We start from the raw sequence: 54,436 nt of genomic DNA, 5'->3' as shown, positions 1-54,436 counted from the left end.
TTCGTTTCCTGGCGCAGCGTGCTGACCTGCTGGATCTGGCTCTGATAGGTCTGGCCGATCTGCTGGTAGGCGGCCTGCCGGGCCTGGCTCTGGAGGATCACGACCTCGGGATTGCTGAGCGCGATCCCGTTGACCTGTGCTGCGGCGGGTGCCGCGGTGAGCGTCGCGCCCAGAGCGGTCGCGAGAGCGAGCGTTGCTTTGGCAAGTTTCATCAGAATTGCGTCCCTACGTTGAATGAGAGTGTCTTGGTGTCGTCGCCCGGTTCCTTGCGGATCACATGCGCCAGATCGATCCGGAACGGCCCGAAGGGGGAATTCCAGTTCACCCCGATGCCCACGGAAATGCGCGGCGCGGCACTGTTGCCGAGGAAGATTTCCTGGAACGGCTGGATTGTCCGTTCCAGAGGCGACAGCGGATTGCCGTCATCATCGGTCGTGTCCGTCGTGGCCAGACCGCTACCATCGATGAAGAGCGGATTTCCGTTCGCATCGCGCAGCTGGAAGCTGATCCCGTCCGGGAAGGGGCTGTTCTGCAGCTGCGGCGTCTCGACATTGAACAGCGCGCCCACGTCGAGGAAGATCGACGGACGCAGACCCAGCTCGCGCGCGCCCGTGCCCAGCGGAATTTCCAGCTCGGCACGGCCGAGATAATAGGCGTTGCCGCCGATCGCGTCGTCGGAGTTGCGATCGCGATCCGTGACAACCAGCGGGTTGCCGTCGCCATCGTCGATGATCGGCTGGCGCAGGACGCGCGGGCCGACACCGCGGATATCGAACCCGCGGAACTGCGGTTCGCCAAGGAAGAAGCGGTCGGTCAAAAGCACGTCGTCACGGCCAGGCCCACGATCCTTCAGACCCTTGATGTAACCACCCTCTGCCTGCAGCGAGAAGATGAAATCGCCGAAGATCGGCCAGTACTTGGCACCCTGCCCGCGTACGCGAACGTAGTTCACGTCACCGCCAAGACCTGCATAATCCAGGCCGAGCGTAAGGCGTTCGCCGCGGGTCGGGCGATAGAAGCTGTTGAGGGAGTTATAGGTGAAATTGAGGCCGAGGATCGAGCTCGTGCGATTGCCCAGCGTATCGCAGATGAAGCGCGATGCCAGCAGCGGCTCGCATTCGCGGATGCCGTCGCCATCGAAGTCGTTGAAGAACTCGTTCTCGTCGACCGTGACCTGATCGTAGTTGAGCGTGTAGCTCCCCACCAGCGAGGCGTATTCGGTCAGCGGCACGCCCAAGCGCACCGATCCGCCGGTCGTGACCTGCTGATAACGGGTCTGGTCGCGGTTCTGGAGGTTGAAGCTGTTCACGTCGCGGCGGTAGATATCAGCGCCAAGCGAGATGTTGCGATCGAACACGTAGGGCTCGGTAAAGCTCAGGTTGACCGAATTCGAGAAGCGCGAAATCTGGGCCGATGCGCCGATGGTCTGCCCGCGGCCGCGGAAATTGCGCTGACGGATCGAGCCGGAGAACAGGAAGCTCTCGATCGAGGAGAAGCCCGCCGAAAGCTGCAGTTCGCCGGTCGGCTGTTCTTCCACATTGGCTTCCAGGATGATCCGGTCGGGCGATGCGGTTTCCCGCTGCTCGACCTCGAAGCCTTCCTGGAAATAGCCGAGCGAATTGATGCGAGCGGTGGTGCGGTTGACCGCCAGGGAGTTGAACGCATCCCCTTCCGCAGAGCGGAATTCGCGGCGAATAACCTTGTCCTGCGTCAGCGTGTTTCCATTGACGTCGACCCGTTCGATATAAACGCGCGGCGCCTCGTTGATGACCATGGTCACATCCATGGTCAGATCGTCCGCGTTGCGGCGGAACTGCGGGCGTACGTCGGCAAAGGCGTAGCCGAAGCGGCCGGCCAGTTCGCTGAGCTGTTCGACCGTATCCTCGATCCGCTTGGCGTCGTACCAGTCGCCTTCCTGGATGGTGAGGTTATTGGTCAGCGCGTCTCCGTCGAAATCGCGGATTTCGCTGGTCACCTCGACATCGCCGAACTTGTAGCGTTCGCCTTCCTCGACCACGTAAGTGATGATGAAGTCGCGCCGGTCGGGCGTCAGTTCGGCCACGGCGGATACGACCCGGAAGTCCACATAGCCTTGCGTCAGGTAGAATTCGCGCAGCTTCTGCTGGTCGAAGGCGAGCTTGTCGGGATCGTAGCTGGTATTGCCGCTGAGGAAGCTGAACAGGCCGGTCTCCTTGGTGACCATCTCGCCTTTCAGCTTGCCATCGGAAAACGCATCGTTCCCGATGATGTTGATCTGCTGCACCCGCGACTTGGGCCCTTCGCTGATCTCGAAAACGAGATCGACGCGGTTCTGGCTCAGTTCGACGGTCTTGGGCTCGACCGTGGCGGCAAACCGTCCCTGGCGCTTGTACAGCTCGATAATGCGGGCGACGTCTGCACGGACCTTGGACCGGGTGAAGATCTGGCGCGGCGACAGCTTGATCTCGGGCAGGATCTTGTCGCTGTCGAGCCGATCGTTGCCTTCAAGGATGATCCGGTTGATGACCGGGTTTTCCACCACGTCGATCAGCACGGCGCCGTTGTCGTTGCGAATCGTGAAGCTTTCGAAAAGCTCCGTCGCGGCAAGGTCCTTCAGCGCCTGGTCGGCGGCGGCGGTGGTGTATTCGTCACCTGGGCGCAGCCGCACGTAGCTGAGGATGGTCTGCGGTTCGAGCCGCTGCACGCCGCGAACGGAAATCGTGCGGATCGTGTCGCCCTGCCGTGCACTTGTCGCCTGCGGCTCGGCGGCCGGATCGCTCTCCGTTGCAGTGGTCTGCGCAGCGTCCTCGCCCGTCTCCTGCGCAAAGGCGGCCTGCGGCAGCCCGGCCAGCGTCGTGCCGACCAACAGTGCGAGCGCATAATTGCGGATATTGGGCGAGCGGCGCGTCGCGCCCGTTTCGATGGCCATCATTGGCGAAAATGTCCCGTCAAATTGTTTCGACCCCGGATCGCACCTGGCTTATCCGTATCGAACCTCCGGATCGTCTGATCCGGCGCCCTCTGCCCGATACGCGCGCCCCTTTCAAGCTGGTGCCATTCGCTGGTGGGTCGGCCTCCCGTGTCCCGTGTCGACTTCGCGGTCAGCCGAACAGCGTCAGCGAAGCCAGATCGTTGATAGTCACGAATAGCATCAACGCGAGCACGAGAGCCACGCCGGTGCGATACGCCATTTCCATCGCACGGGGGCCAACCGGTTTCCGGCGGATCGCCTCCGCCGCGTAGAAAGCCAGGTGGCCACCGTCGAGCGCCGGGATTGGCAGCAGGTTAATGAATGCCAAATTAAGTGAGATCAGCGCAGCGAAATTGATGAACGCAATCCAGCCCAGGCTCAGCTGTTCGCCGGAAAACTTTGCGATCTTTACCGGGCCGCCCAACTCGCGCACCGAGCGCTGCCCGGTCACGATCTGCTTGATGCCGGTGATCATCATCGAAAACGTATCGACCGATTGCTCCACCCCGCTGCCGATTGCCGCGAGGGGCCCTTCGGGAACGAAGTCGTATTCGACACCTGCCGACTCGACACCGAGAAGACCGATTTTCGAAACATTCCCGAAACGGTCCTCCACCTCGTGGCTCATGGTCGTGATCGGAAAATCGAGGGTGCGCCCTGCCCGCTCGACGCCCAGCGTCATCGGTGTCTCAGGGTGAAGCATCACTTCCTGCTGAAGATCGCGGAAACTTTCGATCGCTTCCCCGTCGAGCGTCACGATCCGGTCGCCGACCTCGATCCCCGCTGCCTGGGCGGGCGATTCCTCGCTGAAACCGGCCACGGTCAACTGCTGCGCGGCATCCACGGGCACCGGACGACCGATCAACATGAAGAAGGCGGCGAAGATGCCGACCGCGATCAGGATATTGGTCGCTGGCCCTGCGAAGACAATCAGCGCGCGGCGCCACAGCGATGCATTCTGGAATGCGCCCGGCTCTGCGGGCGCATTGGGGTCGGGAATGCTCGCCGGGTTCATATCGCCCTTGAACTGCACGTAACCGCCCAGCGGCAGTGCGGAAATCCGCCAGCGCGTGCCGCGACTGTCGTTGAAACCAACCAGCTCCTTGCCGAAGCCGACAGAGAAGGCCTGCGCCTCCACCCCCAGCAGGCGTCCGACCAGGAGGTGGCCAAGCTCATGCAAGGTCACAAGCGGCCCCAGCACAAGCAGGAAGCCTAGAATCCACATCCAGAAGGGGGGCTGTTCGATCATGCGTTCTCCAGAATGTCCTGCGCCTGCCTGCGGGCAGATTCATCGACCGCCAGTACATCTTCCAGCGTGGCCGGTCGCGACGGTCTGTCCGCGCGAGTCAGGACGTCCTCCACCAGTGACGCGATACGGGTGAACGGAATGTGACCGGCCAGAAAGGCCGCAACGGCTATCTCGTTGGCGGCATTGAGGATTGCCGGGGCCGCCCCACCCTCCTCGCAAGCTTCTCGCGCAAGCCGGGTGGCGGGAAAACGAACCTCGTCGGGTGCGAAGAAGGTCAGCTGTCCAATGGCGGCGAGGTCCAGCGGATCGCACGGCGTTTCCATGCGGCGGGGCCAGGCGAGACAGGATGCGATGGGCACCATCATGTCCGACGGGCCGAGCTGCGCCAGCGTGGAATGATCGCGGTACTCGACCATCGAGTGGATGACACTTTGCGGGTGAACGAGAATACGGATCTTGTCGAGGCCGACGGGGAACAGGTGGTGTGCCTCGATCAGCTCGAGCCCCTTGTTCATCATGGTTGCGGAATCGACGCTGATCTTTGCCCCCATGTCCCAATTGGGGTGAGCAACAGCTTCATCCGGCGTCACCCGTTCGAGTTCCTGCGCCGAATGCAGCCGCAGGGGCCCGCCGCTGGCGGTAAGCGTGATCATTCGAACTTCGGACAGGCGATTGCCGGCAAGGCACTGGAAGATCGCGTTGTGCTCGGAATCGACGGGGAGGAGCGTGGCGCCGTGCTTCGCCACCGCGTCGGTCATCACCTCACCGGCGGAAACCAGCGCTTCCTTGTTGGCAAGAGCGATGGTCCCGCCCTGCTCTATCGCGGCCATGACGGGGGCCAGCCCGGCACAGCCCACGATAGCGGCCATCGAGATATCGACCGGGCGGCTCGCCGCCTCGATCAGCGCAGCCCGGCCACCCGCCGCCTCGATCCCGCTGCCGCTCAGCGCATCGCGCAGTTCGGGCAGGCATGCTTCGTCGCTCACCACTGCGATTTTCGCGTCGAACTCGCGCGCCAGATCGGCGAGCTTGGCAGCGCTGCAATGCGCAGTGAGCGCCTCGACCCGCCAGCTATCCCGATCCTCACGCAGAAGCTTGAGCGTGGAATCACCGACAGACCCGGTGCTGCCCAGAATGGATATGGAACGCATCGGACCTACAGGCTCAACGATACGACGATGCCGACGAGGATGGACACCGGGATCACGCCGTCGAAGCGATCGAAGAAACCGCCGTGGCCAGGGATCAGTCGGCTCGAATCCTTGACCCCCGCCTTGCGCTTCAGCCAGCTTTCGAACAGGTCGCCACTCTGCGCGACCACAGCCAGAACGGGCCCGGCGATGGCAAAGACGGTCAGCGACTGCGAATCCAGCGTGCCCTGCCGCCAGGTCAGGAAGATCAGCGGGCTCATGGCCAGCAACCCGCCGAACATGCCGCCCAGCAGGCCCGCCCATGTCTTGTTGGGGCTGACTTTGGGCAGGATGCGCGGGCCGCCGATCAGCGTGCCGAAAAGGTAGGCGAAGGTATCGGCGAGGATCACCACGCCGAGGACGATGTAGAAGGCCTGCATGTCCGCATCGATCAGGATGACGGCAGAAAGCCCGATATAGGCGGCGCCGGCAAGGATGCCTGCCAACCGGTAGGGAATGTTGCCAGTCGCCTTGATGACGAGAAAGATGAATTCCAGGAAGCACAGAGCGGCAACCGCGCCCACGATCAGGTCCAGGCCCCGCTCGCCCAGCGCCCAGTAGACGCCCGCGACAATCGCGATCATCACCAGGGCGGATGCGGCCCTGATGCCGAATGTCTTGCGGCGCGAGTGCTCGCGCACCTCGGCCAGCGTCGGATTCTCCGGCTCGCCGCCAATCAGCGGCTGCGCCTCGGGCTCGTGCGCGTCGTCCGCGCGGGTCTCGTCATCGTCCGCCATAGCGCCTCTCCCTCTTCGCGAAGTCGCTCAACGCGGCCTTGAGATGCTCCGGGGTGAAGTCCGGCCACAGCGTCTCGACGAAGATCATCTCTGCATAGGCCATCTGCCATAACAAAAAGTTGGACAGGCGCACCTCGCCACTGGTCCGTATCAGCAGGTCGACCGGTGGCAGGTCGGCGGTGAACAGATGGCGTTCAATCGCTTCGGGCGTGATCTCGCCTTCCCGGCCAGCCGCCCGGGCGGCCTGCGCGATCTCCTGCTGCGATCCGTAATTGAGCGCGACCGCGACCGTATGCGTCCCCTGTGCGGTACGCTCCAGCGCATCTTCCAGCATGGCGACGATATCGGCATCCAGCGCCCGCCAGTCGCCGACGATCTTCAGCCGAACGCCGTTCTTCACGAACTCTTCCAGATCGGTCCGGATGAAGTTGCGCATCAGGTTCATGAGGTCGGAAACCTCTTCCTCCGGGCGCTTCCAGTTCTCCGCCGAGAAGGCATAGAGCGTCAGGCACTCGATGCCCGTGCCTTCGAGGCTGCGCACGAGCGTGCGGACCGCCTCCACGCCGCGCTTGTGGCCGATCGCACGCGGCAGCCCGCGGCGTTTCGCCCAGCGCCCGTTGCCATCCATGATGATGGCAACATGGCGCGCGCCGCCAACAGGTTCGTCAGACATCGACCAACCCCGTTCGGACATGCGGATAAGGGACGGCAGCCCGCATCCTCACTGCGTCATGATTTCCTTTTCCTTGGCTTCCGCAGCGGTATCCGCCTCGCTCGTATACTTGTCGGTCAGCTTCTGGACATCGTCCTCGGCACGCTTGCGCTCGTCTTCGGAGATTTCCTTCTTCTTCTCGTCTTCCTTGAGCGCTTCCATACCGTCGCGGCGCACGTTGCGGATCGCGATCTTGGCGTTCTCGGCATACTTGCCGGCAAGCTTGGCGAGTTCGCGGCGCCGTTCCTCGGTCAGATCGGGCATGGGAATGCGCAGCGTCTGGCCGTCCTGCATCGGGTTGAGGCCCAGGTTCGCGTGGGCAATGCCCTTTTCCACCGCGCTGACATTGCCCTTGTCCCACACCTGCACGCTCAGCATGCGCGGTTCGGGCGCGGAGACGGTGGCCACCTGATTGAGCGGCATCATCGAGCCGTAGACTTCCACCTGCACCGGATCGAGCAGGCTGGTGTTTGCGCGCCCCGTGCGCAGCCCCGCCAGATCGCCCTTCAGGCTTTCCACCGCGCCCTGCATGCGGCGCTCGATATCGCTCTTGTCGTATTTCGCCATGGTTGGCCTTCCTACATCCTCTTGAACTTAATCGTTTCGTACGATGGTCTGTGCGCCTTGCCCAGCGAGTACGCGGGCGAGATTGCCCTTCTCGCGGATCGAGAACACAACGATGGGGATGTTGTTGTCCCGACACAGCGCCACTGCGCTGGCGTCCATAACCTTCAGGTTGTCCGCCAGCACCTTGTCGTACGTGACTGAATCATATCGCTTTGCATCGGCATTCTTCTTGGGGTCGGAATCGTACACTCCGTCCACGCTCGTGCCTTTGAACAGCGCGTCGCAGCGCATTTCGGCCGCGCGCAGCGCCGCCCCGCTGTCGGTGGTGAAGTACGGCGCGCCGACGCCGGCGGCGAAGATCACGATCCGGCCCTTTTCCAGGTGCCGCTCCGCCCGGCGGCGGATCACCGGCTCGCACACCTGGTCCATCTGCACCGCGCTCTGCACACGGGTCGGCACGCCAAGCTGTTCGAGCGCGCTCTGCATAGCCAGCGCGTTCATGACTGTGGCGAGCATGCCCATGTAATCGGCCTGCGCGCGGTCCATGCCCTGCGCCGCGCCCGCCATGCCGCGAAAGATGTTGCCGCCACCAATTACGAGGCAGATTTCCCAACCTGCGTCCCTGGCCTGCTTCACCTCCCCGGCGAGTTCGCTGACGAATGCGGGATCGATGCCGAACTCCTGCTCGCCCATCAACACTTCGCCGGAGAGTTTCAGAAGGATACGCTTGGCGTTGCTGATCGGCATGGGGGTCGGGTCTCGAATTGCGAAAGTCGCAAGGCCCTACCGCGAGCGGGTGCGGGTGGCAACGGCATGGCGCGCTGTTTTGATCGCGCTTGCCTGTGTGGCCCGCTTGGATCATCCCGGTGCGATGCTTGGACGTCTCCTCCCTTCCGGCCGCGCACGGATCGTACTGCTCGCCCTTCTGATCGCATTGCTGGCGGCGTTGGTGTTCGTCGCGGCGAAAGCATGGCGCGATACGCTGGCGGACCCGGTGGTGCGCCGCACGAGCGTGATGTTGCCCGACATGGCACCGGGGGCAGATCCCGTCACGCTCGCGCTGATCTCGGACATCCACGTCGCCGGCCCCGACATGCCGCCCGAGCGGCTCGAGCGGATCGTCACACAGATCAACGCGCTGGAGCCCGATGCCGTGCTGATCGCCGGAGACCTGATCAGTGAAAAGAAGCTGGGCACGAAGATTTACAGCGCGGAGGCGGCGGTCGCTCCGCTGGCCGCGCTGTATGCGCGGCTCGGCACCTTCCTCGTGCCGGGCAATCACGATCACTGGTTCGGCTGGCCGGACCTGAGGCGCGCATTGGCGAAAACACCCGTCACCATACTGGAGAACGACGCCGCGCAGGTCGGCCCGCTGGTCATCGGCGGACTCGACGACGAATATACCGGGCACGACGACATCGCGAAAACGCGCGCGGCGATGGCAAAGCTGGAGGGCGCGCAAGTGTTCCTCGGCCACAGCCCGGATTCGCTGCCCGACCTTCCCGAAGGCTCGGTCGTACTTGCCGGCCACACGCACTGCGGGCAGATCAAGCTGCCGCTGGTCGGCGCGATTGCGACCCAGTCGCGCTATGGCAAGCGGTTCGCGTGCGGGCGGACCGACGATCCGCACGGCACGGCGATCGTGGGCGCGGGGCTCGGCACGAGCGTCCTGCCGATCCGCTTCGGCACCCGGCCCGAAATCTGGCTGATCGAACTGCGTGGCGGCGGCTCTCGACGCTGACAGCACAGCCCGCAAAGACGAAGACGCTCAGTCTTCGGTGCGAAAAGGGATTTCTCGCGACGTCGCCAATACGGAGACGACCGGCCCCGCCCTTGAGCAAATCGGCTTGAGATTCACCGACCAGCGACGCGGATTGCCCTTTGCGGTCGGGCAGGTGGCTTCGAACGTACTGGTTTTGCCGCCGATCGCCTCGTCGAAGACACCGCGCACCATGTCCTGCGCGCTTAGCGGCCAGAGCGTCCACCAGAACTTGCCATAGACTGCCGATGGATCGTCGATTTCCATCGCCTTCATCCCACCGCAGTTCATGAACTCCAGTTTTCCATCGATGCTGAGAAGTTTGACGCAATCCTCGCTCTGTTCGAGCAGGCACAATGCAAGGTCGCTTCCATCCAGCCCGACCGAATGCACGACGGAGATCGCCTTCGCATCCGGCGAGCGGTCGACCACGGCTACCTTCGGCATTTCAGACATCGGCCAGCGCTTTCGCTTCATACGTTTCAGAGGTGCAACGAAGGATGCTTTTCAGCCAGCAGACCTTAACAGCGCTTTGAAGTGCGGTTCCGGAACTTCCACAATGCGCTCTAAAGAGGGCGCACAGTGCGGATACGGAAACGGCCGCCGAACCCGGGGGTCCGACGGCCGCGAAAGTCGCAAGTTGTGCGGAAGCGTCAGCCCTTCACGGCCGCCGCGACTTCGGCCGCGAAGTCCGCTTCTTCTTTCTCGATGCCTTCCCCGAGCTGGAAGCGGACGTAATCCTTGAGGACGATGGGCTTGCCCGCGTCCTTGCCGGCCTGCGCCACGACCTGCTCGATCGGGGTCTTGTTGTCGTGGACCAGGATCTGGCTCATCAGCGCGTTTTCCTTGGCGAACTTCGCCACGGCGCCATCGACCATCTTTTCCTGCACGTTTTCCGGCTTGCCGCTTTCGGCAGCCTTCTCGGCAGCGATCTTGCGCTCACGCTCGATCAGCTCGGCATCCAGATCGTCGGCGGTCAGCGCCTGCGGGAATGCCGCGGCGATGTGCTGGGCCAGCTTGGTGCCCAGCTCTTCCAGCTTGGCGGTATCCGCTTCGCTTTCGAGCGCGACGAGCACGCCGATCTTGCCCAGGTTCGGGGCGACCGCGTTGTGCATGTAAGGCACGACCAAGCCGTTATCGACCGTCACGGTCTTCATCCGACGGACCTGCTGGTTCTCGCCAATGGTGGCAACATTGTCGGTCAGCTTGTCGCCGATCGTGCCGCCATCGGGGTAATCCATGCCCTTCAGCGTTTCGACGTCGTCCGTGTTGGCGCCCAGCGCGACCTGCGTGGTCTTGCGGACGAAATCCTGGAACTTGTCGTTCTTGGCGACGAAGTCGGTTTCCGAGTTGACCTCCACGGCCACACCCTTCGTGCCTTCGATGGCAACGCCGACCAGACCTTCCGCCGCGGTACGGCTGGACTTCTTCTGCGCGGTGGCGAGGCCCTTGGCGCGCAGCGCGTCGACTGCGGCTTCGATATCGCCATTCGCGCCTTCGAGCGCCTTCTTGGCGTCCATCATGCCCGCGCCGGTTTTCTCGCGGAGTTTCTTCACGTCAGCGGCGGTAAAAGCGCCCATGATCTATTCCTTGATTTTCATATGGTGAGCGGCCCCGGGGCCTGCAGCAAAGACAGGCTAGGCCCCGGGTCGCTAGTCAGCGAATGTGAAGCCGCGGTTACGCGCTGGCTTCGGCAGTCTCGGCAGCGGCTTCGGCGGGCGGATTTTCCATCTCGCCAATGCCCGGATCGTTCGAACCATCCTTGCGCGCAGCTTCGCCGAAGGCATCGCAATAGAGGCGTACGGCGCGGCTGGCATCGTCGTTACCGGGAACCGGGAAGGCAATGCCGGTCGGGTCGGTGTTCGAATCGAGCACCGCAACCACGGGAATGCCAAGCACGTTGGCTTCCTTGATGGCGAGGTCTTCCTTGTTGGCGTCGATCACGATCATCACGTCGGGAATGCCGCCCATGTCGCGGATGCCGCCGAGCGAAAGCTCCAGCTTGTCACGCTCGCGCGTGAGGTTGAGAACTTCCTTCTTGGTCAGGCCGCCAGTGTCGCCCGACAGCTGTTCCTCGAGCGTCTTGAGACGCTTGATCGAACCGCTGATGGTCTTCCAGTTGGTGAGCATGCCGCCCAGCCAGCGGTGGTTGACGAAGTGCTGGCCCGCCATGCGGGCTGCCTCGGCCACCGGCTCCTGCGCCTGCCGCTTGGTGCCGACGAACAGGACCTTGCCGCCGCCCTGCGCGGTGGAGGCGACGAAATCGAGCGCACGCGCCATCAGCGGCACGGTCTGCGACAGGTCGATGATGTGGACACCGTTGCGCGCGCCGAAGATGTACGGCTTCATGCGCGGGTTCCAGCGGTGGGTCTGGTGGCCGAAGTGTGCGCCGGCCTCGATCAATTGCTGCATCGTGACGGTAGGAGCCGCCATAAGTCATTTCCTTTCCGGTTATACCTCTGGAAAGCGGGAGAACCCGAGGCGGTTGGCCCGCCATAGGCACCGGTATGATGCGCTTTCCATGTGGATTTTCCGCAGGTCATCCCGCGGAAGCGCGCCACTTAGCGACTTCGGGGCGCAAAATCCAGTACCAATTCGACGGGAAATCGCGATCGCACGTGCCCTTTCGGCTTGACAGCCGAGAACAAAAAGAGAACAAAGGCTCCAGTCAGCGCAACTCAGTGAGTCGCCGACATCTTATGAGCATGTTTTCCACAGCCGGTCCACGTTTTTGCACCGGACCTGCGGAGGACCCGAGGCCGGAGAAACACCATGATCGCATTCGCCATCACATGCCTGCTTGTCATCGCCGCGCTGGCCGCGCTGCTTACGATGACCGATAGTGCCATGCGCGGCTGGCATGCCTACCGCGCGCTCGGCTCGGAATTGCGTGTGCTGCGCAAGCGGATGGATAATGCAGGACCGGCACCGGCGTTGCGGGAAGCGCGCCTGTCTGGCGTTCGTTCGCCCCGGCGCCCTGCTCTTCAGCAGAACATGCGCGCTGCAACGTTGCGCGCTGCCGCCTGAACGGCCCTGTCGCAAGCTTACTGCTGCAGGCCTTCCAGCTCGACCGTTTCGCCCAACCGCCCGAGAACGGTCTCGCCCGCGATAACCCGCTGGCCCATCAGCACCTGGGGCGAGGTGCCCTGCGGCAGATACAGATCGACGCGGCTGCCGAAGCGGATCAGCCCCACCCGCTGCCCCGCCGCGACAATATCGCCCGGTTTCACGAAAGGCACGATCCGCCGCGCGACCAACCCGGCGATCTGCGTCATCCCCACCGCCACGCCATCGCTGCGCATGATGATGATGTGCTGCCGCTCGTTCTCCTCGCTCGACTTGTCGAGTTCGGCATTGACGAACTTGCCGGGCACGTAGCTCATCGTGCCGACCGTGCCCGCGCATGGCGAGCGGTTGATGTGCACGTCGAATATGCTGAGATAGATCGAAATCCGGGTGACGGGCTCGTGCCCCAACCCTCCTTCTTCGCCGCGGAGCTCCAGTGGAGGCTCCACTTCCGAAATCTGCGTCACCGTGCCGTCGGCAGGCGAGAGGATCAGAGCGTCGCCTCGCGGCACCACGCGTTCGGGATCGCGGAAGAAGGCGAGGATGCACAGCGAGAGGAACGCGAGCGGCCAGGCGAGCGTCTCCCACGCAAGCAGCGCGGCGATCAGCGACAGGCCGAGACAGATCAGCGCGTATTTGCGACCTTCGGGATGGACCGAGGGTAGCGAGGAGCGCGCTTCCCCTCGCCCGCGATTATCCATGACCTCACCAGCCATGGCGCACCGCCTCACGCTTGGCCATTCGGATGCGAACGGCGCCCATCATGCCGACCTCCGGACGAACACGGCGCCCGCCGAATATCCCGCGCCGAAGCTGCAGATCAGCCCGGTATCCCCTGCCTCCAGGTCCTCGTGATTGAGGTGAAAGGCGATGATCGAACCCGCGCTGGAGGTATTGCCATAGGTGTCGAGCACGGTCGGGCTTTCGTCGTCGCTCGCCTCATGCCCCAGCACCCGCTGCGCAATAAGGCGGTTCATGCCCGCATTCGCCTGGTGCAGCCACAAGCGCCGCAGTCGTGCGGGATCGATCGACAGGCGCTGTGCCTCGGTCACGATCATTTCCGCGACCATGGGCACCACTTCCTTGAAAACCTTGCGGCCCTCCTGGACGAACAGCTTGTCGTCGCTGCCGATCGTTTCCGGCTCCGCACGATTGAGGAAGCCGAAATTGTTGCGGATATTGTTCGAAAAAACGGTCTTCAGTCGCGTGCCCAGAATCTCCCAGTGGCCGGGCGGCGCGATGCTAGCATCCTCCACCAGCACCGCCGTCGCCACATCGCCGAAGATGAAGTGGCTGTCGCGGTCGCGCCAGTTGAGATGCCCGCTGGTGATCTCCGGGCTTACCACCAGCACGCTCTTCGCATGGCCCGCGCGAACATAATCGGCGGCGGTCTGGATGCCGAAGGTGGCGGAAGAGCATGCGACATTCATGTCGAAGGCGAACCCGTCGATCCCCAGTGCCTGCTGGATCTCGATCGCCATGGCGGGATAGGGCCGCTGCATGTTGGAAGCAGCGCACAGGACCGCGTCGACATCCGCCGGATCGCGACCGGCCTTTTCCAGCGCCTCGCGCGCGGCGGCCACGCCGATCTCTGCCATCAGAGACAATTCGTCGTTGCCGCGCGGTTCGTGGCGCGGCTCCATGATCTCGGGATCGATCAGCGGCGCCTTGTTCATCACATGGCGCGACTTGATCCCGCTCGCCTTCTCGATGAACTCGACCGAGCTGGGCGTCAGCGCTTCCATCTCGCCCGCAGCAATCGCGTCGGCGTGTGCGACGTTGTGACGTTCGACGAAGGCGTTGAAACTGTCGACCAGTTCGCGGTTGCTGATGCTGTCTTCGGGTGTGAACAGACCGGTCGCCGATATGACCGGCTTAGGGGCGGTGGAATTTTCGTGCGCGCTCATGGAAGGCCGAGGATTAGCCGCGCCAGGGATGCGCGGCAAGTGCGGCGAATCGCGAAGGCGGAAAGGCAGCATGCGATGGCGAAGCACGCATCTGCCATCGCTGAGGGGCACCGGCACCGCGGTCAGAAGATTTCAGCGATGAAAGCAGCATGGCAAGGCCGGCCAAGCCGACCCTGAGGGATGGTGGTGGACAGGGCTGGATTCGAACCAGCGTACGCTTGCGCGGGCAGATTTACAGTCTGCTGCCTTTAACCACTCGGCCACCTGTCCACAGGGTCTGATCTGCAAGAGGCAGTGCAAGAAACAGCGCGCCTTGCCGGGCGCCGCATGCCGAGGTGCGCCCCTTTGAAGAAGCCGCGCTTGCCTGTCAATGGCCGGGGTGGCAGGGCGAGCAACTATGGCAAAACCGGAACGCAAAAGGGCGCTGCGCGGACGCGCAGGCAGGATGAAGAATGGTCGCGGGAGCGGGCGTGCGAGCACGGGGCAGGTGCGGCTCTGGGGCCGCCACGCGGTCGAGGCGGCGCTGCTCAATCCCGAACGCAAGCACCGCAAGCTATGGGCGACGCGCGATGGCATCGAGTCGCTCGACGGGGAGCTGCCCGCCGATTTCCCCGTGGAATATGCCGACACGCCCGATCTCGACCGGCTGGTGGCGCGCGACGCGCCGCATCAGGGGCTGGTCCTCGAATGCGCCCCGCTGGAAGAGCAGGATCTGCTCGACGTGATCGCCGCGGACGATGCGGCGCGGCCGATCGTGGTGCTGGACCAGGTGACGGACCCGCACAATGTCGGCGCAATCATGCGCTCGGCCGCCGCCTTCGGTGCCGCAGCCATCGTGACGCAGGATCGCCATGCCCCGCCCGAAAGCGGCGTGGTGGCAAAATCCGCGTCGGGTGCGCTGGAGACCGTGCCCTGGGTGCGCGTGGTCAACCTTGCGCGCGCGCTGGACGATCTCACCGCGCACGGCTTCTGGCGCATCGGTCTGGCAGGCGAAGCGGAGATGACCCTGGCGCAGGCCATGCCAACCGGGCCCGTCGCGATCGTGCTGGGGGCAGAGGGCGCCGGGCTTCGGCAAAATATCGCCGGACATTGCGACGCGCTCGCCAGACTGCCGATTTCCGCTGCGATCGAGAGCCTCAACGTCTCGAACGCGGCGGCGATTGCGCTCTACGCGCTGGCGACCCGCGAAAACCAGGCATAGCCTCCGGCACGCCGCTTGCGGTGTACGTCGCGCAAAGAAAAACCCCGCCGATCCACCACTCGACGGGGTCTTCTGTTTTAGCAGGCCCACGTAGGACCCCCGTGAAATCTCTTAGTTCACGGCGTCCTTGAGGCCCTTGCCAGCCTTGAACTTGGGCTGGTTGGAAGCCTTGATTTCCATCGGTTCGCCGGTGCGCGGGTTACGGCCGGTCGAGGCCTTGCGCTTCGCGACCGAAAACGTACCGAACCCGACGAGCCGAACCTCATCGCCATCGGCGAGGGCCTTCTGGATCGCGTCGAATACACCTTCCACGGCGTTCGAAGCGTCGCTCTTGGAAAGGCCACAGGATTCGGCAACCGTGCCGATCAGCTCATTCTTGTTCATACGGAAAACCCCTCGGTCCCAGACTTTCTACGGTGATAATTCGCTACGAGCGAATTCGTCGATTTGAGACCTTCGGCACGCATCTGTCAAAGTCATTCTGACAAAAAAGCGCGGAAATGTGCGATTTCTGGTTTACAAACATCAACTCTGTTGAAAAGTTTCGAACGAATGGCGAACAAACCCCGCATCAATGCGTGGTTTGCCCGCTTTCCGTAAAGGGAACTCCGTTCACCGGCTGACTCGCCAGGTCATCTGCTTCGGTCCATTCGATCGCATCGGGCTCTCTGACCAGAGCGCGCGACAGGACCTCGTCGACGTGGGATACGGGCACGATCTCCAATCCTTCGGTCACGCGCTCGGCGATATCGGCCAGGTCCTTCACGTTCTCTTCCGGGATCAGCACGGTGGGGATGCCACCACGCCGCGCCGCAAGCAGCTTTTCCTTCAGCCCGCCAATGGCCAGCACGCGTCCGCGCAACGTCACCTCGCCGGTCATGGCGACATCCGGGCGAACCGGAATACCGGCCAATGTCGAGACGATCGAGGTGACCATTCCCACGCCCGCGCTCGGCCCATCCTTGGGCACCGCCCCTTCGGGCAAGTGGATATGGATATTCTTGCGCCGGAAGATCGAGGGCTTGATGCCGTAGGCAGGCGCCCTCGCCTTCACGAAGCTGAAGGCCGCGGCGACGCTTTCGTTCATCACCTCGCCCAGCTTGCCCGTGGTCTTGATTTCGCCCTTGCCCGGCGTGGTGACGCTTTCGATGGTCAGCAGCTCGCCGCCCACCTGCGTCCATGCCAGCCCGGTGACGGCACCGATCTGCGCTTCCTTTTCCGCCAGGCCATGCTTGTGTTTGCGCACACCAGCGAACTCGCCGAGGTTTTCCGGCGTTATCTCGACCGTTTCAGCCTTCTTCTCGAGGATCTTGCGCAGGCTCTTGCGGGCCAGCTTTGCGATCTCCCGCTCCAGCGTGCGCACTCCGGCCTCACGCGTATAGTAGCGGATCAGGTCGCGCAGCGCCTCGTCGGTCAGCGTGAATTCGCCTTCCTCCAGCCCATGGTCGGCGACCTGCTTGGGCAGCAGGTGCGACTTGGCGATCTCCACCTTCTCGTCCTCGGTGTAGCCTTCCAGCCGGATGATCTCCATCCGGTCGAGCAGCGGCTGCGGCAGGTCGAGAGTGTTCGCGGTGCACACGAACATGATGTCCGACAGATCGAAATCGACCTCCAGATAATGGTCCTGGAAGCGCGCGTTCTGTTCCGGATCGAGCACTTCGAGCAGCGCCGAGGCGGGATCGCCGCGGAAATCCTGGCCCAGCTTGTCGATTTCGTCGAGCAGGAACAGCGGATTGGTGGTGCCCGCCTTGGTCAGGTTCTTGACGATCTTGCCCGGCATGGAGCCGATATAGGTCCGCCGGTGGCCGCGAATTTCGGATTCGTCGCGCACGCCGCCAAGCGACTGGCGCACGAACTCGCGGCCCGTGGCGCGCGCGATCGACTTGCCCAGGCTTGTCTTGCCGACACCCGGAGGGCCGACGAGGCACAGGATCGGACCTTTCAGCTTGTTCGTCCGCGCCTGCACGGCGAGATATTCGACGATCCGCTCCTTCACCTTTTCCAGTGCGTAGTGATCGTCATCGAGGATGGTCTGCGCCTCCTCGATATCGCGGTTGAGTTCGCTCTTCTGGCCCCATGGCAGGTCGAGCAGCACGTCGAGATAGTTGCGGATGACGGTCGCCTCGGCGCTCATCGGCTGCATCGCCTTGAGCTTCTTGAGCTCGCTTTCCGCCTTGGTGCGCGCCTCTTCGGAAAGCTCCAGCTTCTCGATCTTTTCCTGCAGCTCGGCAAGCTCGTCGCCGTCGCCGCCCTCGCCCGAGCCACCAAGCTCGTTCTGGATCGCCTTCAACTGTTCGTTGAGATAATACTCGCGCTGCGTCTTCTCCATCTGCCGCTTCACGCGGCCCCGGATGCGCCGCTCCACCTGCAGCACGGAAAGCTCGCCCTCCATGAAGTTGAGGAGCATTTCCAGCCGCTTGCGCGGATCGGGCTCGGTCAGCAGGCCCTGCTTGTCAGAAACCTTGATCGCCAGGGCAGCGGCCACCGCATCGGCGAGCGCGGCCGCATCGTCGATCTCGCCCAGTTCCTCGGCCGCTCCTTCGTTTTTCTTCGAAAGCTTGGCGTAATCGGCAAACTGCTCGATCACGGTGCGCATCAGCGCAGTGACTTCGCTGCCGGAAACCGTGGCCTGCTCCATCGGGCGAACCTGGGCGAAGGTAACTGCGCCCTCGTCCTGCAAGTCGCTCAACTGCGCACGGCTCGTGCCTTCGACCAGCACACGCACGGTGCCATCCGGCATTTTGAGCATCTGCAGGATCTGGGCGATCACGCCGACATCGTAGAGATCGGAGCCGCCCGGTTCTTCGCACGAAGGATCAAGCTGGGCGAGCAGGAAGATGTCCTTGTCGCCTTCCATCGCCGCTTCGAGCGCGGCGACCGAGCGCTCGCGCCCGACGAAGATCGGCACGACCATGCCGGGGAACACGACGATGTCGCGCAGGGGGAGAAGCGGAAAACGCTGAGTCATAAGTATCTTTTAGCGCGCGGATTGGCCGCGCACCCGTCCTTGCCCAAGAATATGGGTCGATCGACCGGACCCTGCAATGGGTTGCGCCGACGGCTGTGGATGGACCGCTGGGAAGACCACCCTTGCGACAGCCGTGGGCCTCCATTGCCGCAGGCGGTCGGAGCCTTGCAGGCGAAGCGCCCTGCCCGGCCCGGCCCCTAGCCCATGCCGGGCAGGTTGAAGCCCGGGGGAAGCCCCATGCCGGACTGGATCTTCTCCATCTCTTCGGACGAAACACGATCCGCCTTGCCGCGCGCATCGTTGAACGCGGCGGCGACCAGATCTTCCACCATCTGCTTTTCTTCGGGCTTCATCAGGCTGTCGTCGATGCTCACGCCCATGATCCGGCCGCGCGCGGTGCATTTCACCTTTACCAGACCGCCGCCGGCGGTGCCTTCGACCTCGATCGAATCGAGCTTGGCCTGTGCTTCGCCCATCTGGTTCTGAATGGTCTGCGCCGCTTCCTGCGCGGCTTTCATCATCTCTTCCATCGATTTCATGCGTGCTTGCTCCATCGGCGTGGGGTTGCGGCGGCAGCCTGCTCCTTCTCGTCGAGCAGTTCCGCCTGGGGGAAGGCCGCACGGGCGGCCTGCATTAGCGGGTGGTTCTCCATCGCGTCGCGCAGCGCAGCGGCTTCGGCCTGCGCGGCCTCCGCAAGGCTGGGCGGCGCGGCGGGGTCAGTAATTTCCGCGAGCTTCCAGCTACGGCCCGTCGCCCTTTGCAGCGCAGTGCGCAATTCGGCCTCGATCTTGTCCTTGTATTCGGGCGCACGGGCAAAGGTGATCACGCCATCTTCAAGGCTTACGACCCGCAGTTGCAGACGCATGATGCTGGCCGCGATGTACTCGCCCGCCTCCTCGACCCGGTTCACCAGCGATGCAAAATCGGCTGGCGGCAAGGGAGTGGCGGACTGGGGCGGCGCTGCAGCACTCGGCGCAGGCGACGCAGGCGATGATGCGCTTTCTGCGGGCGTGGCCGGGAGGCCTTTCGCCAGTTCCTCCATCTTGCGCACGAGCGAGCCGGGATCGGGCGCATCCGCCGCGTGGATCAGCCGCAACAAGGCCATCTGCGCGCTCACCAGCGGATCTGGCGCGGTCTTTACCTCGTCATATCCCTTCAGGAGCAACTGCCACAGACGGTGCAACTGACCGGGCGTCAGCCTGCCGGCCCAGTCGGAAAGCTGGCCGCGCTCTTCCTCGCCATGGAGATCGGGCATCGCGCCGCCGATCTGCATCACCGTGATCCGGTGGACGACGTCCATCAGCGCGCGCATCAGCGCCAGCGGCTCGACCCCCAGCGCATACTGGTCCGCAACCGCGTCCAGCATCTGCTTGGGTTGACCTTCCAGGATAGCGCCCAGCAGGCGCCGCTGCGCGCCCGCATCGGCCAGGCCCAGCATGTCGCGCACGCGCGCCGCAGTGACCAGCCCGCCCGATCCGTCATCCTCCAGATCGGCATGCGCAATCGCCTGGTCGAGGATCGAAAGCCCGTCACGCACAGACCCTTCCGCTGCGGCTGCGACCAGCGCCAGTGCCTCGGGCTCGGCCGCGACCTGCTCCTGCTCGCAAACCCATGCGAAATGTTCGGCCAGCCGCTCGGTCGGGATACGGCGCAGGTCGAAACGCTGCGTGCGGCTGAGCACCGTGACCGGCAGCTTGTCGACCTCGGTGGTCGCGAAGAGAAACTTCACATGGCTCGGCGGCTCCTCAAGTGTCTTGAGCAACGCATTGAAAGCATTGCGAGACAGCATGTGGACTTCGTCGATGATGTAGATCTTGTAGCGCGCGCTGACAGCGGCATAGCGGACCGCCTCGATGATTTCGCGCACGTCGTCGACACCGGTATGCGAGGCCGCGTCCATCTCGATCACGTCGATATGGCGGCCTTCCGCAATCGCGCGACACGGCTCGCACACGCCGCAGGGATCGATGGTCGGCCCACCCTCCCCGTCCGGCCCGATGCAGTTGAGCGACTTGGCGATCAGGCGCGCGGTGGAGGTCTTCCCCACCCCGCGCACGCCGGTCATCAAAAAGGCATGCGCCAGCCGGTCACGCCGGATGGCGTTGGCCAGCGTCTGGACCATCGGCTCCTGCCCGATCAGCTGGCTGAAGGTCTGCGGACGATATTTGCGCGCGAGCACGCGATAGGGCTGCGCGGGATCGGCCGTCGGCTCTGCTGATTTGGGCTCGGCAGGCGCCTCCGGTTCCGGTTCGGCGTCGACGAACATCGCGTTCTGGCCCGCCGCCTCCAGTTCGGCGGCGGAAGGCTGAGCCTCTTCGGTCTCGTTCAGATCTTTATCGGGAAGCTCGGAATCGCCCATCGGGCAAAGCTAGGCGCTGCCCAGGCGCTTGTCATCCGGCGATGTGGGAAAAGAAACCCGGAGAGGCGCCCCCCGGGAGACAAGCACGCTCTTGGCAATCAATTGTCGCGTGCTGTTTCCGTTGTCGGCATACCGACTGCTAGCTAGGATCGCGCGATGCTCCTGCCCCTCGCTGCTCTGCACGCCCCGCCCCTGTCCGTCCCGGTCGAGCCAGCGAGACCGCCGGTGGAAATCTCCGCCGGAACCCTGCAATCGCTCAATCCAGCGTTGCTCGATCGATTGTGCAACGCGAATGGCGGTATCGGCGGCCGATTCGGGCAGGTGCCCGATACACAGGGGGCTGACCTTATCGGGATCGACGGAGCTCCGCGCCGGACCTTTGATCCCCATGTCGGTCCGTTCGAGGAATACGAAACCTGGCAAACCCCGCGTTCGCAGCGCACGCACACAATACGCTATATCGCGCCAACCACAGACAGTCTGACCCGCGAGACCCTTGCGCGGCATCTCGCCTCTATCGCCTCGGAAGGCGGCTGGAAGCGCATCGAGGCGCCCGAGGACGCAAGCGTCTTTGTACGCTACTCGATGCAAGTCTCGTGGCACAAAGAGATCGAACGCGACGGCGAGCCCACACTGATCACGCTCATGCCCGATGGCGGTCTCTCGAGCGTGTCGCTTTACTGCATCGCTCAGGACCTCAGGGCGGACGCCGAAGCCGAGCGGCAGGAGAATGTCGGCGACACACCGTTTGCGCGCTGATTACAGGGCAAAGGCAGGTTCGCTAATATACTGAAAAGGAGCCGAGCGACCCGTCGCAATTCACCTGGGCTGCTTCCTTCCGGACCTGACCCGGTGAGCGAACGCAAACGTCCACCCGACTCCCGCCGCGCGATATGGCGAACGCAGATCAAAAGCGCAAGATCAGGATGCGCTACGAACCAGGTCTGCCGCGATTGCGCCCACCTCAGCACCCAGGGCATCTGCGAATGCGCCCGCTTCGCGCGGTCGGTCGAGGAAGAATACAAGCGTGTACCAGCCGCCGCCAGCGGGATCGAAAATGGCAACGTCGTTGATCTCGACCGCACCGGGCGCCGCGCAATAACCGGTCTTGTCGCCCACACTCCAATCGCCCGGGATCCCCGCCCTCAGCCGGTTGAGCCCGGTTTCGCTCGCTACCAGCCACCGCGCCAATTGGTCGCGGTCCGCAGCATCCAGGACCGTGTCGTCGGAAAGGACGCGGCGGTACGTCTCGCCGAAAGCCAGCGGGCTGGTCGTGTCGCGCGGGTCCCCGGCGGCGTTCTCGTTCAGCGCCAGCTCCCGCCGGTCGAGCCGGGTCACATCGTCGCCAAGCGCGCGAATCCATTCGGTCAGCCCGCGCGGCCCGCCCACTTCGTCGAGCAGCAGGTTGGCCGCACCATTATCGCTCACGGTTACGATGTTTTTCGCCGCATCGCCTACCGTCATCCAGCCTTCCTCGAAGCGGGAACGGGTAAAGGGCGCGTGCCCTTCCACCGCTGCCGGATCGATGATGAGCCGATCCTCTGGCTCCAGCCCGTTCACGCCCGACAGGACCATGCCCGCCAGCAACGTCTTGAAGGTGGAGCACATGGCGAAACGTTCTTCGCCGCGATGCGAGAGCAGGACCGCGCCGGCAGGATCGATCAGCGCAACGCCCAGCCGGCCCCCGCTACGCTTCTCGATATCGACCAGTTGCGCACGCGCCCGTTCGATCGAACCAACGGAGAGGCCATCGCGCTCGATCGGCTGGGGCGAAGGATCGCTCGGTTGCGCAACGCATCCGCCCGCGCACATCAGCGCGGCAAGAAACGCGGCGCGCACGACGCTCACCGGAAATTGTCGGCGTAGGCCTGCAGCTTCAGCTTCTTGGGCGGAGTCGCATGAACGCGCGCGGGGATGCCGTATTTCTCGGCATAGGCCTTCGCCTCGTCCTTGCTCGGGAAGGTCAGCTGCACCTGAACCTGCGTATCGCCCGACCCGGTCCAGCCCATCAAGGGGTCCGCCCGCCGTGCTTCGGATTGCTCGAACTCGAGCACCCACTCGTCGATTCGTGCCTTGCCGGATTGCATCGCGCTCTTCGGGCGCTGATAGATACGTGCTGCCATGGGGTTCTCCCTAATTCAGCCTTTGCCCCGTGAAAAGGCATTCTTGGTCTTGAGGCTCGGCGCTTCGGTCCACGGCTCTTCCGGCCAGCGATGCTTGGGATAGCGGCCCTTCATGTCCTTGCGCACATCCGCCCAGCTTCCGCGCCAGAAAGCGGGCAGATCGCGCGTAGCCTGCACCGGGCGACCGGCGGGGCTGGTCAGCTTGAGCAACAGGGGCGTGCTCCCGATCATGGGATGGCGATCCAGGCCGAACAGGGCCTGCACGCGGACTTCTACAGCGGGCGCATCCTGCCCAGTATAGTCGATCGCATGCTGAGTTCCCGCCGGACTGGTAAACGCGCGCGGCGCGCACTCGTCCAGGCGCTGCCGCTCGTTCCAGTCGAGCATGCCCAGCAGCGCGTCGATCAGCTTGCCCCTGCCGATGCCCAGATCGCGGCGTCCGGCCAGCAGCGGCGCGAGCCACATGTCCGCTGTCTCGCGCAGCATATCGGGCGAAAGCCCCTCGATCCCGGCGAAGCGCGCGCGGGCGAGCAGATCTGCCGGAAGCAGTTCTCCCTGCTCGCTCCCCAGCTTGTCCAGAGCCTTGTCCACAAGCAGGGCCTGCACCGCATCAATATCCGGATCTGCGTCTGACCCTTTGGAGAGCACGAGCGCGCCCAGCCGCTCCTCGCGCCGCGCCTCGACCCTCTCGCCCACCCAGCGCAAGGTACGATGGAGTTCGATCCGCTCACCGAACCATTGGCGCAGATCCGCTTCGTCGAGCGAAGCGGCAGCGGTAATCCGCGCGCCCTGCGCGCTGCCCTGCGCATCGCCGATCACGCAGTATTCCGCCCGGGCTACCGGCGACGCAGGATCGAGCCGATAGCCACGCCCGTTGGCGGCCAGCCAGTCTTCGCCCGACGCATCGCGCCGCTTCGCCACGAAGCCGGGGCGGCCTGCGGCGAGGATCACGGCGAGCGGCAAATCCGACTGTCCGGCGTCGCACTCGACCAGCTTCTCGGCTGCCTTTGCCCATCGCGCGGCCAGTTTCCGGCTCGCCTCCGCGCGCGGGCCCCGATCGCCCCTCCAGCGAGACAGCCGCGCTTCCAGGTCTTCGCCGCGTCCGCTGAGCCCGCGCTCCTGCAGCAGCAGAACCGCCTGTGCCGCACGCCCCGCACAGCCGTGCCGCGCGCCGAACAGCACCATCGCCGCGCCCGAAGGGTCGAGCGGCAACTGCGCCATCGCCTCGCCATCGGCCGTGATGCGCCCGTCCGCATCGAGCGCGCCGAGCGAGCGCAGCTCCTCGCGCGCCGTGGCCAGCGAAGCGGCGGGCGGCGGATCGAGCCAGCGCAGGTTGGCAGGCTCGCTCTCGCCCCACCTGGCCAGCGTCAGCACCAGCGGCGCAAGGTCGCTGGTCGCGATCTCCGGCGGCTCGAACGCGGGGCGCCCCGCATGCGCCGCTTCCGTCCACAGGCGATAGGCGACACCGGGGGCCTGCCGCGCCGCGCGCCCTGCCCGCTGCGTTGCCGAGGCCTGCGATGCCTGCACCGTCACCAGCCGGTTGCCGCCCGCCGCGCGGTCGTATTCCGCCCGGCGGGAGAGGCCGCCATCGACCACCACGGTAACGCCGTCCAATGTCAGCGAGGTTTCGGCGATTGCGGTCGCGAGCACGATGCGGCGGCGCCCCTGCGGATCGCGGCGGATCGCAGCGCGTTGCGCTCCCGGATCGACCTGTCCGTGCAGCGGCAGGATCACCGCTTCACCCAGCCGCGGCTCCAGCCGTTCGCGCACCCGCTCTATCTCGCGCACGCCGGGCAGGAAGGCGAGGATATCGCCCTCCTCGTCCCGCCATGCCCGCGCCACCGCATCGGCCATGGAATCCTCGAAACGGTCCACCCCGCTCGATCCAAGCCACGCGATGCGAAGCGGATGGCTTCGGCCCTCGCTTTCGATCACGGCACACCGATCCATCAGCGATGCGAACCGCTCTCCATCCAGAGTGGCGGACATGACCAGCAGGCGCAGGTCCTCGCGCAGCACGGCCAGCGTTTCCAGCGCCAGCGCAAGGCCGAAATCGCTGTCCAGATGCCGTTCGTGCGCCTCGTCGAACAAAACGGCGGAGACGCCGGAGAGCTCGGGATCGGCCACGATCCGGTTCACGAAGATCGCCTCCGTCAGCACGGTGATGCGCGTTTTCGCGGATCGTCTGGAATCGAGCCGCGTCAGGTAGCCGACCGTCTCCCCCGGTTTTTCGCCCAGCATCGCGGCCATCCGCTCCGCCGCGGCGCGCGCGGCGACCCGGCGGGGCGAGAGCAGCAGGATTTCGCCTTCGCACCATTCCTCACCCAGCAGCGCAGGCGCGACCGCCGTGGTCTTGCCCGCACCCGGCGGTGCGACCAGCACCGCGTTGGAGCCGGTGCGCAGCGCGGCCTTCAGGTCCGGCAAGACCGCGTGGATGGGGAGACGTGAATCCTCGGGCATTCCCTCGCCCCTAACCCAGTCCGTCACCCCTGCGAAGGCAGGCTTCCGGATAGTCTGTCGGCAGGCGTTGTGCCGCCGGCTCGCAAGCGCACCCCTGCGCGATCACTCCCCCTCCCAGCCGAACACATCCTCCACCCCCACGCCGAACCGGCGCGCGATGCGGAAGGCGGTTTCGAGGCTGGGGGAATAGCGCCCCTGCTCGATCGCAATGATCGTGTGGCGCGTCACCCCCACGGCCTCGCCCAGCGCGGCCTGGCTTATCCTGTCATGTTCCTCGCGCAATTCGCGCACGCGGTTGGTGATCGGTGGGCGCTTGCTCATCGGGTAGCGCGGCGGAAGTAGAATATCTGGAGCGCATATTCCGCGATGGTCGAGACAATCAGCGCGCCGACGATCGCATGGACCAGCAGCGTGGCGCTCCACCCGCCGATATGCATGACGATCGCGGTGATGACCCCGAAGCCGAGCACCGCGCCCGAGAAGTGGCCCGCCCGGTCGATCGCGGCGCGCTCCCGCTCGTCGGCGGGCGCATCGGCTTCTTTGGGCGAGGCAACCGCGAGGATCACCTGCGCAACGATGGAGAGCACGATCACCGCGAGCACATAGGGGATCAGCGGACCGATCACCGGAGCCTGCGGCGCCGCCGCGACCAACTGGGCGTACCAGAGCCCCGTGGCGAGCATGATCGCCCCCATGACCCAAGCGGATTTTTCCCTGAACGACATGACCGCGAATCTCCTTCGTTGTGTAGAACATTTTCTACATAGGAGGATTGCTAGAGAATGTCGAACATTTTTTACAAGGCGAGTTTTCGACAGATTTTGATCGCCTTTTGTTCCCGAGCGGTAAGACTGATGCTAAAGAGACGCGATGCGAGCGTACGCTTTTAGAATTGTTGATGCTTTACCGTCGAAAATTGCGGGAGGGCTCGCTTTCTTCGCACCAATCTATGCGAGCGCGAAGCCCGATGAGGCTTCATCGCTGCTCGATTATGCAATGAGCGCAGAGACGATTGCGCGCTATTCACCCTTCGCGGTCCTTATAGCCGCCCTCTACTGGCTGCTTTGGCTGGCCCTCAAACGGTACACTTCAGTGGCTAGCAACCGTGGCAAGGACGTGCGGCTAGGAAAAGGGTCTGTCGCTTCCGGCGAGCTCCCTGATCAATTGAAGATGGGCGACGGCTCGGTCGTAGTTCTTCCCGACAGCAAAGGCAGTATGAAGTACCTTCAAGGTGCGGCGTTCGGATGGAATGCTTCAGCTAGTGGCAAGGCGACTGCGGTCGGCAGGGGCGCTCGATCTAACGCGAACAAAAAGGAGTGAGCGTCGTGAAGGTTGGGAAAGATTCCGTAGTTATGGGTCACGTTTCCGAGAACTTGGAAGTTGGAGAAGGCTGCGTCATAATTGGGCCGACTGACTCCGGCGGTAACACGATTCTTGATCAGAACATGGCTATCGGTCGTGGTGCGCAAGCAGGTCTAAACTCAATTGCGATTGGAACGCACGCCCAAGCCGGACTGCGTCGTCGGGATTAAAACGACAGGAACGGTTACTCCACAAGCCGAAGAAATTGTTCTTTAGAAGGGCGTACGGCACGCGTGCACTGCGCTTGTGTCAAAAAAGCTAAAACCCCCGCGCCACCGCGAAGTGCGCGGCGGCGACCATTGCCTCGCGGGCCTTGCCGTCGGGGAAGATCGACAGCGCATCCGCCGCCCGCTGCGCGAAGTGTCGGGCGCGCTCGCGGGTTGCCTCGACGCAGTCGTGGCGTTCCACCAGCGCAACCGCATGGGCCAGGTCTTCGTCGGACGTCTTGAAGCCCGCGATGGCGCTTTCCCAGAACTTGCGCTCTTCCGCGTCGCCGCGCGCATAGGCGAGGATGACCGGCAGGGTCATCTTGCCCTCGCGGAAATCGTCGCCCCGGTCCTTGCCCATCGCTGCCGCGTCGGACGAGTAGTCCAGCGCGTCGTCGACCAGCTGGAACGCTATCCCCAAGTTGCGGCCATAATCGTCCAGCGCCTGTTCCTCCGCGTCGCTGCACTCCGCAACCACGGCGGAGATGCGGCTGGCGGCGGCGAACAGCGCCGCCGTCTTTGAGCCGATAATATCCAAATACCGCTCTTCGCTGGTGGCGATCTTGCGCTGCGCGGTCAGCTGCGCAACCTCGCCCTCGGCGATGATCGCGCTGGCGGAGGAGAGGATCTTCAGCACGCGCAGGCTGCCATCCTCGGTCATCAGTTCGAATGCGCGGCTGAACAGGAAATCGCCCACCAGCACGGTGGCAGGATTGCCGAAAATGATGTTCGCGGCGGCCTTGCCCCGGCGCATCTCGCTGCCGTCCACCACATCGTCGTGCAGCAGCGTGGCGGTGTGGATGAACTCGACCGCGGCGGCCAGCTTGTGATGGCGCGTGCCCTGGTACCCGACCAGCTCCGCCCCGGCGAGCGTCAGCATCGGGCGCAGGCGCTTGCCCCCGCCCGATATCAGGTGCCCGGCCAGGCTCGGGATGAGCGGAATTTCGCTCTGCATCCGGTCCAGAATCACGGAATTGACGGCATTCATGCCCGGTGCCGTCAACGCGAGCATCGCGTCGATGGAGGCATTGGGCGCGCCGGAGGCTCGGCTGATTGGGACGATCTCGGCGGTCATTGCGCCATCCAATGGCCAAGCGACGCGATCATTTCAAGCGCATAAGGGACATCGCGCGTTGCAAGCTGCGGCACAGACAAGGCGGACACCGTGGCGATCAGGCCCGGGGCAGCGAGAGCCGGACCAGAAGACCGCCCAGATCCTCGCTCTCGGCAAGATCGACCGACCCGTTGTAGATTTCCGCGACGTCGCGCACGATGGCCAGCCCCAGCCCCGTGCCCGGCTTGCCCGTATCCAGCCGCGCGCCGCGATCGAAAATCTCGACCCGCTTTTCCTCGGGGATGCCCATGCCGTCGTCTTCCACCCAGATCACGCAGCGCTGATTGTCCGGCTCTGCATCGATGGTCACGAAGACACTGCCACCGCCGTATTTGGCCGCGTTCTCGATCAGGTTGCCGACGATCTCGTCGAGGTCCTGCCGCTCGATGGCGACCTTGGCATCGCTCGATCCGTCGATATCGAAGCGCACGTCGGGATAGAGCCGCTCCACCGCACGCCGCACGGCTTCCGCGCTTTCGCGCACCGGCGTCTGCGCATGGCCGACCGCGCGGCGGCCCACGGCACGCGCGCGGGCAAGATGATGGTCCACATGGCGGCGCATCGTGCGCGCCTCGCGGATCACGGTATCGGCCAGATCGGGCGCGTGCGCGGTGGCGGCGTTGTTGACCACCGTAAGCGGCGTCTTGAGCGCGTGCGCGAGGTTGCCCGCATGGGTGCGCGCCTCCTCCGCCTGCCGCTCCGAATGCTCAAGCAGCATGTTCAGCTCCTGCACCAGCGGCTGCACTTCCAGCGGCAGCGGATCGGTCACGCGGTTGGAGCCGGAAGTGCGAATATGCTGGATCGCGCCCTGAATGCGCCGCAGCGGGCGCAGGCCGACATAGCTTTGCAACAGCACCAGCACCATGAGGCCCAGCCCCAGGATCACGAAGCTGATGACGAGGATGCGCTGGATACGGTCGATCTGTTCGTCGATCTCGTCCCGCGACTGCGCGACCGCGAAGGTCCACAAGGTATCGCTGCCCGGCAAGGTGGCGTCGCGCTGCGCAATGCGCAGCGAGCTGCCGTCGAACTGCGCGCTGTCGTAATTGAGCACATCGACCCGGTCGGACCGGCGCAGCTGCAGCGTCTGGTCCCACAGCGAGCGCGAGGGAAGAACCGTCTCGTTCTCCAGGCTGACCGTCTCGCCCGCAGGGCTGATCTGGTAATAGAGGCCGGAATTGGGCTCCAGGAAGCGCTGGTCGCCCATCGGGCGGATCAGCCAGACCTGATTGCCCTCCTGAATCTCGGCAGAGGCGATCAGTGCGGTGAGGTTGTTGTTGAGCTGCGTGTCGAAATTCTGCTCGACCAGATTGGTCAGCGTGCGGTCCAGCGTCAGCCCGCCGCCCAGCAGCAACACCATGATCCACACGGCAGAGATGGCGATCATCCGCCATGTCAGGCTGCCGGTATGCGGGGCGACGAAATCGCGCGGGCGCTCGTCATGCACCTCGCCCGCAACACGGTCGGGCGCACGCGGATCGCGCCTGCCCGTGCGGTTCGCGCCGACGGCCCCCGCATCGCGGGGTGCGTCGGTCGCGGACTTAGGCCCGGGGGGCGTCGGCGGGGTCGTCGAGGCTGTAACCAAGGCCACGGATCGTTGTGATGACTTCCGCACCCAGCTTCTTGCGGATGCGGGTGACGAAGACCTCGATCGTGTTGGAATCGCGGTCGAAATCCTGATCGTAGATATGCTCGATCAGTTCGGTGCGGCTGACGACCTTGCCCTTGTGGTGCATCAGGTAGCTCAGCAGCTTGTATTCCTGCGCGGTCAGCTTCACCGGATCGCCCCCGCGCGTGACGCGGCCCGAGCGCGTGTCGAGCCGCACATCGCCGGCGGTCAGTTCGGACGAGGTATTGCCGCTCGCACGGCGGATCAGCGCGCGCAGGCGGGCGATGAGTTCCTCGGTCTGGAAGGGCTTGGCGAGATAATCGTCCGCGCCCGCATCCAGCCCGGCGACCTTGTCCGACCAGCTGTCGCGCGCGGTCAGCACCAGCACGGGGAAGGTGCGGCCTTCCTTGCGCCACATGCCCAGCACCGTCAGCCCGTCGATTTCCGGCAGGCCGAGGTCGAGGATGACGGCATCGTAATTCTCGCTGGAGCCCAGATAGTGGCCGTCTTCCCCGTCGGTCGACAGGTCCACGGCATAGCCGTTCTGTTCCAGCGTCGATTTGAGCTGCTGGCCCAGGGTAGGCTCGTCTTCTACGATCAGGATGCGCATCGGCGGCTGGTCCTTGTCACTTCGCAAGTATCATCAACAAGGCCGCTCCTTGAAGCGAATGGCGCATCATCGTCAACAACCCAGCCCGAGATTCCCGCCGATCTCTAGCGGGCGACCCGCATGACGCGGCCCGTTCGCGCATCGACATAGACGTGGATCACGCTCTGCCCGCGCACGTAGATCAGCCGATAGGCCTTTGCCTGCGCGTCGTAGCTCGGCCCCAGATATTCGTAGCAATCGCCGCCCGTGCGCCGCCCACCGCAGCGCGGCACGCCCAGCGCCCGGGCGCCGATCGCTTCGAGCTGGCGCAGTTCGAGGACGCGGCCCTCGCCCAGATCGCGCCGGGCCGCCTCCTGCGCCGTATTGCTCTGCGCCATGGCAGGAGCGGGGGTTGCGACAAGCGCACAACCGAGAAGAAGGGAGGCAAAGACAGCTTTCATGATGGGAGCAGTAGTGCACCAACAGCGTTGAATAGGTTCTGAATGTTGCCCTGCACCAATCGTTCAGCTTTCGGCCTCATTTGATGAATAGCGGCCTTAATTGACCGCTTCATACGTGACGGAAACGGTCACTCCGGTTTCCACCATGCCCGGCTGGACAGGCGGGGCGCCGGCACTGCGCTGCGCCGTCACCATGATGGCATCGGCCGCATATTCGCGCGCGTTGCCCTGCACGCTCTCGGCGATCTTGAGCACGCGCACGTTCGAATAGCCCGCGACCCGCGCGTAATCCATCGCCATGCTCCGTGCGCGTTCCAGCGCCCGGCGGCGCGCTTCGGCCTTGGGCTGCGTATCGTCGGAGACCGAGAAGCGGGGCCCGTTGATGTTGTTCGCGCCCGCCTGCACCAGCGCATCGAGCACGTTGCCGACTTCTTCGGTATCGCGCAGCTTCACGCTGACCTGATTGGAAGCTTCGTATCCGCGGAACACCTGGTCGCGGGTCTGCTGATCGTAATCGAACCGGGCGTTCAGATTGATCCGCGTGGTCTGGATGTCACGCTCGGGAATGCCGAGCGAGCGGAGCCGGTCGATCACGCTCTGCATCTGGGTGGAATTCTGCCGCAGCGCGTCGGATGCGGTCATGGCCTGCGTGGTGACGCCCGCGCTGATCGTGACCGTGTCCGGCTCCACCTCCACCTGCTCGTTCACGACCAGTTCGATCACCGGCCCGGTGGCCTGCACCTGAATGTCGGCGGCGCTGGCAGGAGCGGTGGCGAGCGCGGCAAGCGCAATGGCGGTCGGAACGATGGCGGTGCGGATCATGGGCGTTTCTCCAAGGAAAGCTGTTATTCCAATTGTTACCCGCAAGATCGAGCCTGCGGAAGGCTTGTGAGATAGGCTTGTGCGCCTTAACTCGCCGCAACAATGGCTCAGCCTCCAATTCTTTCCTGGGAAAACCTCGGCCTGCAGCAGGGCGGACGCTGGCTGTTCGGCGGCCCGAACCAGGACAATATCGATCTGCATGTGGGCCCGCGCGACCGTCTGGCGCTGATCGGCCGCAACGGCGCGGGCAAGACCACGCTGTTCCGGCTGATCGAGGGCAAGCTCGAAGCGGATCAGGGCCAGCGCAAGGTGAAACCTGGCACGCGAATCGTCGTGCTGGAACAGGACCCTGACGTGTCCGCCTGCGACACGCTGATGGATTTCGCGCTGGGCGGCGAGAACCCGCCCGCCGAACACGAGGTGGAAGCCATCGCCGGTCAGCTGGGCATCGACATGAGCCGCGAGGCCAAGGGCGCCAGCGGTGGCGAGAAGCGCCGCGCCGCCATCGCCCGCGCGCTGGCGCAGGACCCCGACCTGCTGCTGATGGACGAGCCGACAAACCACCTCGACCTCGCAGCGATCGACTGGCTGGAATCCTGGCTGGATCGCTATACCGGCGCCTTCATCGTCATCAGTCACGACCGGACCTTCTTGAAGCGCCTGACCCGCGCGACGCTGTGGCTCGACCGGGGCACCATGCGGCGCAAGGAAGTCGGCTTTGGCGGGTATGAGGCCTGGGAAGAGCAGGTCTATGCCGAGGAAGCGCGTGCGGCGGAGAAGCTCGACGCCAAGCTGAAGCTGGAGGCGCACTGGCTGGAGCGCGGCGTGACCGCGCGGCGCAAGCGCAATCAGGGCCGGCTGGAGAAGCTGTGGCAGATGCGCGCGCAACGCGCCTCGATGATCGACACCAGCGGCACCGCGAAGCTCAAGCTCGCCACGGCAGAGGACTTCAAGAGCAAGTCCGTGATCGTGGCCGACCATATCTCCAAGAGCTACCCAACCCCTGAGGGTGACGAGCGCACCATCATCCGCGACTTCTCGCTGCGCATCCAGCGCGGCGACCGCATCGGCATCGTCGGAGCGAATGGCGCGGGCAAGACGACGCTGCTTAAGATGCTGACCGGCGAGATCGAGCCCGATAGCGGCAGCGTGGACATCGCCAAAACCCTGACCGGCGTGATGATCGACCAGCAGCGCAGCCTGCTGGGCGCAGGGATGACCGTGCGGCAGGTGCTGGCCGAGGGTGGCGACTGGATCGATGTGCGCGGAAACCGCAAGCATGTGCAGGGCTACCTCAAGGAGTTCCTGTTCGATCCGGGCATCGTCGACACCAAGGTCGACATCCTTTCGGGCGGCGAGCGTTCGCGACTGCTGCTGGCCCGCGAATTCGCCCGCGCGTCCAACCTGCTGGTGCTGGACGAGCCGACCAACGATCTCGACCTCGAGACGCTCGACCTGCTGCAGGAGGTCATCGCGGACTACGAGGGCACCGTGCTGATCGTCAGCCACGACCGCGACTTCCTCGACCGGACGGTCACCGTCACCTTGGGCCTCGACGGGTCGGGCAAGGTCGATGTGGTCGCCGGCGGGTACGAGGACTGGGTGGCCAAGCGCCGCACGCCCATCGTGGGCAAGTCCAAGACGGCCAAGTCCACCCCAACGCCGCCTCCCCCACCCCCGCCTCCGCGCGCAGACAAGCTCAGCTTCAAGGACCAGCGCGATTACGACACGCTTCCCGCGCGCATCGAGGAACTGGAACTGGCCATCGCGCGGGGGGAGGAGATCCTCGCCGACCCGGAACTCTACTCCAAGGATCCGCAGCGTTTCGCCACCATTTCCAAGGGTGTCGAGAACGCGCGCAGCGAGAAGGACGCGGCTGAGGAGCGCTGGCTCGACCTGGCCGAGCGGGTCGAGGGTTGAGCCTCGATCCGCTACGCCGGGAAATCGCGGCGTGCCGGGTGTGCGAGAAGGCCCTCGGCTTCACGCCCCGTCCGGTCGTGCAGTTCTCCGCCACCTCGCGCGTCCTCATCATCGGGCAGGCTCCCGGCAGCAAGGTCCACGCGAGCGGCATCGGGTGGGACGATGCCAGCGGCGACCGGCTGCGCGAGTGGACCGGGCTCAGCCGCGACCAGATGTACGATCCTGCGCAGGTCGCGCTCGTCCCGATGGGCTTCTGCTACCCCGGGAAGGCGAGCGGTGGCGACCGTCCGCCCCGCCCGGAATGCGCACCGCTGTGGCACGAGCGGGTGCTCGCAACGCTACCGCAGGACCGCCTGACGCTGCTGGTCGGCATGCATGCGCAGAAGGCCTACCTGCCAGAAACCAGGAGCTGGACCATGGCCCGGCGCGTGGAGCACTGGCGCCAATTCGGCGGCACCATCCCCCTGCCCCATCCCGCGTGGCGCTCCACCCTGTTCATGCGCAAGCACCCGTGGTTCGAGGCTGAGGTTGTGCCGGAGCTCCGCGAGCGCGTGGCCGAAGCTCTCGCCTAGCCCAGCCCTTCGGCCTTCATCGCCTGCTGCACGCTGTCGCGCTGCTTGTTGCGGTCGCGGTATTCCTTCAGCGACTGCGGCAGGTCGATCCCGAACTTGTCGGCCCACAGCAGCGTGACGAACAGGTAGTTGTCCGCCACGCTCGGCCCGGTACCGACCAGCCAGGCGTTGCCCTCCATCAGCGTCTCGGCCAGTTCGTACTTGCTGGCCACAGTCGCCTTCGCCTGCTCCTTGGCATCGCCCCCGGCACCCCCGAACAGCGGAGCATAGGCCTTGTGGATCTCGGTACCGATGAAGCCGATCCATTCCAGCAGCCGATAGAGGCCTTCCCCCTTGGGCAGCGCGCCCGTGCGGTTCGCAATGTAGGGAAGAACCGCCGGGTTCTCGGTCAGCAGGCCATAGCCGTCCGTCTCGAGCGCGGGGACGTAGCCGCGCGGGCTGATCTGGTAGAAATCCGTTCCGTCCTCGGTCTGGTGCTTCGCAAGATCGACCTTCACCGTGTCGAACTGCACGCCCCCTTCGATCAGCGCGATGTGGCTGGCGAGGCTGCAGGCGCCGGGCGAGTAGTAGAGCTTCATGACTGCGGTTTCCTTCGTTTTTGGGGCTTTCCCCGACAACGGCCCGTCGGCAGAGGCGATCCCCTGACACACCTGACACAGTGTCCAGGGGGAGAAAGCCGCCCTCACCTCACCCGATAGAAATCCGCCACCCTTTCCAGCGCCAGTTTCAGGACCAGCTTGCCCGAGCGCGCGGGCCAGTGCAGCGCGCGCTCGGCATCGGGCAAGCTCTCGCAGGCACACACCACACGCCACAGCACGTCGGACAATCCGCTGCCCGCCGCCGCCAGCGCGCCGTCGAACCGCTCCTTCGCGGCCACCTGCCGCTCTGTTGGGGAGAGGCCCGCATCGGGCCCACCCTTGATCCGCACCGGGTCCCACCGCATCGTGATCGACGGGCTGAGCTGCGCACGCTCGTAATCGGCACGCAGCCGTTCGCCCGCATCGAACAGCCGGTCGGACAGGTGGCCACGCGCATGCAGCCAGCTGAGCGGGCTTTCCGCGAGATTGACGGTGACGGAGCGGCGCCGCGTGCGGCCCCCATCCGCCCCTCTCCGCGGCCCCTCGCTGGTCAGTTCGCGTTCGGCAAGCTCGCGTTTCATGGTGATATCTCCCTTTTGCTGGACCGGCTTCGCTTGCCAAATACGCCTGCCTGTAGGAAAGCGAATTCACCAATCCGGTGAAAGAGGCCTCGCACCGATGATCAACCGCATCCGCGACATACGCCGCCAGAAAGGCTGGACCCTCGCCGATCTGGCCGATGCATGCGATCCGCCGACCACCGCGCAGACCATCGGACGGCTGGAGACCGGCACCCGCAACCTCTCGCTCAAATGGATGGAGCGCATCGGCGCGGCGCTGGGTGTCGACCCGGAAGCGATTGTCCGTTCGGAAAGCGGGCGCAGCATCGCAATCGTCGCCACTCTGGACCAGAACGGCCCTCAGGCGCTCGACAAGCCGCGTGAGGCGTTGCTGCCATCCGATATTGCTTCTGCGGAAACGCGCATGGTCGTGACGGTCGGTGCGAGCACCGGCCCCTACCTGGCGGGCGACCAGATCTGGCTGCGACAAATCCGGCCGGAGGAGGCACAAACGGCCCTTAACCGCGATTGTCTGGTGCCGCGCCGCACCGGGCGCTTCGCCTTCGGGCGGCTGGTCGACAGCGAGCCGGGGCGGCTTGCGCTGCTGCCCCCGGAACCGGGGCGCAAACAGGTGATTGTGGAGGACCCCGCATGGCTCGCCGTGGCCGAGAGCCTCGTGAGGCGGTTATAGCATCATGAAACGTCTTCTCTCGATCTCCACGCTGTATCCCAACGCGGCGCGCCCGCGCTTCGGCACCTTCGTGTCGAGTTCGCTCGAAGCACTGGCGGCCCGGCCCGACTGGGAGGTAACGGCGATCAATCCGGTCGGCCTGCCGCCGGTCCAGGTGGGCGAATACCGCGCGCTTGCGGATGCAGCGGTGGACGAGCGACGCGCCGGCGTGTCGGTCCATCGCCCCAGCTTCACCCTGATCCCGAAGATCGGCGGGCGGCTGAACCCCCGGATGATAGAGCGTGCGGTGCTGCCGCTTGTGCGGCGCCTTCACGCACAGCAGCCGTTCGACATGGTCGATGCGCAGTTCTTCTATCCCGATGGGCCTGCCGCCGCCGCCATTGCCCGCTCGCTCGACCTGCCGCTGGCGATCAAGGCGCGCGGGGCGGACATCCACTACTGGGGAGCGAAGGGCTTTGCGCGCAGGAAGATGCTGAGTACATCGAGCCAGGCGGCGCGCGTGCTTGCGGTCAGCGAGGCGCTGGCGGGCGACATGGCGACCCTCGGCATGGATCGCGCGAAGATCGCGGTGCATTACACCGGACTGGACCGGGACCGTTTCCGGCCGCTCCAGAACGCAGGCCTGCGCCGCATGCTGGGGGATCGCCTGTCGCTCCCGCTGAGCGAGAAGGAGCCGATCCTCGCCACCGTCGGCGCGCTGATAGAGCGCAAGGGGCAGGATCTGGTGCTGCGCGCTCTGGCAGAGCTTTCGCGCGATTATCCGGAAACGCGGTTGCTGCTGGTGGGCGAAGGGCCGGACAAGGCCAGGCTGAAGGCGCTGGCGGGGAGCCTGGGGCTTGCGCAGCGGGTGCATTTCCTCGGGCTGCTCGATCACGATCTGCTGCCGCTGGTCCTCTCGGCCAGCAACGCGATGGTATTGCCCTCAGCCAGCGAAGGTCTGGCCAATGCCTGGGTCGAAGCGCTTGCCTGCGGCACGCCCATCGTAATCGGCGATGTCGGCGGCGCGCGCGAACTGGTGCGCGGGCCAGCAGCGGGAATCATCGTGGCGCGAGAGCCCGGAGAGATCGCCAGAGGCGTGGCGACGATCCTCGACCATCCGCGCGACCCGAGGGAGACCGCGCAGGTGGTGGACGCATTCGGCTGGGCCGAACATGCCGCAGCGCTCGACCAGATATATTCGGAGATCCTTGCGAAGGGGGGCTGAAGCCCCCTCCCCCGCAGCTTCACGCTTCGCCGCGTGCAACCTTTTCCTGCTGGTCGGCCTTGCCTTCCTGCGGCACGAAGCTGGTGCTGGTCACGCCCAGCCAGATCAGGATCGGCGCGGCCATGTAGATCGAGCTGTAGGTACCCACGAAGATCCCCAGCGTGATCGCAGCGACCATGCCCCACAGGCTTGCCGGGCCGAACAGCAGCAGCGGGATCAGCGCCACCAGCAGCGTCAGCGAGGTCATCACGGTGCGCGCCAGCGTTTCGTTGACCGACAGGTCGAGCAGTTCGGGCACCGGCATCTTGCGGAACTTCTTCAGGTTCTCGCGGATGCGGTCGTACACGACGATGGTATCGTTCAGCGAATAGCCGATGATGGCGAGGATCGCGGCGATGATCTGCAGGCTGAATTCCAGCTGCGTCAGCGCGAAGAAGCCCATCGTCAGCGATACGTCATGGACCAGCGCGAACAGCGCGCCCACGCCGAACTGCCATTCGAAACGCACCCAGATATAGATCGCGATGGCCCCCATCGCGGCCAGCAGAGCCCACAGTGCGGCGGTGCGGAACTCGCCCGAGACCTTGCCCGAAACGCTGTCCACCCCGTCGATACGGATGTTGTCGTATTCCGCGTCGAGCGCGTTGGTGATCTCACGCGTCAGGCGGTCGGCGAACTCCTTGTCGCCCTCCGCCTCGGGCGGCAGCTTCACGCGGATCGATACCTCGTTCGCGGCGCCGAAGCGCTGCACGATCGGGTCGCCCGTGTCCGGCAGCGAGCCGACCGTTTCGCGGATATCGCCAATCGGCGCTTCCTCCATCTGCGTGAAGGTGGCGCGGATTTCCTGGCCGCCGGCAAAGTCGACGCCGTAGTTCAGCCCCATGGTGAACACCGCCACCCAGCTCGCGATCATCAGCGCGATGCTGACGATGTAGAACGGCATGCGCCACTTCAGGAACTTGATGTTGGTATCGTCGGGGACGAGCTTGAGCAGTTTCATGAGTTTCCCGGCCCCGTCAGATGTTGATGTCGCGGGGGCGCTTGGCCTTCAGCCAGCCTGCCACCCACATGCGGGTCAGCGTGACGGCGGTGAAGACGCTGGTGAACAGGCCGATGATCAGGACGACCGCGAAGCCGCGGATCGGGCCCGAACCGAACAGGAACAGCAGCACACCGGCGATGAAGTTGGTCACGTTGGCGTCGTAGATCGCGCGGCTGGCCTCGCGGTAACCGTTCTCGACAGCCGTCACCACGCGCCGTCCGCGCTTTCGTTCTTCGCGGATGCGTTCGTTGATGAGCACGTTGGCATCCACCGCCGCGCCGATGGTCAGCACGAAGCCCGCGATACCCGGCAGCGTCAGCGTGGTGTTGAGCGCGGCCATGATGCCCAGGATCATGCACACGTTGATGCCCAGCGCGATCGTGGCGTAGACGCCGAAGCGGCCGTAGGTCACGATCATCAGGCCGATCACCAGCAGCGATCCGATGCCCATGGCGATCAGGCCGGTGCGGATCGAATCCGCGCCGAGATCCGGGCCGACGGTCCGTTCCTCGACAATGGCGAGGTCTACCGGCAGCGCGCCCGAACGCAGCGAGATGGCAAGCGCATTCGCGCTGTCCGCCGTGAAGCTGCCGGCGATCTGCGCGGAGCCGCCGCGGATCGGTTCGTTGATATTGGGTGCGGAAAGCACTTCGCCATCGAGAATGATCGCGAAGGGATAGCCCACATTCTCCGTCGTCAGCTGCGCGAAGCGCTGGCCGCCCTGCTGGTCGAACTGGATGTTGACGACGTTTTCATTCGTCTGCGGGTCCACGCTCGCCTGCGCGCCGGTCAGGTTGTCGCCCTGGATGCCACCCAGCCGGCGCACTGCGATGTTCTGTCCTTCGAAGTTGGAACCGGCTGCATAGGGAAAAATCTCGCTGCCCGGAGGGGCGATGCCCTGCGCAACGTCGCTGGGCAGCGCGTCGCGATCGACCAGCTTGAATTCGAGCCGGGCGGTCTGGCCCAGCAGTTCCTTGAGCTGTTCCGGATCCTGCAGTCCGGGCACCTGCACCACGATGCGGGTGTCGCCCTGACGGATGATGGTCGGCTCACGCGTGCCCAGTTCGTCGATCCTGCGGCGCACGACGTCGGTCGCGCTGTCCATCGCCTGCGTGACGGCATTGTCGATCGCCTGCTGCGAAGGGGTGAGGACGACGCGGCTGGTATCCACCACGGTCAGTTCCCATTCGCGGGTCAGACCTTCGCCGTTCATCAGCGGCGTGAGCAGTTCGCGCGTCCGGTCGATTTCCCCCGCATCGTCGAGCATGAACGAAAGGCGCCCGTCCGCGGTCGACACGTCGCCGATGCGAATTTCCGGCTCCGCGTCGCGCAGCACGCCGCGCACGCTTTCTTCCATGTTCTCCAGCCGCTGGGCGGCAACCTGCGCGGGTTCGGCTTCCAGCAGGATGTGGCTCCCACCAGCAAGGTCGAGGCCCAGGTTCACGGTCGGCTCTGGCAGTTCCTCGGGATAGGACCAGCCGGCGGCTGCGAAAAGCGAGGGGATCGCGCAGGCCACCACCACGAGGGTGAGGGCCCACAGCCATATCTTTCGCCAGCGCGGAAATTCGAGCATTCGCTGCGGTCCTTCGCGCTTAGTCGTTGCTGGCCTTGGGGGTCAGCACATCGCCGATGGTGCTCTTGACCGCCTTGACCTTGACGCCCTGCGCCAGTTCCACATCGACCTCGTCGTCGCGCACGGCGGTGATCTTGCCGATCAGCCCGCCCGCAGTCACCACGCGATCGCCCCGCTTGAGGCCGCCGATCTTTGCCTGATGATCCTTCTGCCGCTTCATCTGCGGACGGATGATGAGGAACCAGAAGATCAGGATCATGCCCACGAAGGGCAGGAACTGAAGCCATGCCGGGGGCGCATCTGCTGCACTGGCCGCGGCGGTCATGAGATCGAACATTGGTTTCCGGGTGCCTGTTGAAATCTGGAGGTGAAAATGGAGTGCCGTAACGGCAGGCGCAAGCGCCCGAGAAAAGGAATTATCGGGGGACGCAACGCCCTTCGTGACCCGCGCGACTAGCAGCGTTGGCACACAAGGGCAATCGGCTGTGGAGCGCCTTTTGCCATCATCGCGCGCACAGGCATTGCCAGCCGCTGTTACCGTCCCTATAGGCCCCCTTCCACTGCTCGGGAAGTAGCGCAGCCTGGTAGCGCATCACACTGGGGGTGTGGGGGTCGCAGGTTCGAATCCTGTCTTCCCGACCAGTGGAATTTCAATCCCTTATGATCACCCCTGCGACGGCCGGACACGTGCCGGCTCGCATCTGCGCCCGTCGGCTCGGGCTGGCATCGGCTGGCGCTGTGCCTATCTGTCAGCCATGACGACACGCAGCCTCGCCTCGCTCCACCGCGCCACGCGCGACGATATCGACACGCTTGTTACCCGCAGGCCCGTGCCCGGCGCCGGGCTGCAGCAGGTCGATCCGTTCCTGTTCCTCAACCACCATGGCCCGCAGACCTATCCGCCGGGCAATCGCGGGCTGCCGTTCGGCCCGCATCCGCATCGCGGATTCGAAACCGTCACCTTCATTCTCGAAGGCAGCCTTGCCCATCACGATACCGGCGGTGGAGAGAGCATCGTCGAAGCAGGCGGCGTGCAATGGATGACGGCGGGCAGCGGGCTGACCCATGCCGAGCTTTCGCCGGAGGAGTTCAAGCGCGACGGCGGCCCGCTCGAAATTCTGCAGCTGTGGGTCAACCTGCCCGCGCGGCTGAAGATGACCGCACCCGCCTATACGCCCGTTACCCAAGCCGAGATTCCGCTGGCGGACCTGGCGCCGGGCGTCACCATGCGAGCCGTATCGGGCACCGATGATGCGCCGGTTGAATCGCTGACCGGGGTTATGCTGGCGACCGTCGAAATCGCGCCGGGCAGTTCGGCGACGCTTCCGGCGCCGCAGGGCCGCAGCGTCCTGTTCTACACCGTGCGCGGCACGGCGAGGATTGGCGGGGAAAGCGACGGTGCGGATGTACCCGAACACACCCTCGCCAGGCTGACCGATGGCGATGGCGTTCCGGTGTCGAGCAGGGATGGCTGCCTGCTTCTGTACGGCCATGCCGATCCGATCGGCGAGCCGATGGTGGCGCATGGGCCCTTTGTGATGAACACGCGCGAAGAGATCATGCAGGCGATCAGGGATCATCAGGCCGGCAAGTTCTGATAGCGCCTGCGGGTTGCGCGCAAGGGCGAGTACGCTAAGCGAGCGGTCATGAGCACGATCACCATCAACCGCGTCGGCAACGACACCAAGGGTCTCTACGTCGCGCAGGTCGAAGGCTTCGACGAGGTCGGCGAGCTCACCTTTTCGCGCGCGAGCCCGACGCTGGTGATCGTCGATCATACCGGCGTACCGGATTCGCTGCGCGGCAAGGGCGTGGGTGCGGCGCTGGCCGAAAAGGTGGTGGCCGATGCGCGCGCGGAAGGCTTCCGGATCGTGCCGCTGTGCCCCTTTTTCAAGGCGCAGGCGCAGCGCCACCCCGACTGGGCCGACGTGGTGCAGTAATTCGCGGCGAAGTGCGCCCGCAGGCGCCTGCCCGGAAGCTGGCTCTCGACAAGAAAACGGCGCGGAAGGTTTCCCTCCCGCGCCGCTTTGTTTTTCAGGCCTTGCGGCGGGATCAGAAGCCCGCGCGCACCGTGATGCCGTAGGTCCGCGGCTCGGCCAGATAGGCCGAGTACGTCTGCTGTTCGGCGACGAAGGGCGTGTTGAACGCGACCTGCGTGTAGTCTTCGTTGAACAGGTTCTGCGCCCACAGCTCCAGCGCCCAGCTTTCGTCCGGGCCACGGATGCCGATGCGTCCGTTCACCAGAACGTAGCCGTCCTGTTCCTTGCCGTAGAGCAGATCGGAGCCGGTGTTGTAGTCGCCGGTCATGCGCGTGTTCAGGTAGAACAGGCCCGAAAGACCGCTGTTGCCGAGGGGCGGCGTGTACGAAACCGAGGCGGTCGCGGTGATTTCAGGCGCGTTCGACATGTTGTCGCCCGGCAGCAGACGCAGCGCCGGATCGAGCGGGGCACCCGTATCATCGCCGATCAGGTCGTCCTCGTACCGGGTATCGGCATAGGTCAGGCCGAAATTGGTGGTGAGGAAGCGTGCCGGCCGCAGGCTCAGCTCAGCTTCGACGCCCTTTGCGACGACACCGGGCTGCACTTCATCGGGGCTGCACGAGCCGGTCGTGATATCATTGTCCGTATCCGCCCCGCCCAGCGACGTGCCGCACGAGTTGATGTTCTGGACCACGAAGACCGATCCGTTGAACGTGTTCAGCTGGAAGTTCGAGAACTCCTGATAGAACCCGGCCAGAGACAGCGTCCAGCTGCTACCGTCGTACTTGGCGCCGATCTCGAACGCGTCGACCGTTTCCTGGCCGAACTGGAGGTTCGCCGTGGAACCGGTCACCGCCGGGTTGCCGACCGCCGGGCTTGCCTGAAGCGCCGAACGGTCGAGGTTGAAGCCACCCGCCTTGTAGCCGCGCGAATAACTCGCGTAGGTCAGCAGACGGTCGGTCGGCTTGAAAGAGAGGATCGCGGTTCCCGTGAACTCATCCTCGTCCCGGCTGTCGGACAGCGTGACGCCGTTGAGTTCGGAGGTGCTGTTGCCCTGGCACGACAGCGAGATGATACCGTTCGCCAGCGCGTCGGCTGCCGTACCGAGCAGCGGCGAAAGCAGCGCGCGGTTGGTGGGGCACACCGTGTTGTCGTTGCCGAAGGCCGCGTCGAAGTCCTTGGTCTCGCTGGTATAACGAAGCCCAAGGGTCAGATTGAGCCGGTCCGTGATGTTCACGATATTATGCGTGAAGATCGCGAAATTGTTGCTTTCCTGATTATACACGTCCGTCGTGGAACCGAGGTCGTTCAGCGTGGCGAGGTTGTCGAGCCCCGCGAAGATCAGCGGCGATGCCGGGCCAAGCAGCGGTGCGACGACCGCACGGCCACCTGCCGAGATACAGCCCGATGCGGCCGGATTGGCCAGCGCAGGGTTGATCGCGTTGATGACGCGGCAGGGCGCGAAGGCGCCATATTGCGTGCCGAAGCGCAGGTTGTCGCGCGTTTCGAGCTTCTCATTGGCGAAGTAGCCGCCGATCAACCAGTCCAGCGTGCCGTCGAAAGCCTCGCCCTGCAGGCGCAGTTCCTGGCTGAAGGTTTTGAACTCTCGTGCACCCGCGTTGGGCCCGGGAGCACGGTAGAGAATGTCGACCTGCGTGTAGTCGGTGTCCGACCCCTGGAAGTTGGAATATTCGCGATACCCGGTGATCGAGGTCAGCTGAGCGCCGCCGAAATCCCAGTTCAGTTCGAAGCCGACGCCGTAATCCTCGGTCTCGCCGGCATAGCTGCGCCCGGGGGTTACATAGATGTCGCGGTTGAAGGTGTCCTGCGTCAGCGCGCGCGGATCCTGCCCCAGCGCCAGCAGCACAGGGACGATCGGGTTCGCCGTGCTGGTCAGCGCAGGCGTCGGCGAGCCGGGATAGTCGAACTTCGCATCAGCGGAAACCGGCGGAAGATCGTCTGCAAGACGCGCCAGCGGGGCGAAGGACGGCTGCACGAAGGTCGCCGCGCAGCAGGCTTCATTCTTCTTCGAATAGTCGGCCGTCAGGCGCGCCGAGATCGTCTCGCTCGGCTCGAACAGCAGCTGGCCGCGAACCAGGTAGCGATCGCGGTCGTTCACGCGGACATCGTTGACCACGTCGTTGTAGAAACCGTCGCGCTTGAAATAGACGCCATCGACCCGCGCGGCGAGCGTCTCGCCCAGCGGGGCGTTGATGCCGCCTTCGACGCGGATCGCATCGTAGTTGCCGTAAGTGAATGCGCCGTAGCCGCTGAACACGAATTCGGGCGGAGCGGTGTAGATGTTGATCAGGCCGGCGGAGCTGTTGCGCCCGCCCAGCGTGCCCTGCGGGCCACGCAGCACTTCCACGCGGTCGATCGGGCCGAGTTCGCTGAGCGCGTTACCCGAACGCGAACGGTACACGCCATCGACGAACACCGCGACCGAGCTTTCGAGGCCGGGGTTGTCGCCCACGGTGCCGATCCCGCGGATACGCGCCGAACCGTTCGCCTCGTTACCCGTGGAGGACACCAGCAGCGACGGGGCCACCTGGTTGAGTTCGCGGATGTCGGACGCGCCCGAGTTCTTCAGTTCCTCGGAAGACACGACGTTCACGGCAACCGGCACGTCGGCCAGTTCCTGGGTACGGCCCTGCGCGGTGACGACGATGACCGGGGCATCGTCCAGCTGATCGTCCAGATCGCTGACCGCGCTCTGCGGGTCGGTATCCTGCTGCTGCGCCAGTGCGGCCGCGTGCGGAAACGCGAGGCCGCCGGCAAGAGCGCCCAGCGCGATGGTGCGAGTGAGTATGGCCTTCATGGGTATCTCCCGATCGTAAATTCTTTTTTTTCGATGGGAGACAGGCGGGGGCGTGGCGGCCACTGCAGCCGCCATCGCCTTTGTTCCGCCCTGACGTCGCGCGTTCGATACAGACCGCGTCGCCGTCATCGGCATGCCTACTCCCAAGCCCCGCAGTTCTGCGACGTTTGCAACATAATTACAAGCACCCTTGCGCGTAGAGGCGTTAACCGTTGCAACTGCGTAACACTTGGCATGGGAGGGATTGATTCCGTAACGTCAATAAGACTTCATCCGGGCGTAGGCGTCCCGCAAGTGACTGCTCGAGCCCCATGCAGCTTCGAGAACGCGGGCACGCTTGAGATAGAAACCCACGCTGTATTCGTCGGTCATCCCGATGCCGCCGTGCAGCTGGATGCCTTCCTTGCTGACGAGGTGCAGCGTGTCGTTCGCGCGCGCCTTGGCGAGCGTGGCCGCCTCGCTCACCGCAAAACCGCTGTCGATCGCCTGCAGGCCCGCTTCCACGGCGGAACGGGTCAGTTCGATCTCGGTATAGAGGTCCGCCATACGGTGCTGCAGCGCCTGGAACGAGCTGAGCACCTGGTTGAACTGCACGCGCTGCTTCAGGTAATCGAGCGTCGTGTCGAACACGGCCTGACACATGCCGAGCATCTCGGCCGCGGTCAGCACCCGCGCACGGTCGAGGATCTTCTGCGCCAGATCGTCGCCACCGGCAGCAAGCTTTTGCGCCGGGGCATCGTTGAAATCGATCTCCGCATGGTCGCGCATGTCGGCCAGCATGCGCTTCGACACGGAGATGCCCTTGCCCTTTTCGACCAGGTAGACCCCGTCCTGCGCAAGGACCACGAACAGCCCGGCCCGGCTGGCCTCGTGCACGAAAGCCTTGGTTCCGGTCAGCCGCCCGTCGTGCACGCTGGTGCTTGCGTTCAATCCGGTGTGGCGCGGGCCTTCATCGAAGGCGAGCGTGCCGATCAATTCTCCGGCGGCGAGGCGCGGCAGAAATTCGGCCTTCTGTTCCTCGCTGCCGCCCAGCACGATCGCCGATGCCGCAAGCGCAGAGGCGACCAGCGGACTCGCCGCGAGGCTCTTGCCCAGTTCCTCGATCACCAGCCCCAGGCTCAGCCAGCCGAAATCACTGCCACCGTGCTCTTCGGGAATGATGATCCCGGCCCAGCCCATCTCGGCCATTGCGCCCCACGCGTCGGCGTCGAACGGCTGGCCCGCGTCGCGCACCTTGCGCCACGCATCCACCGGATGTTCGTTCTTCGTCCACTCGCGCGCCATGTCGCGCAGCATTTCCTGCTCGTCGTTGAGTACCGCCATTGGTCCTGCCCCTCTTACTGGTGGTCCAGCATGCCAAGGATGCGCTTGGCGATGATGTTGTTCTGGATTTCGGTCGATCCGCCGTAGATCGTGGTGGCCTTGCCGAAGAGCCAGGCGCGCGTGCCGTCCAGTTCCTTCTGCTCGAAACCCTCGCCTTCCCAGCCGAGTCCGCGAAGCCCCATGATCTCGATCATCAGTTCGGCGCGTTCCTGGCCCAGCTTGGTGCCCGCCTTCTTGAGGATCGAGCTGATGTCGGACACCCCGCCGGCGGCCTTGCTTTCCTCCATCGCGCGCCGCGCGGTCAGCAGGAAGGCGTTCCAGCGCATTTCGAAATCGACGATCTTCACGCGCAGCTCGGCGTCGGCCAGCTTCCCGTCGTCGTCCAGCCCGATGTAATGTTCCGCCACCTTGCCGAGCGGCTGGGAGTTGAGCGCGGCGAGCGCGCCGCCGCCCGAAAGGTTGGTGCGTTCATGCTGGAGCAGGCGCTTGCCGATGGTCCAGCCCTGCCCTTCCTCGCCCACGAGGTTTTCCTTGGGCACGGAAACGTCGGTGAAGAAGGTTTCGCAGAACGGGCTCATGCCCGAAATCATCTTGATCGGCTTCACCTCGACACCCGGCGCATGCATGTCGATCAGCAGGAACGAGATGCCCTTGTGCTTGTCCGCGCGGCTGGTGCGCACGAGGCAGAAGCACTTGTCCGCCCACTGGCCGCCGCTGGTCCAGGTTTTCTGACCGTTGACGAGGTAATGATCACCCTTGTCCTCCGCCATGGTCTGCAGATTGGCGAGGTCGGACCCGGCGTTGGGCTCCGAATAGCCCTGGCACCAGCGGATCTCGCCCTTGCAGATCGGCGGGATATGCTCGTGCTTCTGTTCCTCGCTCGCGAATTCGAGCAGCGTGGGGCCGAGCATCATCACGCCCATTCCGCCGATCGGGTTCCACGCGCCGACCTTGGCCATTTCTTCTTCGAGGATGCGCGCCTGTTTCTTGGTCAGGCCGCCTCCGCCGTATTCCTTGGGCCAGGTGGGTGTACCCCAGCCCTTTTCGCCCATCGCCACGCGCCATGCCTTTTCCGCGGGGCTTTCCTCCCCGGCTTCCTCGACGCTGCTGAGCAGGTTGTTCTTGCCGCGCAGTTCGGGCGGAAAATTCTCGGCCAGGAAGGCGCGTGCCTCTTCGCGGAAACTGTCCAGATCGGCCTTTGTGTCAGGTTCGGCGACGGTCGCCATGCTATCTCTCCCGGGATCGTGGATTATCCCCTCGATCCTACGCGCCGCTTTACGCTTCCGTAAAGGGGAAATATGGACGTTATATGCCTGCGCGGCGAGGGCCCACCCTGCCGCGCGCCGAGAACGTGCGTTACTCGCCCGGCACGGCGGCCTCGCCTTCCAGCAATGCGTGTTCGTAGAACATCCGCAAGGCCTCGGTCGAAGAGTGGACGCCCAGCTTGGAGAGCATGTTGGCGCGATGGATTTCGACCGTGCGCGGGCTGATCCCCAGATCGATGCCGATGGTCTTGTTGGACCGCCCTTCCGCCATGTTGGCCAGCACTTCCGCCTCGCGCGGGGAGAGGGCGGCCAGCTTGATGCGCGCTTGCGCCGCCCTCTGGCGGGCAGCGGCAAAGGGGCTCTTGGCCTGTCTCAGCTGGGACAGGCTGCGCGCAAGCGTGGCCGTGTCGAGCGGCAGGGAGAAGTAATCATAGCCCCCGCCGCGCATCACCGCCACGATCCGGCGCAGGTTCGGGGCCGGGCAATAGGCGATCACCGCCAGCCAGTCCCCTTCCCTGCACAGGCTTTCGCGCACCGCCAGCACGTCCACCGTCTCGTCATTCACGAGCACGGCATAATCGCCGCGGCTGCGATACTGCAGGAATTCTCGCAGCCCCTCGAAAGGCTCGGCATGAAACCCCGCATCGCCCAGTTCGCCCAGCATTTGCCTGCGCAAGGCGTCGTCCGGCTCGATCAGCCCCAGTCTATCGCTCATCTCCCATTCCCCCGTAGCCAGGCCGTGGCGGGCCTTCGCCGGGGAACATCCGCGTTTATGCGGCTCGCAGAAATACGAGGTACTACCAATGTGGAGCTATTCCGGCAGCCCGCCTTCGTGAGCGGCCCCGGTGCAGCCTCCGTATCCTTGCGTCTGCGGTGAGTTCATTTCGGATGCAGATTGCCCCTGCGTGAGGGCGGGCGTGCGCGTCTAACCACCGCCCGGGGCATTCGGGCAGTCGTCCGTTTCGATCCGCCCCTTCGAAACAGCACATCTAAAAAGCCGTCTCGCCCTGTCGTTCTGATCTTCAGGGGGAAGTAACATGCAACACACATTCGGAGCCGCCGAACGGATTAACCACGATGCGCCGATGCTCGCGTCGGTACCCGACGGGTTTTCTGGGAGCCAATCGACCGGCGAGGGCCAGATCCACGAAACGATGGCGCGGATCGCGGATATCATCGTGGAAAGCGGCGAGGGGCTGACGCTCGAAAGCCTGATCAAGGCCTTCTGGCGGACCTATTCCTCGCCGGAGGGTGCGCAAGGCAATATCGTTTCCATCCACGAAGCGCGCGGCGCGCCAGCCGCGCCGGTTGTGGCGGAGGATGCCTTCGCACGTCTCGCCAGCCGGATGGACCAGATCGCCGAGGGCCTGGGCTTCGTGGCCGACCGGGTCGACCGGGTCGAAGGGCGCCAGACCGGACCGCGCGAGGAAGCCCGCGGCGATGTGCCGAACCGCCGCCATCGCGACGATGACGCAGGCCGGACGCCCGAAGGCACGGGCAAGGCATTCGATCTGGCCCTGCCCGACCGCGCGAGTTTCGAAGAAGAGCTGGAGAGAAACTACCGCATCGCGCGCAACGAGGTGGAGCCGCTCTCGGTAGCGATCTGCTCGGTCAGCCGGATCGAGAAGATCGTGCAGAGCCACGGCATGCGCACCGCGCAGCGCCTGCTCGAACGCGTTGCGACCACGCTCTCCTACGCGACGAAGGGCGAATGCTACAGCGCGCGCAAGTCCGGTTCGGAGTTCGTCATGATGGCGCGCGGGATCACCATTTCGCAGTTCCGCGCGGTGCTGGAACAAAGCATCGCCGATCTCTCGGCGCGGCGCTGGCACGACAAGTTTTCCAACGAGGCGCTGGGCATGATTGACATGCATATCGGCGTGGCCCACGTGTTCGATTTCGCCAATCCGTCGCTCGCCATGCGGGCCGCCGACCTGGCGCACGAACGCGCGGTTCTGGAAGGGACCAGCAATGTCGTGGTCGCGGACGCGGGTGACCTGCCGCGGGCCTGACGGGCCATCGGCACCTTAAATTCTTGGAAACAGGTATCGGCCTAAGGAGGGCGCATGCAAGGTGAACGGCCCTCCGCTTCTGCCCCCGGCACGCCCCACGCGAGCGCGGGCAGCACGCGCACTGCGAGCATCGGCTCCGCCGCCGCCGCGCCCATTCTCGTTACCGGCGGTGCGGGGTACATCGGCAGCCATGCGGTCCACGCGCTGCGCGACGCAGGCCGCAAGGCGGTGGTGGTCGATAACCTCAGCACGGGGTTCCGCTTCGCCGTTCCCGAGGACGTGCCCTTCTATCACGGCGACATTGCCGATACCGACCTGCTGGCGCGCATCTTCGCCGAGCAGGGCATGGGCGATGGCGCAGGTGCGATCATGCATTTCGCGGGCTCGATCATCGTGCCGGAATCGGTCGCCAGGCCGCTGTGGTACTACGAGAACAACACCGGCAAGAGCCGCGGCCTGATCGAGGCAGCAGTCGCTGCCAAGGTGCCGCATATCCTGTTCAGTTCCACCGCAGCGACCTACGGCGTGCCCGAAGTGTCGCCGGTGACCGAGCGGACGCCGACGCAGCCGATCAATCCCTATGGCTGGTCCAAGCTGATGACCGAGCAGATGCTGGCGGACGCGGCCCATGCCTATCCGTTCAACTACTGCGCGCTGCGCTACTTCAATGTCGCGGGCGCGGACCCGCTGGCGCGCACCGGCCAGTCCACCGCCGGAGCAACGCACCTCATCAAGGTCGCGGTGGAAGCAGCGCTGGGCAAGCGCGAGGCGGTGAGCGTGTTCGGGACGGACTACGACACGCCGGACGGGACCGGTGTGCGCGATTACATCCATGTCAGCGATCTGGCCCAGGCACACGTGCTCGCGCTCGACGCGCTAATGGCCGAGCCCGAGCGCTCGCTGACGATGAACTGCGGCTATGGGCGCGGTTTCTCCGTGCTCGAAGTGCTCGATGCGGTCGATCGGGTAACCGGCGGGCGGATCGAGCGTGTCTTCGCCGGACGCCGCGATGGCGATCCGGCCAAACTGGTCGCCGACAGTTCGCTGCTGCGCAGGACCGTGCCGTGGACCCCGCGCTACGACCGGCTGGACACGATCATCGAACATGCGCTGGCGTGGGAGCAGAAGCTGGCCACCATCCGCCGCTCGGCGCCTGAAGCCTAGCGCCCGCCCATGGCCTTGCGGGCCTGAAACGCCAGCACGGTCAGCCCGGCGCAGGCGTATCCCACCAACCGGTTGAGAGCGAGAGCGGCGAAGGCCATCGCGGACGACCCGCTGACCAGCAGGGCCAGCGCAGCGCCGATCGCCTCGGACACGCCCAGCCCGCCCGGCACGATGCCGACGGCGGATCCCACCACGGGCGCGATCGACTGAAGCGCGGCGTCTGCCAGCCCCGCATTCGCCCCCAGCGCCCGGAAACAGAACCACAGCTGAATCGCGATTCCCGCCAGCATGGCGATCCGCAACCCAAGCAGGCGCAAGGCCGATATGATACCGCCAACCTGCGCGATCAGCGCGAACAGGATCGCGCTCGCCAGGCAACTGCCCGCAACAACCGGCCAGCCGAGCGGGCCGGAGGTCAGCGCAAGGCCGGTAATCGCCCCCGCCACCGACAGCCGCAGCAGGCCAACGTAAAGCAGGATGCGTCCGCTTTGCGCCAGCGTGGCACCGGTCGCCATCAGCGCGCCGCCGCGCACCAGCGCACTTGCCGGGATCGGCAACAGGTTGGACAGGATGCCCACGCTGGAAAGGTTGATCGCCTCCGGCGCGGGGATTTTCTTGCCCAGCGCCCCGGCGCAGCGGCTGAGTTCGATGCCGTTGAGGATCACGCCCAGAAAGCCGAGCGCGAGGACTGCGGCCAGCCATTGTCCCTCGATCTGCGCCAGCGCGATGCCCGCGCTCTCGACTGCCCACGCGAGGCCGCCGACGAACAGGATGCTCGCAATGGCCATCGCAAGCCTGCGGCGGCGCGCGAAGAAGCCGCGCGTCGCCCTCACCGCAGGCACCAGCCGTGCGGCGATCCGGCCGGCGATCCCTCGGTCAGCCACGAAATCGGATGAGGCGAGCGGCTTCACGGCTAGTAGTCCGACATCATCATGCCGCCCGGCGGCGCGATGGCCGGCCGGGGCAGATCGTCGCCCCAGCGCAGGGTCGCCGCGTCCTGAGTAACAACGCGGTATTCGCCGCGCGGCAGGCTGAGAGCCTCACCAACGGCGACATCGCGCCCGGCAATGCGGACTGCGGCATCTTCCACCGTATAAGCTCCCGGCACCTCGATGCGGATCGTCGAGCTTCCCGGCCTAACATGCTTGCCGGCAACGAAAAGCGGCCCCCAGTGGTGGACGTAATTCTCGCGAATGAAGCGCGCGTCTTCGGGCAGCAGCTCTTCGGGCGCGGACTGCCCGGTGATCGCGGCGGTCAGCACCCAGTGATTGTCGAGCAGGAAGGGAATCGGCTCGGCCTGCGCCTTCTCGCTGATCTCGGCCACGCCCCGCTCGCGGTATTTCCTGAGGCCCCAGCCGGAGGTCATAAAATCGACCGCGCGCGGATAGTCGCCGATATGCCCGCTGAAATCGATATAGGTGACGGGCTGCGGGAAGACCTCGCGCACGCCTTGCTGCACGATGCGCTGGTTGGGCAGCGGCTCTGCCGGGTCCAGCATGAAGAGGATCGCGGCATTTGCGGCGAAGATAGCGGCATAGAGCGGTGCAGAACCGCGCGCCGTCGCCTGGCGCAGGATCGGGGCGAGCGCGATGGCGACCGGCGGCAGAAGGAAGACATAGAAATACGGGTAGGCGTTGCGATAGACCACCAGGCTCAGCAGCATTCCATACAGCCCGGCCAGCAGGATCAGCCCGCGCCACGAGGGCTCTTCCCGCCGCCATTCGCGGATCGCCAGCAGCGCGAGCGCGGCGAAGGGCAGCCCCATGGCAATCTGGCGCAGCAGGAAGCGCCCCTGCGGGAACAGGCCTTCGGAAAAGACGACCGATCCGGCGGAGCCCAGCCCCCTGGCCGAAGCCTCTGCGGTATCGCTCGGCAGACCCGCCCCGTGCAGCGCAAGCGCGATGGCGAACAGCGCCGCGCCGCCGCCCGCCAGCACTGCCAGCCGGATGATGCGCGAAACCTGCTGTCGGCGGACCATGGGCCACAACGCCCATAGCGCGTAGCCGCCTATCGGGATCACCCAGAAGGCGCTCTTGATCGTGAACAGCCCCGCAAGCCCGGTCAGCGCGGCACCCAGCGCGACCTTGCCCCACGAAAGCCGCTGCGCCCCGGCAATCCACATCACCCAGACGAGGCACGCCGCCGCCAGCGGATCGGCGCGATAGGCAAAGGCCTGCGTGAAGACATAGCCTGCGGTGAGGTACGCCATCGCGCATAGCAGCGCGGGCGTCGTTCCAGCGAAGCGGCGGGCGATTGCGAAAATCCCGGCGGCGGTCGCAAAGGCGGCCAGCAGCATGAAAAGGCGGATCAGGATGATCTGGTCGACCGAGGTTCCGCCCGTGTCCGCAACCCAGCTCAGCGGGCGAACCCAGAAGGTCTGCAGCGGATGGGTGAGCGTGCCTGCCCGGAACCGGTAGATTTCGGTGAGGTGGAAAAACTCGTCCCAGTTGATCCCCTTGTGCGTCAGCAGGATGGCCTGCAGCACACCCACGAAGGCGAGCGCGGCACAGGCAATCGCACGCTCGCGTCCGGCGAAAAGAGAGCCCGCCTGCGCAGGCGCCGGGGCGTCGGCGGCGGTTCCGGTCAAGGCTCAGCCCTTTGCGCGCAGCGCAACGGGCGGCGGGGTGTCGCCCTCTTCGGGCAGCGGCGCGGGTTCGCTGTCCGGCTCGTCCAGCGCCAGTTCCAGCCGCCGGACCTTTTCCAGCGTCAGCTCGAGCAGTTGCCGGTTGCGGCTGACCACGTCCGCCAGAAGCCCGGCGGTGAAGGCGATGAAGGCCATCACGCACAATACACCGCCCAGCACCAGCGATTGCAGGTGGCCAGAGCCGTCGCCGGTCGCGTAGAACCACACGAAGCGCAGGATCGGCGCGATGCCCACCAGCGCGAGCCCCAGCCCCAGCGAGCTGAAGGCGCGCAGCGGCGAATACATCACGTACATCTGCAGCAGCGTCTTGAGCTGGCGGGTCACGAAATTCGGGATATTGGTGAACAGGCGGCTTTCGCGCGTCTTGGCATTGGTGGCCACGGGAACGGACCGGATGGTCATCTTCCTGCGACCCGCCTGCAGCACGGTTTCGATCGTGTAGCTGAAGGGGGAGACGATGTTGGTCTTGATCGCCGCCTCGCGGCTGATGGCGCGAAAGCCCGATACGGCATCGGGCACGCGCGTTCCCGCAAGCGTGGAGACGGCATAGCTGCCCAGCCGCTGCAGCAGCTTCTTGCCGCGAGAGAAATGGGCGATTGCCTGCGTCTGCCGGTCGCCGATCACGATGTCCGCCTCACCCGCGACGATGGGCGCGACCAGCTTGGCAATATCCGCCCCGCGATACTGGTTGTCGCCATCGGTGTTGACGATGATGTCCGCACCCTGCCGCAGCGCCTCCTCGATCCCGCGCGAGAAGCTGCGCGCAAGGCCGCGATTGGTGCCGTTGCGCACGATATGGTGCACCCCGAAGCGGCGCGCGACCTCGACCGTGCGGTCGCTCGACCCGTCATCGATGATGAGGATTTCGACCTTGTCGATCCCCGGGATCTGGCGCGGCAGATCGACCAGCGTCTGAGGAAGCGTCTCTTCCTCGTTCAAGCACGGTATCTGGATAATCAGTTTCACTGCGCCAGGGCCCCTTCGCATGGGGCCGGTCTAGGCCTGCGATGGTTACCGTGGGGTAAATCCGGCCCTGTCTGGCGGCGCCGGAGCGCGCTGGCGGCTATTGCTGCACGACCACCATCCGCATCATCAGTCGGCGCGCAGCATTCCACAGGCCACGCCGCGCGGATGCATCGAGCATGTCGCGCAGAAATTCGTCGAAGGCTTCGCGTTCGTTCTTCGCCGCGGCGGTGGCGCAATCCACCAGCAGCATCTCGTCGTAGCTCATGCGCGGCTGGCATGGCGGGTTGAGCGAGATCGGTTCGGGCCAAGCCCGCCCGGCCTCGTCCAGGAACACGAGAAAGGCATGCACCGCCAGCGGCGCGCCCAGCTGCTCGGCCAGATCGTCGCAGCAGAAGCTGCGGGCCCTGCGTGCGATATGCGTGTAGCGAAGTGCGCGGACCAGCCGCGCATGAACCGGTGCGACGGTGCGGATATCGGGGGTGCTGGTCAGCAGAGCGAGATCGAAAGCCATGGCGAGTGCGTGTCCCTGATTAAGATGACACAGCCCTAGCGCCCCTCGCCGTGCATGTAAATGCGAATAACTCGCATTATCAACTTAAGCGCGCCCGGCGATCGGGCCTGCCGCCTCACCCGCGCGGATGATGACGGCGGGCCCCTCCCCCCGCCTCGTTAGCTCACAAGCCTCCAGCCGCCCTCGCCATCGGGCTCGATCAG

The 54,436-nt window shown here is 65.0% G+C and carries 54 protein-coding genes, 2 tRNA genes and 1 other RNA gene (2 of these 57 running past the window's edge); 14 read left to right on the top strand and 43 right to left on the bottom strand.

The genetic code is table 11. The annotated features are described in order from the left end of the window. From ADAD_RS0108215 to pyrH, 8 genes are all read right to left on the bottom strand, one after another. Window positions 1-212: the beginning of an OmpH family outer membrane protein gene (locus tag ADAD_RS0108215; RefSeq protein ID WP_010412352.1), read on the bottom strand. Its footprint begins 475 nt before the window's first position; only the first 212 of its 687 coding nucleotides appear in the window; its start codon is at window positions 210-212; its stop codon lies off the left edge, out of view. After that, on the bottom strand, window positions 212-2,911 hold the full coding sequence (gene bamA, locus ADAD_RS0108210; protein WP_010412349.1) for an outer membrane protein assembly factor BamA: 2,700 nt from the start codon (window positions 2,909-2,911) through the stop codon (window positions 212-214). Before bamA ends, ADAD_RS0108215 begins: the two co-directional genes overlap by 1 nt. A gap of 169 nt (window positions 2,912-3,080) precedes the next feature. Continuing rightward, window positions 3,081-4,199 (bottom strand): RIP metalloprotease RseP, encoded by a 1,119-nt coding sequence (rseP, locus tag ADAD_RS0108205; RefSeq protein ID WP_010412346.1) that lies wholly within the window; start codon window positions 4,197-4,199, stop codon window positions 3,081-3,083. Further along, window positions 4,196-5,350, bottom strand: a complete 1,155-nt coding sequence (gene dxr / locus ADAD_RS0108200; protein WP_010412343.1) for a 1-deoxy-D-xylulose-5-phosphate reductoisomerase — start codon at window positions 5,348-5,350, stop codon at window positions 4,196-4,198. Before dxr ends, rseP begins: the two co-directional genes overlap by 4 nt. A gap of 5 nt (window positions 5,351-5,355) precedes the next feature. Then, window positions 5,356-6,126, bottom strand: a complete 771-nt coding sequence (locus ADAD_RS0108195) for a phosphatidate cytidylyltransferase (protein ID WP_010412340.1) — start codon at window positions 6,124-6,126, stop codon at window positions 5,356-5,358. Further along, window positions 6,113-6,799: a polyprenyl diphosphate synthase gene (uppS, locus tag ADAD_RS0108190; RefSeq protein ID WP_029140007.1), complete on the bottom strand. Its 687-nt coding sequence runs from the start codon at window positions 6,797-6,799 to the stop codon at window positions 6,113-6,115. The genes ADAD_RS0108195 and uppS overlap by 14 nt, the downstream gene beginning before the upstream one ends. Before the next feature lie 48 nt (window positions 6,800-6,847). Continuing rightward, window positions 6,848-7,405: a ribosome recycling factor gene (gene frr, locus ADAD_RS0108185; protein ID WP_010412334.1), complete on the bottom strand. Its 558-nt coding sequence runs from the start codon at window positions 7,403-7,405 to the stop codon at window positions 6,848-6,850. 27 nt (window positions 7,406-7,432) lie between these two features. Further along, window positions 7,433-8,152 carry a UMP kinase gene (gene pyrH / locus ADAD_RS0108180; RefSeq protein ID WP_010412330.1) on the bottom strand — a complete coding sequence of 240 codons (720 nt, stop codon included), beginning with the start codon at window positions 8,150-8,152 and terminating at the stop codon, window positions 7,433-7,435. A 124-nt stretch (window positions 8,153-8,276) separates the two neighbouring features. Here pyrH and ADAD_RS0108175 point away from each other — a divergent pair, with 124 nt between their 5' ends. Further along, window positions 8,277-9,146 carry a metallophosphoesterase gene (locus tag ADAD_RS0108175; RefSeq protein ID WP_033193263.1) on the top strand — a complete coding sequence of 290 codons (870 nt, stop codon included), beginning with the start codon at window positions 8,277-8,279 and terminating at the stop codon, window positions 9,144-9,146. A 27-nt stretch (window positions 9,147-9,173) separates the two neighbouring features. Here the strand turns inward: ADAD_RS0108175 and ADAD_RS0108170 are convergent, their stop codons facing one another. From ADAD_RS0108170 to rpsB, 3 genes are all read right to left on the bottom strand, one after another. Further along, window positions 9,174-9,641: a PAS domain-containing protein gene (locus ADAD_RS0108170; protein WP_010412325.1), complete on the bottom strand. Its 468-nt coding sequence runs from the start codon at window positions 9,639-9,641 to the stop codon at window positions 9,174-9,176. A 176-nt stretch (window positions 9,642-9,817) separates the two neighbouring features. After that, window positions 9,818-10,744 (bottom strand): translation elongation factor Ts, encoded by a 927-nt coding sequence (gene tsf, locus ADAD_RS0108165; RefSeq protein WP_010412323.1) that lies wholly within the window; start codon window positions 10,742-10,744, stop codon window positions 9,818-9,820. A 97-nt stretch (window positions 10,745-10,841) separates the two neighbouring features. Then, entirely contained in the window at window positions 10,842-11,597 is a 756-nt protein-coding gene (rpsB, locus tag ADAD_RS0108160) for a 30S ribosomal protein S2 (protein ID WP_010412320.1), read from the bottom strand. A 339-nt stretch (window positions 11,598-11,936) separates the two neighbouring features. Between rpsB and ADAD_RS0108155 the strand changes: the two genes are divergently transcribed. Further along, the gene (locus ADAD_RS0108155) at window positions 11,937-12,191 is read left to right on the top strand and encodes a hypothetical protein (RefSeq protein WP_010412317.1); all 255 of its coding nucleotides are present in this window, start codon (window positions 11,937-11,939) and stop codon (window positions 12,189-12,191) included. Window positions 12,192-12,208: 17 nt separating this feature from the next. Here the strand turns inward: ADAD_RS0108155 and ADAD_RS0108150 are convergent, their stop codons facing one another. The 3 genes from ADAD_RS0108150 to ADAD_RS0108140 all read right to left on the bottom strand — a co-directional run bounded on the left by ADAD_RS0108150 (window position 12,209) and on the right by ADAD_RS0108140 (window position 14,407). After that, window positions 12,209-12,946, bottom strand: a complete 738-nt coding sequence (locus ADAD_RS0108150) for a phosphatidylserine decarboxylase (RefSeq protein WP_010412315.1) — start codon at window positions 12,944-12,946, stop codon at window positions 12,209-12,211. 45 nt (window positions 12,947-12,991) lie between these two features. Then, complete coding sequence (locus ADAD_RS0108145) at window positions 12,992-14,137, bottom strand: beta-ketoacyl-ACP synthase III (RefSeq protein WP_010412313.1); 1,146 nt, start codon at window positions 14,135-14,137, stop codon at window positions 12,992-12,994. A 184-nt stretch (window positions 14,138-14,321) separates the two neighbouring features. Then, window positions 14,322-14,407: transfer RNA gene (locus tag ADAD_RS0108140), tRNA-Tyr, on the bottom strand. Between the two features lie 127 nt (window positions 14,408-14,534). On the opposite strand from ADAD_RS0108140, the gene rlmB reads away from it, so the two are divergent. After that, window positions 14,535-15,338 (top strand): 23S rRNA (guanosine(2251)-2'-O)-methyltransferase RlmB, encoded by an 804-nt coding sequence (gene rlmB, locus ADAD_RS0108135; RefSeq protein WP_029140005.1) that lies wholly within the window; start codon window positions 14,535-14,537, stop codon window positions 15,336-15,338. Window positions 15,339-15,449: 111 nt separating this feature from the next. On the opposite strand, the gene ADAD_RS0108130 is transcribed toward rlmB, so the two are convergent. From ADAD_RS0108130 to ADAD_RS0108115, 4 genes are all read right to left on the bottom strand, one after another. Further along, the gene (locus ADAD_RS0108130; protein WP_010412305.1) at window positions 15,450-15,722 is read right to left on the bottom strand and encodes an HU family DNA-binding protein; all 273 of its coding nucleotides are present in this window, start codon (window positions 15,720-15,722) and stop codon (window positions 15,450-15,452) included. 187 nt (window positions 15,723-15,909) lie between these two features. After that, a complete protein-coding gene (lon, locus tag ADAD_RS0108125; protein ID WP_010412302.1) occupies window positions 15,910-18,306 on the bottom strand; it encodes an endopeptidase La in 2,397 nt (798 codons plus the stop codon). A gap of 197 nt (window positions 18,307-18,503) precedes the next feature. Next, window positions 18,504-18,845 carry a YbaB/EbfC family nucleoid-associated protein gene (locus tag ADAD_RS0108120; protein WP_029140004.1) on the bottom strand — a complete coding sequence of 114 codons (342 nt, stop codon included), beginning with the start codon at window positions 18,843-18,845 and terminating at the stop codon, window positions 18,504-18,506. Beyond that, window positions 18,842-20,665: a DNA polymerase III subunit gamma/tau gene (locus ADAD_RS0108115; RefSeq protein WP_010412297.1), complete on the bottom strand. Its 1,824-nt coding sequence runs from the start codon at window positions 20,663-20,665 to the stop codon at window positions 18,842-18,844. Before ADAD_RS0108115 ends, ADAD_RS0108120 begins: the two co-directional genes overlap by 4 nt. 156 nt (window positions 20,666-20,821) lie before the next feature. Here ADAD_RS0108115 and ADAD_RS0108110 point away from each other — a divergent pair, with 156 nt between their 5' ends. Next, the gene (locus ADAD_RS0108110; RefSeq protein WP_139020392.1) at window positions 20,822-21,424 is read left to right on the top strand and encodes a hypothetical protein; all 603 of its coding nucleotides are present in this window, start codon (window positions 20,822-20,824) and stop codon (window positions 21,422-21,424) included. 31 nt (window positions 21,425-21,455) lie between these two features. Here ADAD_RS0108110 and ffs read toward each other — a convergent pair. The 6 genes from ffs to ADAD_RS0108085 form a co-directional block, all read right to left on the bottom strand. Then, an RNA gene (gene ffs / locus ADAD_RS16630) (signal recognition particle sRNA small type) lies at window positions 21,456-21,550 on the bottom strand. Between the two features lie 36 nt (window positions 21,551-21,586). Beyond that, complete coding sequence (bla, locus tag ADAD_RS15760) at window positions 21,587-22,513, bottom strand: class A beta-lactamase (protein ID WP_010412292.1); 927 nt, start codon at window positions 22,511-22,513, stop codon at window positions 21,587-21,589. After that, on the bottom strand, window positions 22,510-22,788 hold the full coding sequence (locus ADAD_RS0108100) for an ETC complex I subunit (RefSeq protein WP_010412288.1): 279 nt from the start codon (window positions 22,786-22,788) through the stop codon (window positions 22,510-22,512). The genes bla and ADAD_RS0108100 overlap by 4 nt, the downstream gene beginning before the upstream one ends. A 15-nt stretch (window positions 22,789-22,803) precedes the next feature. Beyond that, a complete protein-coding gene (hrpB, locus tag ADAD_RS0108095; protein WP_010412284.1) occupies window positions 22,804-25,248 on the bottom strand; it encodes an ATP-dependent helicase HrpB in 2,445 nt (814 codons plus the stop codon). A gap of 102 nt (window positions 25,249-25,350) precedes the next feature. Further along, entirely contained in the window at window positions 25,351-25,569 is a 219-nt protein-coding gene (locus ADAD_RS0108090) for a helix-turn-helix transcriptional regulator (protein ID WP_010412281.1), read from the bottom strand. Continuing rightward, the gene (locus tag ADAD_RS0108085) at window positions 25,566-25,973 is read right to left on the bottom strand and encodes a hypothetical protein (RefSeq protein ID WP_237700796.1); all 408 of its coding nucleotides are present in this window, start codon (window positions 25,971-25,973) and stop codon (window positions 25,566-25,568) included. The genes ADAD_RS0108090 and ADAD_RS0108085 overlap by 4 nt, the downstream gene beginning before the upstream one ends. Window positions 25,974-26,118: 145 nt before the next feature. Between ADAD_RS0108085 and ADAD_RS0108080 the strand changes: the two genes are divergently transcribed. After that, window positions 26,119-26,568 (top strand): hypothetical protein, encoded by a 450-nt coding sequence (locus tag ADAD_RS0108080; RefSeq protein ID WP_010412274.1) that lies wholly within the window; start codon window positions 26,119-26,121, stop codon window positions 26,566-26,568. Window positions 26,569-26,868: 300 nt separating this feature from the next. Here the strand turns inward: ADAD_RS0108080 and ADAD_RS0108075 are convergent, their stop codons facing one another. The 5 genes from ADAD_RS0108075 to ADAD_RS0108055 form a co-directional block, all read right to left on the bottom strand. Further along, complete coding sequence (locus ADAD_RS0108075; RefSeq protein WP_010412272.1) at window positions 26,869-27,891, bottom strand: polyprenyl synthetase family protein; 1,023 nt, start codon at window positions 27,889-27,891, stop codon at window positions 26,869-26,871. 97 nt (window positions 27,892-27,988) lie between these two features. Next, window positions 27,989-29,515, bottom strand: a complete 1,527-nt coding sequence (locus ADAD_RS0108070) for an ATP-binding protein (protein WP_010412269.1) — start codon at window positions 29,513-29,515, stop codon at window positions 27,989-27,991. Then, window positions 29,472-30,149: a response regulator transcription factor gene (locus tag ADAD_RS0108065; RefSeq protein ID WP_010412266.1), complete on the bottom strand. Its 678-nt coding sequence runs from the start codon at window positions 30,147-30,149 to the stop codon at window positions 29,472-29,474. The genes ADAD_RS0108070 and ADAD_RS0108065 overlap by 44 nt, the downstream gene beginning before the upstream one ends. 104 nt (window positions 30,150-30,253) lie before the next feature. Then, the gene (locus tag ADAD_RS0108060) at window positions 30,254-30,526 is read right to left on the bottom strand and encodes a hypothetical protein (RefSeq protein ID WP_010412264.1); all 273 of its coding nucleotides are present in this window, start codon (window positions 30,524-30,526) and stop codon (window positions 30,254-30,256) included. A gap of 159 nt (window positions 30,527-30,685) precedes the next feature. After that, entirely contained in the window at window positions 30,686-31,411 is a 726-nt protein-coding gene (locus tag ADAD_RS0108055; RefSeq protein WP_010412262.1) for an SIMPL domain-containing protein, read from the bottom strand. A 102-nt stretch (window positions 31,412-31,513) separates the two neighbouring features. On the opposite strand from ADAD_RS0108055, the gene ADAD_RS0108050 reads away from it, so the two are divergent. Next, window positions 31,514-33,331 carry an ABC-F family ATP-binding cassette domain-containing protein gene (locus ADAD_RS0108050; RefSeq protein WP_010412258.1) on the top strand — a complete coding sequence of 606 codons (1,818 nt, stop codon included), beginning with the start codon at window positions 31,514-31,516 and terminating at the stop codon, window positions 33,329-33,331. A 38-nt stretch (window positions 33,332-33,369) separates the two neighbouring features. Beyond that, complete coding sequence (locus tag ADAD_RS0108045; RefSeq protein WP_010412255.1) at window positions 33,370-33,903, top strand: uracil-DNA glycosylase family protein; 534 nt, start codon at window positions 33,370-33,372, stop codon at window positions 33,901-33,903. Here ADAD_RS0108045 and ADAD_RS0108040 read toward each other — a convergent pair. Both ADAD_RS0108040 and ADAD_RS0108035 read right to left on the bottom strand, forming a co-directional pair. Next, complete coding sequence (locus tag ADAD_RS0108040; protein ID WP_010412252.1) at window positions 33,900-34,481, bottom strand: glutathione binding-like protein; 582 nt, start codon at window positions 34,479-34,481, stop codon at window positions 33,900-33,902. The two genes, ADAD_RS0108045 and ADAD_RS0108040, sit on opposite strands and share 4 nt — an antisense overlap. A 104-nt stretch (window positions 34,482-34,585) precedes the next feature. After that, on the bottom strand, window positions 34,586-35,062 hold the full coding sequence (locus ADAD_RS0108035; protein WP_010412248.1) for a DUF6456 domain-containing protein: 477 nt from the start codon (window positions 35,060-35,062) through the stop codon (window positions 34,586-34,588). A 97-nt stretch (window positions 35,063-35,159) separates the two neighbouring features. Here ADAD_RS0108035 and ADAD_RS0108030 point away from each other — a divergent pair, with 97 nt between their 5' ends. Continuing rightward, complete coding sequence (locus ADAD_RS0108030; RefSeq protein WP_010412245.1) at window positions 35,160-35,732, top strand: helix-turn-helix transcriptional regulator; 573 nt, start codon at window positions 35,160-35,162, stop codon at window positions 35,730-35,732. Between the two features lie 4 nt (window positions 35,733-35,736). Next, entirely contained in the window at window positions 35,737-36,936 is a 1,200-nt protein-coding gene (locus ADAD_RS0108025) for a glycosyltransferase (RefSeq protein ID WP_010412242.1), read from the top strand. A gap of 19 nt (window positions 36,937-36,955) precedes the next feature. Here ADAD_RS0108025 and secF read toward each other — a convergent pair whose 3' ends face one another. Genes secF through yajC form a run of 3 tightly spaced genes read right to left on the bottom strand, consistent with a single transcriptional unit; the run spans window position 36,956 to window position 39,888 of the window. Then, window positions 36,956-37,936, bottom strand: coding sequence for a protein translocase subunit SecF (gene secF, locus ADAD_RS0108020; RefSeq protein WP_010412239.1), 981 nt, complete (start codon window positions 37,934-37,936; stop codon window positions 36,956-36,958). Window positions 37,937-37,952: 16 nt separating this feature from the next. Continuing rightward, on the bottom strand, window positions 37,953-39,551 hold the full coding sequence (gene secD, locus ADAD_RS0108015) for a protein translocase subunit SecD (protein ID WP_010412235.1): 1,599 nt from the start codon (window positions 39,549-39,551) through the stop codon (window positions 37,953-37,955). Window positions 39,552-39,570: 19 nt separating this feature from the next. After that, window positions 39,571-39,888 (bottom strand): preprotein translocase subunit YajC, encoded by a 318-nt coding sequence (yajC, locus tag ADAD_RS0108010; RefSeq protein ID WP_010412234.1) that lies wholly within the window; start codon window positions 39,886-39,888, stop codon window positions 39,571-39,573. 228 nt (window positions 39,889-40,116) lie between these two features. On the opposite strand from yajC, the gene ADAD_RS0108000 reads away from it, so the two are divergent. The 3 genes from ADAD_RS0108000 (at window position 40,117) to ADAD_RS0107990 (ending at window position 41,491) form a co-directional block, all read left to right on the top strand. Beyond that, window positions 40,117-40,193: transfer RNA gene (locus ADAD_RS0108000), tRNA-Pro, on the top strand. A gap of 113 nt (window positions 40,194-40,306) precedes the next feature. Further along, window positions 40,307-41,149 (top strand): pirin family protein, encoded by an 843-nt coding sequence (locus tag ADAD_RS0107995; RefSeq protein WP_010412231.1) that lies wholly within the window; start codon window positions 40,307-40,309, stop codon window positions 41,147-41,149. A gap of 48 nt (window positions 41,150-41,197) precedes the next feature. Next, window positions 41,198-41,491 carry a GNAT family N-acetyltransferase gene (locus tag ADAD_RS0107990; RefSeq protein WP_010412228.1) on the top strand — a complete coding sequence of 98 codons (294 nt, stop codon included), beginning with the start codon at window positions 41,198-41,200 and terminating at the stop codon, window positions 41,489-41,491. Window positions 41,492-41,603: 112 nt separating this feature from the next. On the opposite strand, the gene ADAD_RS0107985 is transcribed toward ADAD_RS0107990, so the two are convergent. The 4 genes from ADAD_RS0107985 to ADAD_RS0107970 all read right to left on the bottom strand — a co-directional run bounded on the left by ADAD_RS0107985 (window position 41,604) and on the right by ADAD_RS0107970 (window position 47,651). After that, window positions 41,604-44,348, bottom strand: a complete 2,745-nt coding sequence (locus tag ADAD_RS0107985) for a TonB-dependent receptor (RefSeq protein WP_010412225.1) — start codon at window positions 44,346-44,348, stop codon at window positions 41,604-41,606. A 258-nt stretch (window positions 44,349-44,606) separates the two neighbouring features. Further along, on the bottom strand, window positions 44,607-45,671 hold the full coding sequence (locus ADAD_RS0107980; protein WP_010412222.1) for an acyl-CoA dehydrogenase family protein: 1,065 nt from the start codon (window positions 45,669-45,671) through the stop codon (window positions 44,607-44,609). 14 nt (window positions 45,672-45,685) lie between these two features. Beyond that, on the bottom strand, window positions 45,686-46,897 hold the full coding sequence (locus ADAD_RS0107975; protein WP_010412219.1) for an acyl-CoA dehydrogenase family protein: 1,212 nt from the start codon (window positions 46,895-46,897) through the stop codon (window positions 45,686-45,688). A gap of 130 nt (window positions 46,898-47,027) precedes the next feature. Then, a complete protein-coding gene (locus ADAD_RS0107970; RefSeq protein ID WP_010412217.1) occupies window positions 47,028-47,651 on the bottom strand; it encodes a response regulator transcription factor in 624 nt (207 codons plus the stop codon). 322 nt (window positions 47,652-47,973) lie between these two features. Here ADAD_RS0107970 and ADAD_RS0107965 point away from each other — a divergent pair, with 322 nt between their 5' ends. After that, entirely contained in the window at window positions 47,974-48,948 is a 975-nt protein-coding gene (locus tag ADAD_RS0107965; RefSeq protein ID WP_010412214.1) for a diguanylate cyclase domain-containing protein, read from the top strand. Window positions 48,949-49,002: 54 nt separating this feature from the next. Then, entirely contained in the window at window positions 49,003-50,112 is a 1,110-nt protein-coding gene (galE, locus tag ADAD_RS0107960) for a UDP-glucose 4-epimerase GalE (protein ID WP_010412212.1), read from the top strand. On the opposite strand, the gene ADAD_RS0107955 is transcribed toward galE, so the two are convergent. The 5 genes from ADAD_RS0107955 to ADAD_RS0107935 form a co-directional block, all read right to left on the bottom strand. Continuing rightward, the gene (locus ADAD_RS0107955) at window positions 50,109-51,023 is read right to left on the bottom strand and encodes a lysylphosphatidylglycerol synthase domain-containing protein (RefSeq protein ID WP_010412209.1); all 915 of its coding nucleotides are present in this window, start codon (window positions 51,021-51,023) and stop codon (window positions 50,109-50,111) included. The two genes, galE and ADAD_RS0107955, sit on opposite strands and share 4 nt — an antisense overlap. A gap of 2 nt (window positions 51,024-51,025) precedes the next feature. Continuing rightward, window positions 51,026-52,699, bottom strand: a complete 1,674-nt coding sequence (locus ADAD_RS0107950) for an ArnT family glycosyltransferase (protein ID WP_010412206.1) — start codon at window positions 52,697-52,699, stop codon at window positions 51,026-51,028. A 3-nt stretch (window positions 52,700-52,702) separates the two neighbouring features. Beyond that, a complete protein-coding gene (locus tag ADAD_RS15755) occupies window positions 52,703-53,722 on the bottom strand; it encodes a glycosyltransferase family 2 protein (protein WP_033193260.1) in 1,020 nt (339 codons plus the stop codon). A gap of 97 nt (window positions 53,723-53,819) precedes the next feature. Beyond that, a complete protein-coding gene (locus ADAD_RS0107940) occupies window positions 53,820-54,233 on the bottom strand; it encodes a hypothetical protein (protein WP_010412201.1) in 414 nt (137 codons plus the stop codon). 158 nt (window positions 54,234-54,391) lie between these two features. Next, window positions 54,392-54,436 carry the end of a hypothetical protein gene (locus ADAD_RS0107935; protein ID WP_139020390.1) on the bottom strand. The gene runs 1,236 nt beyond the window's last position, so 45 of the gene's 1,281 nt are visible here — the last part of the coding sequence; its start codon lies beyond the right edge, outside the window — the gene reads right to left on this strand; the stop codon is at window positions 54,392-54,394.

The sequence above is a fragment of the Citromicrobium sp. JLT1363 genome (assembly GCF_000186705.1).
Taxonomy (GTDB): domain Bacteria; phylum Pseudomonadota; class Alphaproteobacteria; order Sphingomonadales; family Sphingomonadaceae; genus Alteriqipengyuania.
This window is presented reverse-complemented; position numbering and strand designations above follow the sequence as displayed.

Excerpts from the sequence above, each read along its gene's own strand:
- bamA (WP_010412349.1), bottom strand. The coding sequence starts at position 2,911 with ATGATGGCCATCGAAACGGGCGCGACGCGCCGCTCGCCCAATATCCGC.
- rseP (WP_010412346.1), bottom strand. The coding sequence starts at position 4,199 with ATGATCGAACAGCCCCCCTTCTGGATGTGGATTCTAGGCTTCCTGCTT.
- dxr (WP_010412343.1), bottom strand. The coding sequence starts at position 5,350 with ATGCGTTCCATATCCATTCTGGGCAGCACCGGGTCTGTCGGTGATTCC.
- ADAD_RS0108195 (WP_010412340.1), bottom strand. The coding sequence starts at position 6,126 with ATGGCGGACGATGACGAGACCCGCGCGGACGACGCGCACGAGCCCGAG.
- uppS (WP_029140007.1), bottom strand. The coding sequence starts at position 6,799 with ATGTCTGACGAACCTGTTGGCGGCGCGCGCCATGTTGCCATCATCATG.
- frr (WP_010412334.1), bottom strand. The coding sequence starts at position 7,405 with ATGGCGAAATACGACAAGAGCGATATCGAGCGCCGCATGCAGGGCGCG.
- pyrH (WP_010412330.1), bottom strand. The coding sequence starts at position 8,152 with ATGCCGATCAGCAACGCCAAGCGTATCCTTCTGAAACTCTCCGGCGAA.
- ADAD_RS0108175 (WP_033193263.1), top strand. The coding sequence starts at position 8,277 with ATGCTTGGACGTCTCCTCCCTTCCGGCCGCGCACGGATCGTACTGCTC.
- ADAD_RS0108170 (WP_010412325.1), bottom strand. The coding sequence starts at position 9,641 with ATGAAGCGAAAGCGCTGGCCGATGTCTGAAATGCCGAAGGTAGCCGTG.
- tsf (WP_010412323.1), bottom strand. The coding sequence starts at position 10,744 with ATGGGCGCTTTTACCGCCGCTGACGTGAAGAAACTCCGCGAGAAAACC.
- rpsB (WP_010412320.1), bottom strand. The coding sequence starts at position 11,597 with ATGGCGGCTCCTACCGTCACGATGCAGCAATTGATCGAGGCCGGCGCA.
- ADAD_RS0108155 (WP_010412317.1), top strand. The coding sequence starts at position 11,937 with ATGATCGCATTCGCCATCACATGCCTGCTTGTCATCGCCGCGCTGGCC.
- ADAD_RS0108150 (WP_010412315.1), bottom strand. The coding sequence starts at position 12,946 with ATGGCTGGTGAGGTCATGGATAATCGCGGGCGAGGGGAAGCGCGCTCC.
- ADAD_RS0108145 (WP_010412313.1), bottom strand. The coding sequence starts at position 14,137 with ATGAGCGCGCACGAAAATTCCACCGCCCCTAAGCCGGTCATATCGGCG.
- rlmB (WP_029140005.1), top strand. The coding sequence starts at position 14,535 with ATGGCAAAACCGGAACGCAAAAGGGCGCTGCGCGGACGCGCAGGCAGG.
- ADAD_RS0108130 (WP_010412305.1), bottom strand. The coding sequence starts at position 15,722 with ATGAACAAGAATGAGCTGATCGGCACGGTTGCCGAATCCTGTGGCCTT.
- lon (WP_010412302.1), bottom strand. The coding sequence starts at position 18,306 with ATGACTCAGCGTTTTCCGCTTCTCCCCCTGCGCGACATCGTCGTGTTC.
- ADAD_RS0108120 (WP_029140004.1), bottom strand. The coding sequence starts at position 18,845 with ATGAAATCGATGGAAGAGATGATGAAAGCCGCGCAGGAAGCGGCGCAG.
- ADAD_RS0108115 (WP_010412297.1), bottom strand. The coding sequence starts at position 20,665 with ATGGGCGATTCCGAGCTTCCCGATAAAGATCTGAACGAGACCGAAGAG.
- ADAD_RS0108110 (WP_139020392.1), top strand. The coding sequence starts at position 20,822 with ATGCTCCTGCCCCTCGCTGCTCTGCACGCCCCGCCCCTGTCCGTCCCG.
- ADAD_RS0108100 (WP_010412288.1), bottom strand. The coding sequence starts at position 22,788 with ATGGCAGCACGTATCTATCAGCGCCCGAAGAGCGCGATGCAATCCGGC.
- hrpB (WP_010412284.1), bottom strand. The coding sequence starts at position 25,248 with ATGCCCGAGGATTCACGTCTCCCCATCCACGCGGTCTTGCCGGACCTG.
- ADAD_RS0108090 (WP_010412281.1), bottom strand. The coding sequence starts at position 25,569 with ATGAGCAAGCGCCCACCGATCACCAACCGCGTGCGCGAATTGCGCGAG.
- ADAD_RS0108085 (WP_237700796.1), bottom strand. The coding sequence starts at position 25,973 with ATGTCGTTCAGGGAAAAATCCGCTTGGGTCATGGGGGCGATCATGCTC.
- ADAD_RS0108080 (WP_010412274.1), top strand. The coding sequence starts at position 26,119 with ATGCGAGCGTACGCTTTTAGAATTGTTGATGCTTTACCGTCGAAAATT.
- ADAD_RS0108075 (WP_010412272.1), bottom strand. The coding sequence starts at position 27,891 with ATGACCGCCGAGATCGTCCCAATCAGCCGAGCCTCCGGCGCGCCCAAT.
- ADAD_RS0108065 (WP_010412266.1), bottom strand. The coding sequence starts at position 30,149 with ATGCGCATCCTGATCGTAGAAGACGAGCCTACCCTGGGCCAGCAGCTC.
- ADAD_RS0108060 (WP_010412264.1), bottom strand. The coding sequence starts at position 30,526 with ATGGCGCAGAGCAATACGGCGCAGGAGGCGGCCCGGCGCGATCTGGGC.
- ADAD_RS0108055 (WP_010412262.1), bottom strand. The coding sequence starts at position 31,411 with ATGATCCGCACCGCCATCGTTCCGACCGCCATTGCGCTTGCCGCGCTC.
- ADAD_RS0108050 (WP_010412258.1), top strand. The coding sequence starts at position 31,514 with ATGGCTCAGCCTCCAATTCTTTCCTGGGAAAACCTCGGCCTGCAGCAG.
- ADAD_RS0108040 (WP_010412252.1), bottom strand. The coding sequence starts at position 34,481 with ATGAAGCTCTACTACTCGCCCGGCGCCTGCAGCCTCGCCAGCCACATC.
- ADAD_RS0108035 (WP_010412248.1), bottom strand. The coding sequence starts at position 35,062 with ATGAAACGCGAGCTTGCCGAACGCGAACTGACCAGCGAGGGGCCGCGG.
- ADAD_RS0108030 (WP_010412245.1), top strand. The coding sequence starts at position 35,160 with ATGATCAACCGCATCCGCGACATACGCCGCCAGAAAGGCTGGACCCTC.
- ADAD_RS0108025 (WP_010412242.1), top strand. The coding sequence starts at position 35,737 with ATGAAACGTCTTCTCTCGATCTCCACGCTGTATCCCAACGCGGCGCGC.
- secF (WP_010412239.1), bottom strand. The coding sequence starts at position 37,936 with ATGAAACTGCTCAAGCTCGTCCCCGACGATACCAACATCAAGTTCCTG.
- secD (WP_010412235.1), bottom strand. The coding sequence starts at position 39,551 with ATGCTCGAATTTCCGCGCTGGCGAAAGATATGGCTGTGGGCCCTCACC.
- yajC (WP_010412234.1), bottom strand. The coding sequence starts at position 39,888 with ATGTTCGATCTCATGACCGCCGCGGCCAGTGCAGCAGATGCGCCCCCG.
- ADAD_RS0107995 (WP_010412231.1), top strand. The coding sequence starts at position 40,307 with ATGACGACACGCAGCCTCGCCTCGCTCCACCGCGCCACGCGCGACGAT.
- ADAD_RS0107990 (WP_010412228.1), top strand. The coding sequence starts at position 41,198 with ATGAGCACGATCACCATCAACCGCGTCGGCAACGACACCAAGGGTCTC.
- ADAD_RS0107985 (WP_010412225.1), bottom strand. The coding sequence starts at position 44,348 with ATGAAGGCCATACTCACTCGCACCATCGCGCTGGGCGCTCTTGCCGGC.
- ADAD_RS0107980 (WP_010412222.1), bottom strand. The coding sequence starts at position 45,671 with ATGGCGGTACTCAACGACGAGCAGGAAATGCTGCGCGACATGGCGCGC.
- ADAD_RS0107975 (WP_010412219.1), bottom strand. The coding sequence starts at position 46,897 with ATGGCGACCGTCGCCGAACCTGACACAAAGGCCGATCTGGACAGTTTC.
- ADAD_RS0107970 (WP_010412217.1), bottom strand. The coding sequence starts at position 47,651 with ATGAGCGATAGACTGGGGCTGATCGAGCCGGACGACGCCTTGCGCAGG.
- ADAD_RS0107965 (WP_010412214.1), top strand. The coding sequence starts at position 47,974 with ATGCAACACACATTCGGAGCCGCCGAACGGATTAACCACGATGCGCCG.
- galE (WP_010412212.1), top strand. The coding sequence starts at position 49,003 with ATGCAAGGTGAACGGCCCTCCGCTTCTGCCCCCGGCACGCCCCACGCG.
- ADAD_RS0107940 (WP_010412201.1), bottom strand. The coding sequence starts at position 54,233 with ATGGCTTTCGATCTCGCTCTGCTGACCAGCACCCCCGATATCCGCACC.